The organism is Paenibacillus hemerocallicola, from assembly GCF_006265175.1.
Taxonomy (GTDB): Bacteria; Bacillota; Bacilli; order Paenibacillales; family NBRC-103111; genus Paenibacillus_AB; species Paenibacillus_AB hemerocallicola.
On record NZ_VDCQ01000019.1, the window covers coordinates 57672 to 115342 of the forward strand.

Annotated in this window: 44 protein-coding genes and 1 riboswitch (1 of these 45 only partly in view); of the genes, 31 read left to right on the forward strand and 13 right to left on the reverse strand. The window is 56.5% G+C overall.

Translation table 11 applies throughout. The features are described from left to right. Positions 1-159 precede the first annotated feature (159 nt). Together FE784_RS15355 and FE784_RS15360 are read right to left on the reverse strand one after the other, a co-directional pair. Positions 160-1725: a histidine kinase N-terminal 7TM domain-containing diguanylate cyclase gene (locus FE784_RS15355; RefSeq protein ID WP_139603088.1), complete on the reverse strand. Its 1566-nt coding sequence runs from the start codon at positions 1723-1725 to the stop codon at positions 160-162. Positions 1726-1944: 219 nt separating this feature from the next. Next, the gene (locus FE784_RS15360) at positions 1945-2229 is read right to left on the reverse strand and encodes a HesB/YadR/YfhF family protein (protein ID WP_139603089.1); all 285 of its coding nucleotides are present in this window, start codon (positions 2227-2229) and stop codon (positions 1945-1947) included. A 206-nt stretch (positions 2230-2435) separates the two neighbouring features. On the opposite strand from FE784_RS15360, the gene FE784_RS15365 reads away from it, so the two are divergent. Then, positions 2436-3224, forward strand: a complete 789-nt coding sequence (locus FE784_RS15365) for a C40 family peptidase (protein WP_176706246.1) — start codon at positions 2436-2438, stop codon at positions 3222-3224. A gap of 230 nt (positions 3225-3454) precedes the next feature. Then, on the forward strand, positions 3455-4759 hold the full coding sequence (locus FE784_RS15370; RefSeq protein ID WP_139603091.1) for a molybdopterin-dependent oxidoreductase: 1305 nt from the start codon (positions 3455-3457) through the stop codon (positions 4757-4759). Between the two features lie 121 nt (positions 4760-4880). Here the strand turns inward: FE784_RS15370 and FE784_RS15375 are convergent, their stop codons facing one another. Further along, positions 4881-5699, reverse strand: a complete 819-nt coding sequence (locus FE784_RS15375) for a helix-turn-helix domain-containing protein (RefSeq protein WP_139603092.1) — start codon at positions 5697-5699, stop codon at positions 4881-4883. Between the two features lie 173 nt (positions 5700-5872). On the opposite strand from FE784_RS15375, the gene FE784_RS15380 reads away from it, so the two are divergent. After that, positions 5873-6694 carry a lipoate--protein ligase family protein gene (locus FE784_RS15380; RefSeq protein ID WP_139603093.1) on the forward strand — a complete coding sequence of 274 codons (822 nt, stop codon included), beginning with the start codon at positions 5873-5875 and terminating at the stop codon, positions 6692-6694. A gap of 523 nt (positions 6695-7217) precedes the next feature. On the opposite strand, the gene FE784_RS42625 is transcribed toward FE784_RS15380, so the two are convergent. The 4 genes from FE784_RS42625 to FE784_RS15395 form a co-directional block, all read right to left on the reverse strand. After that, the gene (locus FE784_RS42625; protein WP_342779105.1) at positions 7218-7400 is read right to left on the reverse strand and encodes a hypothetical protein; all 183 of its coding nucleotides are present in this window, start codon (positions 7398-7400) and stop codon (positions 7218-7220) included. 123 nt (positions 7401-7523) lie between these two features. Beyond that, the gene (locus FE784_RS42630; protein ID WP_342779106.1) at positions 7524-7883 is read right to left on the reverse strand and encodes a hypothetical protein; all 360 of its coding nucleotides are present in this window, start codon (positions 7881-7883) and stop codon (positions 7524-7526) included. 167 nt (positions 7884-8050) lie between these two features. Beyond that, positions 8051-9034, reverse strand: coding sequence for a M15 family metallopeptidase (locus FE784_RS15390; protein ID WP_139603094.1), 984 nt, complete (start codon positions 9032-9034; stop codon positions 8051-8053). Between the two features lie 113 nt (positions 9035-9147). Continuing rightward, on the reverse strand, positions 9148-9876 hold the full coding sequence (locus tag FE784_RS15395) for an alpha/beta hydrolase (RefSeq protein ID WP_139603095.1): 729 nt from the start codon (positions 9874-9876) through the stop codon (positions 9148-9150). Between the two features lie 307 nt (positions 9877-10183). On the opposite strand from FE784_RS15395, the gene pdhA reads away from it, so the two are divergent. The 9 genes from pdhA to FE784_RS15440 all read left to right on the forward strand — a co-directional run bounded on the left by pdhA (position 10184) and on the right by FE784_RS15440 (position 24112). Further along, entirely contained in the window at positions 10184-11266 is a 1083-nt protein-coding gene (gene pdhA / locus FE784_RS15400; RefSeq protein ID WP_139603096.1) for a pyruvate dehydrogenase (acetyl-transferring) E1 component subunit alpha, read from the forward strand. A gap of 3 nt (positions 11267-11269) precedes the next feature. Continuing rightward, positions 11270-12250, forward strand: a complete 981-nt coding sequence (locus tag FE784_RS15405; protein WP_139603097.1) for an alpha-ketoacid dehydrogenase subunit beta — start codon at positions 11270-11272, stop codon at positions 12248-12250. Positions 12251-12644: 394 nt separating this feature from the next. Further along, on the forward strand, positions 12645-13961 hold the full coding sequence (locus tag FE784_RS15410) for a dihydrolipoamide acetyltransferase family protein (protein ID WP_139603098.1): 1317 nt from the start codon (positions 12645-12647) through the stop codon (positions 13959-13961). Between the two features lie 4 nt (positions 13962-13965). Then, the gene (lpdA, locus tag FE784_RS15415) at positions 13966-15378 is read left to right on the forward strand and encodes a dihydrolipoyl dehydrogenase (RefSeq protein ID WP_139603099.1); all 1413 of its coding nucleotides are present in this window, start codon (positions 13966-13968) and stop codon (positions 15376-15378) included. A gap of 253 nt (positions 15379-15631) precedes the next feature. After that, entirely contained in the window at positions 15632-18733 is a 3102-nt protein-coding gene (locus FE784_RS15420) for an ATP-binding protein (protein ID WP_139603100.1), read from the forward strand. 186 nt (positions 18734-18919) lie between these two features. Next, complete coding sequence (locus tag FE784_RS15425) at positions 18920-19837, forward strand: exopolyphosphatase (RefSeq protein ID WP_139603101.1); 918 nt, start codon at positions 18920-18922, stop codon at positions 19835-19837. A gap of 161 nt (positions 19838-19998) precedes the next feature. Further along, the gene (hpaB, locus tag FE784_RS15430; RefSeq protein WP_139603102.1) at positions 19999-21555 is read left to right on the forward strand and encodes a 4-hydroxyphenylacetate 3-monooxygenase, oxygenase component; all 1557 of its coding nucleotides are present in this window, start codon (positions 19999-20001) and stop codon (positions 21553-21555) included. Positions 21556-22178: 623 nt separating this feature from the next. After that, complete coding sequence (locus tag FE784_RS15435; RefSeq protein WP_139603103.1) at positions 22179-22709, forward strand: GNAT family N-acetyltransferase; 531 nt, start codon at positions 22179-22181, stop codon at positions 22707-22709. A gap of 35 nt (positions 22710-22744) precedes the next feature. Next, positions 22745-24112: a sn-glycerol-1-phosphate dehydrogenase gene (locus FE784_RS15440; protein WP_139603104.1), complete on the forward strand. Its 1368-nt coding sequence runs from the start codon at positions 22745-22747 to the stop codon at positions 24110-24112. A 677-nt stretch (positions 24113-24789) separates the two neighbouring features. Here the strand turns inward: FE784_RS15440 and FE784_RS15445 are convergent. After that, positions 24790-25947 (reverse strand): THUMP domain-containing class I SAM-dependent RNA methyltransferase, encoded by a 1158-nt coding sequence (locus tag FE784_RS15445; RefSeq protein ID WP_176706247.1) that lies wholly within the window; start codon positions 25945-25947, stop codon positions 24790-24792. A 130-nt stretch (positions 25948-26077) separates the two neighbouring features. Here FE784_RS15445 and FE784_RS15450 point away from each other — a divergent pair, with 130 nt between their 5' ends. Further along, positions 26078-26740 (forward strand): O-methyltransferase, encoded by a 663-nt coding sequence (locus FE784_RS15450; protein ID WP_139603105.1) that lies wholly within the window; start codon positions 26078-26080, stop codon positions 26738-26740. Between the two features lie 507 nt (positions 26741-27247). Here the strand turns inward: FE784_RS15450 and FE784_RS15455 are convergent. Further along, positions 27248-28453 carry an MFS transporter gene (locus FE784_RS15455; protein WP_139603106.1) on the reverse strand — a complete coding sequence of 402 codons (1206 nt, stop codon included), beginning with the start codon at positions 28451-28453 and terminating at the stop codon, positions 27248-27250. A 184-nt stretch (positions 28454-28637) separates the two neighbouring features. Here FE784_RS15455 and FE784_RS15460 point away from each other — a divergent pair, with 184 nt between their 5' ends. After that, positions 28638-30428, forward strand: coding sequence for a PAS domain S-box protein (locus FE784_RS15460; protein WP_176706248.1), 1791 nt, complete (start codon positions 28638-28640; stop codon positions 30426-30428). Between the two features lie 18 nt (positions 30429-30446). Here FE784_RS15460 and FE784_RS15465 read toward each other — a convergent pair whose 3' ends face one another. Continuing rightward, entirely contained in the window at positions 30447-32405 is a 1959-nt protein-coding gene (locus FE784_RS15465) for a stalk domain-containing protein (protein ID WP_176706249.1), read from the reverse strand. Positions 32406-32673: 268 nt separating this feature from the next. Between FE784_RS15465 and FE784_RS15470 the strand changes: the two genes are divergently transcribed. Then, positions 32674-34401: an ABC transporter ATP-binding protein gene (locus tag FE784_RS15470; RefSeq protein WP_139603109.1), complete on the forward strand. Its 1728-nt coding sequence runs from the start codon at positions 32674-32676 to the stop codon at positions 34399-34401. 188 nt (positions 34402-34589) lie between these two features. Here the strand turns inward: FE784_RS15470 and FE784_RS15475 are convergent, their stop codons facing one another. Beyond that, the gene (locus tag FE784_RS15475) at positions 34590-35486 is read right to left on the reverse strand and encodes a helix-turn-helix domain-containing protein (RefSeq protein WP_139603110.1); all 897 of its coding nucleotides are present in this window, start codon (positions 35484-35486) and stop codon (positions 34590-34592) included. Positions 35487-35654: 168 nt separating this feature from the next. On the opposite strand from FE784_RS15475, the gene FE784_RS15480 reads away from it, so the two are divergent. The 4 genes from FE784_RS15480 (at position 35655) to FE784_RS15495 (ending at position 40782) form a co-directional block, all read left to right on the forward strand. Continuing rightward, a complete protein-coding gene (locus FE784_RS15480; RefSeq protein ID WP_139603111.1) occupies positions 35655-36698 on the forward strand; it encodes a Gfo/Idh/MocA family protein in 1044 nt (347 codons plus the stop codon). A 43-nt stretch (positions 36699-36741) separates the two neighbouring features. Then, a complete protein-coding gene (locus tag FE784_RS15485; RefSeq protein ID WP_176706250.1) occupies positions 36742-38088 on the forward strand; it encodes an ABC transporter substrate-binding protein in 1347 nt (448 codons plus the stop codon). Positions 38089-38116: 28 nt separating this feature from the next. Beyond that, positions 38117-40027, forward strand: coding sequence for a hypothetical protein (locus FE784_RS15490; protein WP_139603113.1), 1911 nt, complete (start codon positions 38117-38119; stop codon positions 40025-40027). 185 nt (positions 40028-40212) lie between these two features. Further along, positions 40213-40782, forward strand: coding sequence for a spore coat protein (locus tag FE784_RS15495; protein ID WP_139603114.1), 570 nt, complete (start codon positions 40213-40215; stop codon positions 40780-40782). A 740-nt stretch (positions 40783-41522) separates the two neighbouring features. Here the strand turns inward: FE784_RS15495 and FE784_RS15500 are convergent. Further along, the gene (locus tag FE784_RS15500; RefSeq protein WP_139603115.1) at positions 41523-42386 is read right to left on the reverse strand and encodes a helix-turn-helix transcriptional regulator; all 864 of its coding nucleotides are present in this window, start codon (positions 42384-42386) and stop codon (positions 41523-41525) included. Positions 42387-42628: 242 nt separating this feature from the next. On the opposite strand from FE784_RS15500, the gene FE784_RS15505 reads away from it, so the two are divergent. The 10 genes from FE784_RS15505 to FE784_RS15550 all read left to right on the forward strand — a co-directional run bounded on the left by FE784_RS15505 (position 42629) and on the right by FE784_RS15550 (position 54387). Next, positions 42629-44386, forward strand: a complete 1758-nt coding sequence (locus tag FE784_RS15505) for a glycosyl hydrolase family 28-related protein (RefSeq protein WP_176706251.1) — start codon at positions 42629-42631, stop codon at positions 44384-44386. Beyond that, on the forward strand, positions 44383-45711 hold the full coding sequence (locus FE784_RS15510; protein ID WP_139603117.1) for an ABC transporter substrate-binding protein: 1329 nt from the start codon (positions 44383-44385) through the stop codon (positions 45709-45711). The genes FE784_RS15505 and FE784_RS15510 overlap by 4 nt, the downstream gene beginning before the upstream one ends. Positions 45712-45761: 50 nt before the next feature. Continuing rightward, a riboswitch (ZMP/ZTP riboswitch) is annotated at positions 45762-45844 on the forward strand. Positions 45845-45935: 91 nt separating this feature from the next. Further along, entirely contained in the window at positions 45936-46805 is an 870-nt protein-coding gene (locus FE784_RS15515) for a bifunctional 5,10-methylenetetrahydrofolate dehydrogenase/5,10-methenyltetrahydrofolate cyclohydrolase (protein ID WP_139603118.1), read from the forward strand. Beyond that, the gene (locus tag FE784_RS15520) at positions 46802-47455 is read left to right on the forward strand and encodes a cyclodeaminase/cyclohydrolase family protein (protein WP_139603119.1); all 654 of its coding nucleotides are present in this window, start codon (positions 46802-46804) and stop codon (positions 47453-47455) included. The genes FE784_RS15515 and FE784_RS15520 overlap by 4 nt, the downstream gene beginning before the upstream one ends. A gap of 2 nt (positions 47456-47457) precedes the next feature. Next, positions 47458-48057: a phosphoribosylglycinamide formyltransferase gene (gene purN / locus FE784_RS15525; RefSeq protein WP_246132040.1), complete on the forward strand. Its 600-nt coding sequence runs from the start codon at positions 47458-47460 to the stop codon at positions 48055-48057. Further along, on the forward strand, positions 47988-48296 hold the full coding sequence (locus tag FE784_RS42420; protein WP_139603121.1) for a phytanoyl-CoA dioxygenase family protein: 309 nt from the start codon (positions 47988-47990) through the stop codon (positions 48294-48296). Before purN ends, FE784_RS42420 begins: the two co-directional genes overlap by 70 nt. Position 48297: 1 nt before the next feature. Then, positions 48298-48561 carry a hypothetical protein gene (locus FE784_RS15535; RefSeq protein ID WP_139603122.1) on the forward strand — a complete coding sequence of 88 codons (264 nt, stop codon included), beginning with the start codon at positions 48298-48300 and terminating at the stop codon, positions 48559-48561. A 288-nt stretch (positions 48562-48849) separates the two neighbouring features. After that, positions 48850-50643 carry an L-fucose isomerase gene (locus FE784_RS15540; protein WP_139603123.1) on the forward strand — a complete coding sequence of 598 codons (1794 nt, stop codon included), beginning with the start codon at positions 48850-48852 and terminating at the stop codon, positions 50641-50643. A 20-nt stretch (positions 50644-50663) separates the two neighbouring features. Further along, the gene (locus FE784_RS15545; RefSeq protein WP_139603124.1) at positions 50664-52364 is read left to right on the forward strand and encodes a ribulokinase; all 1701 of its coding nucleotides are present in this window, start codon (positions 50664-50666) and stop codon (positions 52362-52364) included. A gap of 463 nt (positions 52365-52827) precedes the next feature. Then, positions 52828-54387 (forward strand): sensor domain-containing diguanylate cyclase, encoded by a 1560-nt coding sequence (locus FE784_RS15550; RefSeq protein ID WP_139603125.1) that lies wholly within the window; start codon positions 52828-52830, stop codon positions 54385-54387. Between the two features lie 95 nt (positions 54388-54482). Here the strand turns inward: FE784_RS15550 and FE784_RS15555 are convergent, their stop codons facing one another. Next, complete coding sequence (locus FE784_RS15555; protein WP_139603126.1) at positions 54483-56093, reverse strand: helix-turn-helix domain-containing protein; 1611 nt, start codon at positions 56091-56093, stop codon at positions 54483-54485. A gap of 160 nt (positions 56094-56253) precedes the next feature. Here FE784_RS15555 and FE784_RS15560 point away from each other — a divergent pair, with 160 nt between their 5' ends. Beyond that, on the forward strand, positions 56254-57276 hold the full coding sequence (locus FE784_RS15560) for an ABC transporter substrate-binding protein (RefSeq protein ID WP_139603127.1): 1023 nt from the start codon (positions 56254-56256) through the stop codon (positions 57274-57276). Positions 57277-57361: 85 nt separating this feature from the next. Next, positions 57362-57671 carry the 5' portion of a FecCD family ABC transporter permease gene (locus tag FE784_RS15565; protein ID WP_139603128.1) on the forward strand. It continues 698 nt past the right edge of the window, so only the first 310 of its 1008 coding nucleotides appear in the window; its start codon is at positions 57362-57364; its stop codon lies beyond the right edge, outside the window.

Consider the following 57671-nt stretch of genomic DNA (forward strand, 5'->3'; position numbering starts at 1 on the left):
TCTTGCATTAGTAAGGTTTCCCTATTACGGGAAAATATTCGTTGCGGAGGGGCTGGAGGGAGCAGGAGGGAGAATGTGCGATATAAGGGGCCAGAGGGCGATGGGGGCATGAGGGGAATGGGGGGAGGAAGGGACAGGAGGGCCTGGGACGCGGAAAGGTCAGCCCCGGCGGTGAAGGCTGACCTTGTTGCGGCCATTGCGCTTGGATTCGTACAGAGCCGCATCGGCGTCCCGGAGGACCGATTCCAGCGAGTCGCCGCCGCCTGTCGCCGACAGGGCTGCGGCTGCGCCGAAGCTGGCCGTTACGGCGAGCGGGCCGCCGGTCGTCGGCATCGGAGCGGCTTCCAGCGCCGTCCGAATGCGTTCGGCGAGCGCCCCGGCATCCTCCAGAGCCGCGTTCGGCAAGACGATCACGAATTCTTCGCCGCCATAGCGGGCGAAGAGCGCCCCGTGGGGGAGATGTTGACGGCAAACGGATACGACATGCACGATCAGCCGGTCGCCCGTGTCGTGTCCATACGTGTCGTTGACGCGCTTGAAGCGGTCGATGTCGAACAAAATGAACGAGACGGGCTCGTTTCGGCTCCGCGCCTCATCCAGCATCTTTTTGCTCCGGTGCAGCAACTGCGCGCGATTGAATATGCCGGTCAGTCCGTCGTAGTATGCCTGCTGCTCGAGCTGCCGCTGCATCCGCTTCTGCTCCGTGACGTCGATCAGCATGAGCAGACTGCCCGCCCGCTCGCCGTTGCGGAGCCGGACCGCCGAGGAGCGGACCTGATAGTAGGAGATTTCGGCTTTCGCAGCCCACGTCAGCTCATCCTGCGTGCCGTCCGCCAGGAGGTCGATCGGGAATGCTTCTCCGGTCATTTGCGTCCACGCCTCATCCAGCTTGCGACCGATCATGGAAGCGTGAAGCGCGGGAATCATTCGGCCGACGGCCGCATTGTAATCGACGAGCCTCCCCGAAGCATCCAGCACGAGCACGCCTTCTCTCATGCTTTCAAAAAGGCGTTCCTTCGCGATTGGCACGATCGTGAAGGTTCGCGTCGAGATGATCGCCCATATGTACATCGCCGATGTGAAGCACATGACGATCGGCACCGGATCGCTGCCCGCCGGCGTCGCGTTCATCAAATACAGGAAGGCGGCGATCATCGGAACGAACTGTCCGGCGATCAGGGCGGTCAGCTGCAGCCGGTACGCTTCGTTCGTCCGGTTCCACTGCCGTAGCAGCAGAACAGCGCCCGCCAGCAGGCAGCCAAAGGTGTAAGCGCCGTGCACGATGTACCATTGTCCGGCTTCGATGTCGACGAGCGACGACGGTCCGGTTTCCCGGAAGAAGACGGATTTATAGAAGAGATGATGCCAATCGTTCGTAGCCACCAGGGCAAAAGAGAGGAACGGAATGACGAGCATCGCCGCAGCGGCTTTGCCTGACACCGGCCTCCCGGTATAGCGCAGCACGAGCAGCAGGCCCAGCACGGGGGCGAACGGCATGCCTGCGTACTCAACGGTTGTCCAGAATTTGACCTCCCGCATCGTCTCGCTTGCCAGCTCGAAGGCGAAGCCGAATATGTAGACGGCCTGTGCGGCGGTATACAGCAAATAGATCCGGGAACCCGGCATTTCCGCTCTGCGGATGTAAGCATATATAAACAGGAACACGCTGAGCACGCCCGAGGTCGTGACGAGCGTAATGTACATTGTAAGTTGGGAATTCGTCATGGTTATACCTCGTTGTCGAAGCAGGATGTAGGGAACGCCTGTCCATACCCCCATCGTACCATACCGAAAGTACGCGACGATATGGGATATTAGGGCCTGTTTGACGCGAATGCGAACAGCTTCCGTTCCGGGCTCCTTTCCATGCAAAAAGACGGCCTAGCGCGGTCGTCTCTTTCTCAGCCCGCTCGGCCGTCCCTCTTAACGTTAAGTAAAGTTTTTTTATTTGTTGCCGGACAGCTGGAAAAAAATATCTTCGCCTTTCGCATCAAGCGTCAAATCCCGGTTCTCCAAAAACCACAGATCCGCTTCCTCCATGAAAAACGTCAGCTTGCCGGCTTCCGTCCGGATGCCGACATCGATCGGCTTGCCGCTCATAATGCCCAGCGCATAAGGGTCTTCCCCGCCTCCGGCATACCGCACGAAAACCCGGACATGGTCCCCTTCGCGAAATCCCCACTCTTTGGTAAAACAGTGAATCGCCGCATCGGTCACAATGAGTTTCATCGATATTCCCCATTTCGCGCTTTGCTTACATTATGGTAATACAACAGGCTCTTTGTCAAATGGCGAAGACCGACGAATGCGGCTCCGCGACACTGGCCATGTATGTTTCTTTTACCCATTTAGTACCAATCGTATCACTCCCGCAAAACGGCGCGTCCCCGACGAACTGTATAAGGATACGAGTACAGCCGTGTGGAGGACACCTTATGAGAAAAAAATGGATCACGATCACCTTGTCCGGATTGACCGGACTTTCTTTCCTGACCAATATCGCTTTCGCTTCGGGCGTCGCCAAGGTGGAGCTGGATGTCGTTCCGTTCCGCTGGATGGTGGGAGGGAAAGCATTCAGCTCCGAGACGCCGTACAACGACGGTGAAACGACGCTTCCGTCGAGTCTGAATTACAAAGGGACGACTTATGTGCCGATCCGCTTGGCCGCCCAATCGCTCGGCTATCGGGTGGAATGGAACGACAAGACGAAGACGGCGATCGTCTCCGCGGAGAACGAAGACGATCCGATGGCCGATCAGCCGGATTCCAACGGCAACTATCCGGGCTACAAGTTTGTGCCGGCGCAGGGAGACGCGCCAGCATGGGAACGCAAGGCCGATTCGATTTTGACGCTGGGCATGACTTTTATCGGAACTCCGTATGATTTCGGCGCTTCCTTGGGCCAAACCGAAACGTTCGACTGCTCTTCGTTCCTGAACTACATCTTCGGGGAGAAAGGCATCAAGCTGCCGAGAAATTCCCGCCAGCAAAGCGAGGTCGGGACGGAAATCGGCCTGGACCAAATCCGCAAAGGGGATTTGCTGTTCTTCACGACGCCGAAGCGGAAGGATAAGAACGGGGTCGAGCGGATCGGGCACGTTTCCGTCTATTTGGGCGACAACAAAGTGCTGCATACATACCGGACAGGCATCGGCGTCATCGTATCGGAGCTGGACGAACGTTGGAAGGGAAGGCTCATCAAAGTGAAGCGGATCGTCTCCTAACATCCGGCACCGGTGGCCAAGCCGATTCTCCACGAACGGAGAGTCGGCTTTTTTGCAGTTTCATAATTTATAAAGTTTCGGGGTCCCGGCAAAGAACCCGGATAAGCATCGGAGCAAGGACACCGCTTTGCGGGGTTATGTTGCGCGTTAAAATCCGCACGAATGTAACCGCATTCTATGGTAAAATGAAGGCGATAAGGAATTCCCGATACCGATTAGGAGGAGCCGCAATGGAACAAGATCGGAAACGGCGCAACGCGTCGCTCGGCAAGAAGCTGCTGAGGCTGCATGCATGGAACGGTTGGCTCGTACTCGTACTGGCGATAACCGGGATCGTTCTGTTCATTCCGGCGCTCCGCGGGGAATTCAGCCTTGTCCGGGTAACCTTGAAGCAGGCGCATATTATACTCGGTCTTATCTCGGCGCTCGTGGTGCTGCTGTACGTACCGGCCATGCGCAAGCATCTGAAGCAGCTTCGGGGAAAGCCGCGCCAGCAATGGAATTTGGCCATCGTGCTGGCGCTGCTGGCCGGATGGATCGGTTCCGGTCTCGTGCTGTGGCAGTTCCGGTCGCTGCCTCCCGCGCTGACGAACATGGCGCTGTGGGTTCACGACCTGCTTACATGGGTCGGCGTGCCTTACGCCGTTTTTCACGCGGTTACCCGCAGCCGTTGGCTGAGGGTAAAGCGTCCCGGGGCGAGGGCGAAGGAAGGCGGCCCGGCTTCGTCCGGCGAAGCGCTGCCCGCCGTACATGTGCGTATGCGAATCGGCCGGGTAAACGGGTGGCTTCGCGATACGATATACACCCGGCGCGCATTCCTGACATGGTCGTTCGCCGGCATTTTGCTGCTGCTGATCGGACCCAAATTCTCGCGTTGGCTGTTCTCCGGCACCGGTATGGGCAAGGTGTCGCTGGAATCGGCGCTAGCCGACCCGAACCGGATGCTTCCTGCTCCGACTCCGCTGGCCGATTCTCTCAAGCCGATCGGCGGCGGGGGGAAGGGCGAATTCCGCATATATACGGTTGTCGAGATGCCCGAATTCGCCTCGGAATCGTGGAAGTTTTGGATAAGCGGGCTGGTCGACAAACGATTGGAGTGGAATTGGGAGCAATTTCTGCAAATTCCCCGCAAGGCGCAGGTGAGCGACTTCCACTGCGTTACAGGCTGGTCGGTGTACAGCACGACATGGGAAGGCATTCCGCTGAAGGAGCTGCTCGCCATGGCGGGTGTCCAAAGCAACGCGAAGTATGTCAAGTTTTATTCAGGAGACGGCGTGTATACGGACAGCTTGACGATGGAGCAGGCGAACCTCGATGACGTGATGGTAGCCGTATTGATGGATGGCAAGCCGATCGTTCGGGATTTGGGCGGGCCGGTTCGTCTGCTCGTGCCGAAAATGTATGCGTACAAATCGGTAAAATGGCTGCGCAACATCGAACTGATCGAACAGGAGCATATCGGCTTCTGGGGCCGCAACGGCTACGACCAGCATGCATGGGTACCGGGGCAGAAGCCGAAAAACTTGTCGCTGTAGACGCTTAACGCAAAGGCCGATCGGCATATCCTAAGCCGCTCCGCCCGTAATTGCACCCAACCACCACCGTCTCGACTGGGTGGCGTATTAGTCGATAGGCCGCCCGTCTTTGAAATTCGTTTCACACTTGGTGTATTTTTCTGAATTTGGCCGGAGTAACGTGCAGGTGCTTCATGAACAACCGATTCAAATAATAGCCGTTCTCGTAGCCGATGCATTCGGATATTTGCTCGAGCGTCAGATCGGTTTGCAGCAGCAGCGTTTTGGCTTTTTCCAGCCGGATCGAAGTGAGGTAGTGGATTGGCGTGACGCCGAAATGCGATTTGTACTTTTGGGTAAGGCGAACGGGGCTGATGCCGAGCTCTGCCGCGATGTCCTTCAGGTCGATTTTGCGGAACGCGTGCTGTTGAATCATCGAGCAAGCCTCTTCCATAAGCGGATCGAGGCGGCTGGCTTCCGTTACGCCGGATGACCACGGCTCCGAGCCGCATTCCTCGCAATAGAGCAGCCATAAGTCCTGCACATAGTGATTTCGGAGCTTATTCTGACGCTCGAAATCGAGGATTTCCGCTTTTCTCATGTTCGCATAATTGACCGCGAGCCGGCTCGTGTTGGCGATGCTGATTTTCCCGACCGGAGGCGTGAAGTCCGGGTCCTGTCCGGGCTCGCTGCGATAGGTCCAGCGCAGACGCAGCACATAGAACGACAGCGGGGTAACGATAACGCGGCGAAAAGGCAGTCCCGGGGGGCAGAACACCAGATCCCCGAACGCGGCCGTTCCTTTATTTTCATTCAATTCGTAGTAAAACGAACCGTTTTCGACGGCAAAGACGATCCACTCTTTATACGTATCCTCGTTTAGAAGAAACTTCTCTTTCCTTTCCCAGTAAGAAGAATGAATGACTTGGGGCAAGTTGTCGCACATGTTGCGTACGTTCATGGATGTATCCCTCCGTCCGCCTGCTTCCTTTAATTTTATACTATCTTACTGTATGAAGCGGTATTTTAATAGTTTCCATATGATTTCGAGTGCCGATGAAGTTTGAACAAAATCCGTTTTCGTGCTATTCTCTAACTGGATTTCGTATAACGCTACAATAAGGAGATGAGGATATGAGCGGACGGATACCGTCTCCTTTCTACATTCAGGATTCGAGCGACAAGACGTTGGTCGGCGATATTTTATTCCCTTTCGCTTATGACGAGCTACTGTGCCAAAAGATCGGGGAAGGAGCTTCCCCGTTCGTCCACATTTGGAGGCACGAGAAGGCGATCGTGCTCGGCTTGCGGGACCGCCGTCTGCCTAACGTGGAGCATGCGATACGATGGCTGCATGTGCACGGCTACCAGGTAGGCGTGCGCAACTCGGGCGGGGCGGCGGTGTCGCTGGACCCGGGCATCGTCAACGTATCGATCGTAATGCCGAACCCGACCGGGAGACTGGAGTTCAAGGAAGATTTCGAGCTGATGTACGCGCTGATCCGGGAAAGCTTCGCCAAGCTTGGGCTGGACGCGGGCAAAGGGGAAGTGAAGGGCTCGTATTGCCCCGGCGAATATGACGTCAGCGTAAATGGCCGCAAGCTGTGCGGCATTTCGCAGCGGCGCCAGACGAAGGCGTTCATCGTTAACGCGTTCGTGGCTGTCGAAGGTCACGCCTATCGCCGCGGAGAGCTGATCCGCTCCTTCTACGAGCTGGCGACGGGCGGGGATCCGGACCAGGACGCCCCGGTAGTGGAGCCGAAAACGATGGCCACGCTCGCCGAGCTGGGCGGCTACGGCGCAACGGTCCGAACGTTCGTCAAAACGTTGACGGAGACGTTGACCTCGTGGGGCGGAACGGTCGGCCGACATCCGGACAAGCCCTCGATGCAGGAGCTCGAGCGAATGGCTGCCACGCTGCGCAGCCGATATGACCGCAAAGAGCAGGAGACTTGAGCGGAGCCATCGGCAAACGAGCGAGCGATTCGCGATTATGCGAAGCGGATGGAGTCTGGCTCCTACGGCTGAAGCGATAAGAACGCCGATGATACAAGACGGTGCGGGACGAACGCTGCTCTAATGGGGCAGAGCGGGAATAACAGGGGCGCGTGCGAATGCAGGCGTCTTTTTGCATAAATGCCATGCGACGGTACTTGTAAGGGCGTTCCCCGACCATGGAAAAGCCTTGTTAAGCTGCTCGAAAGGCTTCCTTTGGGCAGCGCGGAACTAATACTTCCTTTATTTTTTGCGGAGGGAACTATAAGTTCCCTTATTACCGGCGAAGGGCGGGGAAACAGCGCAAACGGAACGATTAGTTCCTCTATTCGTTCAAAACGGCCCTTAAATGGACTCCATACGGCCATTAAAGGAACTAATCGTTCCCTTACTCCCCATTTTGGTGTCTCCCCTAAGGGATAGCGGAACTTTATGTTCCGCTTTGCTGGGTAGGACATCCATCCATCATGCAGCATATCGGTTCCTACAAAAACAAATGCTTGCCGTCCGGGTTCAGCACATAAGACCGAACCCGTTTGTCTCCTGAACGGGGGAGCAAGATATTGGCCATCGCGAGCCTGTGCAGCATCGTCCGCGCGTGGCGGGCGGATATTCCGAGCTGAATGCTTGCGTCCGTCGGAGTAATCGCGTCTTGTCTTCGGATCATCCAAGCGATTAATTCGTGCATCTTCCCGGACACTAAGGGCCGGTGTCTTTCGCCGCCAAACCATGTTCCCATCCATTGCTGGATCGTTTGCTGACAGCGCCGGGGCTTCTCCATGACGTCGTCTTAGGAAAATCGGATGACGCGCCATCCGTCAATGACAAGATGGTTCTGTCTCATCAGCTGATCGGCAAAGTGCGTGCGGGAAACATCCCGGAGGTGCGGGCCGTAGCCGTCGATCTCGATGCCGATTCGATAAGGGAAACGGATGTAAGCGAAGTCCAAGTAACGATACCCGTCCTTGAAATCGGATACTTCGTATTCCGGATGAAGCCAATCGAAGCTGCCGACCGACGGCCACCAGACCCGTTCAAGAAACGTTCGTTCAGCGTGGCCATGTCCGTCCATCAAACGGCGAAGCCTTTCTCCATCCCGCTCGTGCGCGTGATTCCGCATAAATGATTCATAGTCAGATTCGAAGCCCATTGTACCGCCCCACTCCTTTCGATAGCGGCTGCGAACGCAAAAAGCCGCTGCGTTTCCGAACTACCGGAAACGAGCGGCGTGTGCTTCACGACCGAATAATGATGCTTCCATCATAACGGATGTCCGGAAGCTTGACAACTATCGAGCAGCGAGTCGATTGCCAATTTCTACTTCGATACGGGAATCGCGCTCGACATATATTCCTCCAGCGTGACGCCTTTCTCCATAATTTCCTTGGCGGCTTTCGTACCTACGTAGCGGAGGTGCCATGGCTCGTACTGGTAGCCCGTAATATCTTCTTTCCCTTTCGGATAACGGATAATGAAACCATGCTCGGCCGCATGCTCGGCGAGCCATTTCGCTTCCTTCGTACCCGCGAAACAGTCCGAGGCCGCGCATTTTCCGTCGCTTCCCGAGACGTCCATCGCAAGCCCGGTCTGGTGTTCGCTGTGGCCGGGAACGGCGCTGTATTTGCGGGCGGCCTCTTCGCCGTCCTTTTTCGCATAGTTTTCGAACAGCGTCTTTTGCGTGGATTGGGAACGGTAGCCGGACACGCCCGCAAGCGAAATATCGTCCTTCTTCGCCGCGGCGACCAGCTTCTCCAGCGCGCCGGCGGCTTCTTTGCGCATTAGCCGTTTATCGCTTTTCTCCTTGAAAATAAACGGGATGTTCGGCTCGACAAGATCGTCAGGCTTGAAATTATCGGGCAGCTTGTTCGTTTTATTGACCAATACGGCGATGTCGGCCGGTTTGGCGACGACCTGGACGGTTTTGCCATCATTCGCTGCCGGTTTCGAGCCCGTTCCCGTGGCGCCGTCGTTCGATTTGCCCGCATTGCCGGAGGATGCCCCCGACGAGGCTCCCGGTGACGTTCCCGGTGACGCTCCGGAAGAGGAGCCGGGAGCCGTTCCTGTTCCCGACGAGGATCCGGAAGATGCTCCGGATTCGCCCGTCTTCGGCGGCGGCGTCTGATTCGAAGCTCCGCCGCCGCCGCTTCCCGCATTCGTTCCGGTGCTGCCGGAAGGCGTTCCGGTTTCCCCTGCCGGCTTGGTGTCCGCCGGCGCGGCTTCTTCGCCCGCGCATGCGGAAAGCCCGACCAAGCAGCCGGCCAGCAGCAAAGCGGCCGCCGTACGATTGAAGTAACGTTTCATAGTTGTCGCCATCCTTCCCATTGCATTCGTGCCGTGTCATAAATATGGACGTGTCGGGGCCTCATAATGTTACACAAAAACGAACCATCCATCGTTTACGACCCGTTTACCCGTCATCCGAAAAACAGTCGCAATCCCGTCGGAAGCTCGTTTTGCCAAAAGCCCCATACGTGCCTGCCGTCCTTTTCCTCATACACCAAATCCGTCTCTCTAGTCTCCAAAAGCTCTTGGGTGCGCCTGTTCTCGTCCAGAAAATCGAAGGTGCCGCGAGACGTTTCCACAGCCGTTTCCTGCAAGCCGACCAGCATGTACAGCTGAAGCCAGGACAAATCGTTCTCCTCGGCGATCCTCTCGCGGGTATCGGCAAAGAAAGCGCCGGACAAGGAAAGCACGCGGCTGAACATGTCCGGATTATCGAGGGCGATGTGCAGCGACACCGTGCCGCCGAGGGAATCTCCGGCAATGACCCGGGCCGAACGTTCGCGCCTGGCCGGATAGCGGGATTCGACATACGGGACCAGCTCTTCCGCGAAAAATCGGCAATATGAGGCAAAACGCGATCCTTGGGGCGAATATTCCTCATTGCGCAGCTTTTTATCGACGTCGACCCCAACGATCAGAGCCGGCTCCAGCCCTTCGTCCAGAATGAGCTTCGTCATATGGGTAGCCGTACGGCCGAAATTGAAAAAATCTTCGCCGTCCTGGCAATACAATACCGGGTAAGTGAGCAGCTCGTTATAGCCGGGCGGGAGGTAAATTTTCACATTGCGGGTTCCGGATAAATGGCCGGAGGGAACCTCTTCTTTCAGAATCGTCCGTTTCGTATAGCGGGTGTCGTCCATGTCGCGGTTTTCCTTTCGGGATTGAATTTGCGTCGTTTCGTGTAAAATAATTATAGCAGTGAAACGGGGCAAAATGAAAAGCGGCCGCTTCCGCCGACAGCAAATAAAAAGTTTTGCAGGATGGTGTAGATTTTTGTTGGTCTGTACTATATAATGATAGTGCTCTGTTACATATAGTGCTGGATGGCAAACAAGGCATCCTCAAGCGGAAGAGCATTTCTTGTTATGAAACAGAGCGACTCATATACTATAACAGTTAGCTGTTCTGTATAACACGATTGGCAAATTTATTCAGAGGTGAAAAGCGATGAGCAAGCCATTGTCCGAAGTTCGGATCGACGAAATCAAGCCGTTGTCGATTCTGTCTCCGAGCGGCGAAGTCGTAAATGCGGAAGCCGTTCCGAATTTGTCAGACGATCAATTGAAGGAACTGATGCGCCGTATGGTGTTCACCCGTACTTGGGACCAACGTGCGGTTTCGTTAAGCCGCCAAGGACGGCTAGGATTTTTCGCGCCGGTTTCCGGCCAGGAAGCTTCCATGATCGGCAGCGAATTCGCGCTCGACAAAGAAGACTGGGTATGTCCGGGTTACCGCGATATCCCGCAGCTTGTATGGCACGGACTGCCGATGTATCAGGCGTTCCTGTATTCCCGCGGCCATCAGCATGGCGGACAAATTCCGGAAGGCGTCAATGTGCTGCTCCCGCAAATCATCATCGGAGCGCAGATCGTACAAGCACCCGGCGTAGCCATGGGCCTGAAGCGCCGAGGCAAGCCGAACATCTCGATCGCCTATACGGGCGACGGCGGTTCTTCCCAAGGGGACTTCTACGAAGGCATGAACTTTGCCGGAGCGTTCAAGCTGCCATGCGTATTTTTCGTGCAAAATAACGGCTACGCGATTTCCACGCCTCGTTCCAAGCAAACGATGGCAGGCACGATCGCCCAAAAAGCGGTTGCGGCCGGCATCCGCGGCGTGCAAATCGACGGAATGGACGTACTCGCCGTATACAAAGCGGTATCCGAAGCGCGCGCTCATGCGCTCGAAGGCATGCCTACGCTGATCGAAGCGATCACATACCGGTTCGGCCCGCACTCGATGTCCGGGGACGATCCGTCGAAATACAGAACGAAAGAAGAGTCCGGCGATTGGGAGCTTCGCGATCCGCTTGTCCGTTTCCGCAATTATTTGACGGGGAAAGGCTTGTGGAGCGAAGAGCAAGAGAACAAAGTAATCGAAGAGGCTAAGGAGCACGTCAACGAGCAGATCAAGAAAGCCGAAGAAACGGCCAAAATGACCGTTCCCGGCCTGATCGACACGATGTTCGAAACGACTCCGGCGCATTTGGAAGAGCAAAAAGCTTGGTTTTCGGGCAAGGGGGGCAAGTAAGTCATGGCACAGTTGACGATGGTTCAAGCGATTAACGAAGCGATGAAGCTGGAGCTTCAGCGCGACCCGAACGTCATGATTTTCGGCGAAGACGTCGGTCATGTCGGCGGCGTATTCCGCGCTACCGAAGGATTGCAGAAGGAATTCGGAGAAGATCGCGTGTTCGACACCCCGCTTGCCGAGTCCGGCATCGGCGGATTGGCCGTAGGACTTTCCGTGCAAGGGTTCCGTCCGATCATGGAAGTTCAATTTATCGGCTTCCTCTTCGAAGTAATGGACTCGATCGTTGCGCAAGCCGCGCGGCTGCGCTGGCGCTCTGGCGGACGTTACAACGCGCCTATGGTTATCCGTACGCCTTTCGGCGGCGGCGTTAAAGCGGCGGAGCTTCACACCGACAGCCTCGAGGGCATGCTCGTGCAAACTCCGGGCATCAAGGTCGTCATCCCGTCGAACCCGTACGACGCGAAAGGGCTGCTGATCTCCGCGATCCGCGACAACGATCCGGTATTTTTCATGGAGCATCTGAAGCTGTACCGCGCATTCCGCGCCGAAGTGCCGGAAGGCGACTATACGGTGCCGATCGGCAAAGCGAACGTCGTCCGCGAAGGGAAGGACGTTACGATTCTGACTTACGGCGCGATGGTCCATACTTCGCTGAAGGCCGCCGAAGAAATCGAGAAGGCGCAAGGCGTATCCGTCGAGGTTATCGACCTGCGCACGCTTATGCCGCTTGACATCGAGACGATCGTCGAATCGGTCAAGAAGACGAACCGGGCGATCGTCGTCCAAGAAGCTCAGAAGACGGCGGGTATCGCGGCGGAAGTAATCGCGCAAGTAACCGAGAAGGCGATTCTTCATCTGGAAGCCCCGGTACTTCGCGTAGCCGCTCCGGATACGGTATATGCTTTCGGCCAAATCGAGGACGAATGGCTGCCTACGCCGGCCCGCGTCATCGAAGGGATCAATCAAGTTCTGAACTTCTAATATAGAAACGGCTTGGCAGTATGCAATAACGGAACTCGGTTCCGTTATTTGCCTGCCGGGAACGGTTTTCGCGCAAATAAAGGAACCGAGTTCCGTTATTCGTGTCAAAACTTCGCCTATAGCATGACTTTGCACCAATAACGGAATAAAGTTCCGTTAGCTATTGGAACGATATAAGAGATCCACCGATAACGGAATAGAGTTCCGTTAACTTTTGGAACGATATAAGAGATCCACCGATAACGGAATAGAGTTCCGTTAACTTTTGGAACGATATAAGAAATCCATCCATAACGGAACCTTGTTCCGTTATCGTTCGAACCATTGCCCCGGCGGCAAACGGGCGATAAGCACCGATTGCTTTTCATGGGGCGATCCGACAGGAGGCAGTATTATGGCGATCTGGCAATTCAGACTTCCGGAGCTCGGCGAAGGTCTTCACGAAGGCGAAATCGTGAAATGGCACGTCAAGCCCGGGGATGAAATAAAAGAAGATCAAATCATTATGGACGTGCAGAACGACAAGGCGGTCGTGGAAGTGCCTTCCCCGGTAACCGGCAAAATCGTCGAGCTGAAGGTCAAAGAAGGAACGGTTTCGCACGTGGGCGATCCGCTTGCCGTTATCGACGTTGTCGGCGAAATTCCGCCGGAGTCGATCCATCACGGCGGCGGCGACGCTCCGGCTGCCGAGGCGGCAGCCCCAGCAGCCGCACCTGCGGCAGCGCCTGAAGCTGCGCCGGCAAGCGCGCCTGAGGCGGCCCCGGCTGCTCCCGAAGCGGCTAACGGCCAAGTGCTGGCTACGCCCAGCGTGCGCAAGTTCGCCCGCGAGAAGGGCGTCAGCATCGCGTCCGTCAAGGGCACCGGCCGCAACGGCCAAGTGACCAAGGACGACGTACTGGCCTTCGCGGCAGGCGGCGGTCAGGCGGCGGCGCCCGCTCAAGCCGAGCAAGCCGAAGCCTCGTCGCCATCGGCTGCAGCCCCGGCACCGGTCGCGACCGTATCCGGCGAACGCGTCGAAGAACGCGTACCGCTGAAGGGCATGCGCAAGGCGATCGCCAACGCGATGGTCAAGTCCGTCTACACGGCGCCGCACGTTACGATCATGGACGAAGTGGACGTCACCGCGCTCGTCGAGCTCCGTCAGAAGGCGAAGCCGCTTGCGGAGAAGAAAGGCGTCAAGCTGACTTACCTGCCGTTTATCGTCAAAGCGCTCGTAGCCGCCGTTAAGCAATATCCGGCGCTCAATGCTTCGATCGACGACGAGAAGAGCGAAATCGTCTACAAAAAATATTACAATATCGGCATCGCCACCGACACGGACAATGGACTTATCGTCCCGGTCGTGTTCGACGCGGACCGCAAAAACGTATGGCAGGTCGCGAACGAAATCCGCGAGCTGGCCGCCCGCGGACGCGACGGCAAGCTGCAATCGGGCGAGCTGAAGGGCAGCACGATCTCGATCACGAACATCGGCTCGGCGGGAGGCATGTTCTTCACGCCGGTCATCAACTATCCGGAAGTCGCCATTCTCGGCACCGGACGCATCTCGCAAAAGCCGGTCGTCCGCGACGGCCAAATCGTCATCGGCAACGTCATGGCGCTCTCTCTCAGCTTCGACCATCGTCTGATCGACGGTGCGACGGCGCAAAACGCAATGAACTATATCAAATCGCTGCTGGAAGACCCGCAGCTTATGGTGATGGAGGTATAAACGCATGGTAGTCGGAACGCTTACTGTAGATGTCGACGTCCTGGTTATAGGTTCCGGCCCGGGCGGGTACGTAGCCGCAATCCGCGCGGCGCAGCTTGGCAAATCCGTCGTCTGCGTGGACAAAGCCGAAATCGGCGGCGTATGCCTGAACCGCGGCTGTATCCCGTCGAAGGCGCTCATTTCCGCGGCGCACCGTTACGAATCGGCGCTTCAAGGCTCTGAGTACGGTATTAACGTCGGCGACGTTAAGGTCGACTGGGCCAAAGTGCAAGAGTGGAAAAACGGTATCGTCAAAAAACAAAGCGGCGGCGTCGGTTCGCTGTTCAAAGGCAACAAAGTGCAATTCGCCGCAGGCGAAGCGTTCTTCGTCAACGAATCGGTCGTCAGCGTCGCTACCGAAAGCGACTCGACGCAATACCGGTTCAACCATTGCATCATCGCTACCGGCTCCCGTCCGGTCGAGCTGAAAGCTTTTCCGTTCGGCAAACGCATCCTGTCGTCGACGGAAGCGCTCAGCCTGAACGAAATTCCGAAAAGCCTCGTCGTCATCGGCGGCGGCTACATCGGCATCGAGCTCGGCCAAACGTTCGCCAAGTTCGGTACGAAAGTAACGGTATTGGAAGGCTCCGATACGATATTGCCGGGCTTCGAGAAAGAGCTGTCCCGCTACGTCGGACGCAGCCTGAAAAAATCGAACGTGGACGTCGTAACCGAAGCGCTCGCCAAAGAATCGAAGCAAACCGACTCCGACGTGACGGTAACTTATACCGTCGGCGGGGAAGAGAAGCAAGTAACGGCCGATTACGTCCTCGTGACGGTAGGACGCAAGCCGAACACCGACGAGCTCGGGCTGCAGGCGATCGGCGTGAAAATGTCCGACCGCGGCTTGATCGAGGTAGACCATCAAGGCCGTACCAGCGTGCCGGCCATTTTCGCCATCGGCGACGTCGTACCGGGTCCTTCTCTCGCCCACAAGGCTTCCTACGAGGCGAAGGTGGCGGCGGAAGCGATCGCCGGACAGCCTAGCGCAGTGGACTACAAAGCAATCCCGGCGGTCGTCTTCTCCGAGCCGGAAATCGCCAGCGTCGGCTTGAGCGAGACCGAAGCGAAGGAGAAGGGCATCAACGTCTTCTCCGGCCGGTTCAGCTACGGAGCGAACGGACGCGCGCAATCGATCGGCGCGAACGAAGGCTTCGTCAAGCTTGTCGGCGACAAGGACACGGGCCTTCTGATCGGCGGACAAATCGTCGGCGCGGAAGCCTCGAACCTCATCGCGGAGCTCGGGCTTGCCATCGAGATGGGAGCGACCGTGGAGGACATTTCCCTCACGATCCACGCTCATCCGACGCTCGGCGAGATCGTCATGGACGCTTCGGAAGGCGCTTTGGGCCATCCGATTCATATGGTCGTGAAATAAGCGGGATACTTGTCGTTCTGTGCACCCTGACTCCTTACCGGAGCAGGGTGTTTCTTTTTGACGTGTCCCGTATTTACGTCGTCCGCAGTTGTTTGCTAGAGTAGAGACAGGACGAATGTGGTTGACCGACCGCCGTCATGCAGCGAAACACCGCGCCCGGAGCTGCGCGCGGTGCGAAAGATGCGGTTTTTTGAGAACGGAATGGTAAGCCGGGGCCGACGGACTCGATAGAAAGAAGTGGGGCGATACGCGCATGAAATCAAGCATCCGTCAACTGGTCAAACTTGCTTTGCTGCCGCTGATTTCTTTCCTCGTATTAAGCGGCGTGTATTCGTTAACGCTGCCAAAGGCGGACATGCCCGTAGCCATCGGGGGCGTATTGGATTTGTCGGACTGGGATTTCCGGAATAACGGATTCGTCAGCCTGAACGGCGAGTGGGAATTTTATGAAGGCGTTCTGCTCGAGCCCGACGATTTTCACAATCCAGCCCGGGCCAGTCCGCATTATATGAAAGTTCCCGGTATATGGAAGGGACATGCGTCTGACGACGGCGGCGGGATGGCGCGCAAAGGGGCAGGCACTTATCGGCTCCATGTCAAGCTGGGACAAGCATCGGGAGAATACGGCATCAAGTCCGCCAATATCTGGATGGCCCACCGATTGTATATCGATGGAAGGCTTGCGGGTCAAAGCGGAGCACCGGCAGCAAGCGATGTAGAGCACAAGCCCGGCAATACGCCTTACATCAAGTTTATCAGTACGGATCGAACGGAAATGGAAATTGTGCTACAGGTCGCCAACTACGTATTTCCTAATGGCGGAATCGTCCAGAGCATCCAGTTCGGCCTGCAGGAGCATATACATCGTCTCGGGCTGATAGCGTTCGGAGCCGAGCTGTCCGTTCTTGTCATGCTGCTGCTGTTCAGCGTCTATCATATCAGCATCTATGCGATGAGAGTGAAAGAGAAGGAGTATTTGTACAGCGGTCTTTATTTTCTCGTCTTAACGGGATCGTTGCTGATGAGCGGGGAGAAGCTGTTTATGCAGCTGTTTCCTGAAGTTCCGTTCGAGGTTTCTTACAAGCTGCAAGATTTTCTGGGGTTCGGAAGTATTGTAATTTTGGCCGTCTTTCTCCATCAGATCGATCGGCGCATTATCGGGAACAGGCAATTGTGGGGATTCATCATCCCGTTGCAAGCTTTTTTGCTGACTATCCTTCTGCTGCCGTATTCGGTCTATACGTATGCCGAGCCGGTATTCTGGATATATTCGCACGTCGTGATGGGGCTGATCGCCGCGCGCATCGCGTATCTCTGCTACAGGAATAAGGCGGACGGATTGGAGCGCCGGGAGCTTGTCCTACTGCTCGGGGCGATCGTCTCTTTGCTGGTCATGCTTACCGACGGTCTGCTCTATGCGTCCAACGCGACGAATAGCGAAATCATCGGCAAGCTGAGCTTGCTCGGCTTCATTTCATTCATGAACGTCATGCTTGCACTGCGGTTCGCACGCGCCTATGACCGGCTGGAGGGCTTGTCCCGGCAGCTGCTGCGGCAGGATCAGTTCAAAGACGAATTTCTCGCCAAAACGTCGCATGAGCTCAAGACGCCTTTGCACGGCATCCTGAACATTTCCGCCCATCTGCTCGATGGCAAGGAGGGGGAACTGAGCCCGCGTCAGCAGCGCAATCTGGCTTTGATCAAAAACGTTTCGGTCAAGCTCGCGTCGCTCGTTCACGATCTGCTGGATGTCGTTCAACTGAAGCACGGGGAAATTCGCCTCCGATCGTCAATCGTCGATATGCGGGTCGTATCGCAGATTGTATGTGAAGTGCTGCAATTCGAGGTGGAGGGCAAGGACGTGCGTTTATCGAATAGGGTCGGGGCGAACACTATGGCGCTTGCAGACGAGAACCGCGTCCATCAAGTGCTGTACAATCTCATCCATAATGCGATCAAGCATACGGAGAAAGGGTCCATCGAGATTGCCTCCGGATACGCCGACGGATTCGTGTATATTTCGGTCGAGGATACCGGTACGGGGATATCGGAGGAGAGACACGAGGAAATTTTCGGCTACTTCGAACGGAGCGATCCGCTTCCACCCGACGGGTATTCCGGGATGGGGCTCGGCTTATATATCAGCCGTCAGCTCGTCGAGCGAATGGGAGGCCTAATCCGGGTAGCCTGGTCCGAGCCGGGCCGGGGAACCCGAGTGGTGTTTACGCTGCCGCTCGCTCGGACCGCAAGCGCGCGGGCTCCGGAGCCGATCGCCGCATTATCCGGAGAGCAGGCAGCCAGGACGGAGCTGGATCGATTGGACCGGCACGAGCATACCGTTTTGGTCGTAGATGACGAGGCTTCGAACATCCGTCTGTTGCTCAATGCGCTGGGCGGCGAGTTTAATGTCGTCGTAGCCTTCTCCGCGAAGGAGGCGATGCGCAAGCTGATCGATTTCCCGTTCATCGAATTGATTGTGCTGGATGTGACGATGCCGAATATGTCCGGACTCGATTTATGCCGCAAATTGCGCGAAACCCGTTCGGTGATCGAGCTGCCGATTCTGCTCGCGACTGTCAGAGGCACGCAGCAAGATATCGAGCTGGGCTTCAGGGCCGGGGCGAACGATTACGTGATCAAGCCGTTCGATACCGGTACGCTGCTCGCCAGAATCAAGATGCAGCTTGCGATGAAGACGGCAGCGGAACAGGCGCTGCAAAACGAGCTTGCCTTTCTGCAGGCGCAGATCAAGCCGCATTTCCTGTACAACGCGCTTAGCAGCATCGTTTCATTTTGCTATTCGGACGGGCGGAAAGCCGCACGTCTGCTGACGATGCTGGCCAGTTATTTGCGTTACGTGTTCGAGCATGACCGCTCGGCCATGTTCGTTCCGCTGAGCCGCGAGCTTGCACTGGTCCGGGCGTATGTGGAAATCGAGAAAGCCCGCTTCGGCGACCGCTTCGACTTTCGACTGGCCGTGGAGCCGGGTATGGAAGAAACGCTCGTCCCGTCTTTGTGCATCCAGCCTTTTGTGGAAAACGCGATTCGCCATGGGCTATTCGAGAAGGAAGAGCAGGGCAGCGTATCGCTGACCGTTACGGACGGCGAAGACCTTATCCGGATAACGATCGAGGACGACGGCGTAGGGATGGCCGAAGATCTCGTATCCCGATTCGCTCAAGGCACTATGCGGGAGGGCGGAATCGGCATGATGAACATACGCAGGCGGCTGGAGGCGATTCCGGGCGCCAGCGTGAAGGTCGATTCGGCATTGGAGCGGGGAACGAAGGTGACGATGCATTTGCCCAAGCGGACCGATGAGGCCGACGATCGTTGGAGAGAGCGGTCTTCTTGAAATCGTCGGCTCGTTTACGAGTCCGAAGGGATCCCGGTCATGCTTCGATCGAAGCGGCAGCTCTTAACCCGTTGCCGGACGCATGATCATAAAGATGCGGAAATCCCGGGCAATAAGCAGGAAAAAAGTCCGGTTGTCGCGAATATACTGGTTCGTGAGAACTATGTACAGGAAGAGGGAACCGACATGCGATTAATAACCAGATCGGATTTTGACGGACTCGTTTGCGCCATGCTGTTCAAGAAGCTGGGTATGGTCGACGAGATGAAGTTCGTGCACCCCAAGGACGTGCAGGACGGATTAATCGAAGTGAACGCCAACGATATTTTGGCCAACGTGCCTTATGTAGCGGGCTGCGGCTATTGGTTCGATCATCATTCCAGCGAATTGACCCGCAACGGCCAAAATATTCAATTTCAGGGAGAGACCCGTGTCGCTCCAAGCGCCGCCCGCGTCGTATACGACTATTACGGGGGACGGGAGAAGTTCGGCGCCGAGCTTGACGATATTATGGCGGGCGTGGACAAGGCTGATGCCGCGCAGTTCAGCAAGGAAAATATTTTGAACCCGCAAGGCTGGGATCTGCTGTCGTTCATTATGGATGCCCGGACGGGTCTAGGTCGTTACCGCGATTACCGGATCAGCAATTATCAGTTGATGGAGGAACTCGTCGTTCATTGCATGACGAAGCCGGTTGACGAAATTATGCAGCTGCCCGACGTCCGGGAACGGGTGAAGCGGTACTTCGAGCTGGACGAACAATACCGCGCCATGCTTGCAGCCCATACCCGCGTCGACGGCAACGTGATCGTTTCCGATCTGCGGAACGTCGACCCGATATTCCCCGGCAACCGATTTATGGTATACGCCCTTTACCCGGAGCAAAACATTTCGATCTGGATCGTCGACGGCAAAAACAAACAAAACTGCGTCTTCGCCTGCGGTCACAGCATCGTTAACCGCGGCTCCAACACGGACGTAGGCTCGCTTATGCTGAAATACGGCGGAGGCGGCCATGCGGCGGCCGGAACGTGCCAAGTGGAGTACAATTCGGCGGACGAAGTACTGGAGCAGCTTGTATCGACAATGAAGCAGGACGGATAATACGCAGAGCACGAGCCTCCCGAGCCGACGGAAGCGGTCAAGGGGGCTCGTTTTCGTTTATCGATGCCGGTTTCTAGTACGCATATCCCGAACGGCGTTTGTCCCTTTCCCATCGCCGCGATTCGCGTATCCTATACCATTAGGGCGGAAGGTGGGTGCATATGCCGATCAAAAGCGGGAAGCAATATACGGATCGAATCGATCGTGCCAAGGCCGACATTTGGCTGCACGGGAGGCGGGTGAGCGAGCCAGTGTCCGTTCATCCGGCATTTCGCGGGCTCGTATCGACGCAGGCTTCTTTATACGATATGCAGGGCGAGGAGGAGTATAAGTCGGCCATGACGTACGCCTCGCCGGTTACCGGCGATCCCGTCGGTTTGTCGTTTCTGCGTCCCGTCACGAAGCCGGATTTGGAACGGCGCAGAAAGATGATGTCGCTGTGGGCAGGCCGTCATCACGGATTTTTGGGGCGCGCTCCGGATTATATGAATACGGCCGTCATGGCTTTTGGTGCGGCCGCCGGGCTGCTGACGGAGCATAATCCGCAATATGCGGACAACATGAGGAACTATTACGAATATTGCCGGGAAAACGATATTACACTCTCCCATGCTTTCATCGTCCCTCATTCCGGGCGGCTATCGACGTTCCTGAAAACGTTGGAGCAGCCGGAAGCAGCTCGGGTCATCGAGAAAAACAAGGACGGGATCGTCGTCAGCGGCGCTTTTTTATTGGCAACACAGGGGGCTACCGCGGAAGAAATTTTGATATTCCCGGCTCCGTTGCCGTCGCTAGCCGACGAGAATCCGCACGCCTTTGCCTTCGCGGTTCCCAACCACTTGCCGGGCATCCGTTTTATTTGCCGGGAAAGCTTCGCTGCAGGGGACTCGCCCTTCGATTATCCGCTCAGCTCCAGGTTCGAGGAGATGGATATGCTCGTCGTGTTCGACCGGGTGCTCGTACCTCACGACCGGGTGTTTCTGTACGGCGACGAGAGCCTGGCCTCGAGCTTTATCGAGCAAAGCCGCTTCCATACCCACGCGACCCATCAGGTGCTGTGCCGCAATATCGCGAAGACGGAGTTCGTGCTCGGGACGGTCGAATCGATGATCCAAATGCTCGGACTTCGCACGTATACGCAAGTAGTGGAGAAAGCGGCGGAGATTATAGCCGCACTGGAAACGCTCAAGGCGCTGCTTGCCGCTTCCGAGCTGCAGGCGAAGCCGGATCGGTGGGGAACGATGGTTCCGGCACCGGAGCCGCTGTATACGGCGAACTTTCTGTACCCGAAGCTGTACCCCCGTATGATCGAGATCATTCAGCTAATCGGGGCGAGCGGGCTGGTCATGATTCCGGGCGAGCAAGATTTTCTCTCGCCCGCCGAAGGCGATCTGTCCCGGTATTTAAAAGGCATCGATGCGGACGCGCGGCAAAGGGTCGGGCTGTTCCGGCTCGCCTGGGAGCTTGGCGCAAGCTCGTTCGCCGGTCGGCAAACGCTGTACGAACGGTTCTTTTTCGGGGATTCCGTCAAAGTGGCGAACCGGCTGTATAACAATTACGAGGATAAGGACATGTGCCGTGACAAAGTGAGCCGGTTCGTTGCGAAGGGCATTGCTCCGACATCCGGTCATACCGGAGAAGCAGGCGACGATGCTGCGAAGCAATTGCATTCGCAGCAAATAAAGAAGAGAAGGAAGCGGGCGAGCGAGCAGTCCTGAACGGCGAATGCGACTGTTGGCGTATAACGGAATGCTCTGGGCCGAAGCCATCCGGCCAATAGGCAGCGTATCGCTATGGCAGGAATGAACCCAACTTCACTATTACTGAATCTCATTGCGCTGATCGCTTGCCGGATGGGCGATTTTGCCGAATCGTGAACCGAATTGTAACTGCATAGGTAGAGAGAGAGCCGGACGGTCAGGATAACGGACACCACAGATCTTATTGGGCGAAAAAGGGGCGAATTCGCGGGCGAACGGACACCAGAGACCTTATTATTGCGTGAAACGAGGCGCTTTCCGGCCCGTTTTCGAGCCGATAATGGCTCCCTTGTCCATAAGCCGGATCGATGGGGGCATCCGCTCCCATAGCATCGCTCCTGTCCGTTAGCCCGGGCTACCCGTGGCTGCTGCGTTCTCCGTCCTGTCCGCGTTGTTACGGGCCATGTTTGGAGAAGATAAGGGCACCTAAGAGCCGTTCTGCGTGGTCAGCTATTTCCGACTTTGCATACAAAGAAATTTCCGGAGCTTGAGGAATCGAGACCTTCCCCTTTCTCAGCGTTGCGGGATGCGGCTCCGCTGTGGTACCATTAGTGAAATTTTACGCAAGGAGGTGCCGTCCCATGACGCCTGGCTCAGCGAGATTGGTTAAGCCGTCAACGGATTACCGCCGGCAGTATGTTTCATTTTACGAGGATTGGCGGAAAAGCGGGGAAGACATCGTACCTTGGGTCGTCGAACGGGATCCCGCCGATTTCGGGGCGATGATCGATTTTTTGTATGCCCAGGACAGCGAAGAGAAGCTGACCGACGCCAATTGGGTGCCCCACTCGACCTATTGGCTTGTCGATGAACGGGAAGACATCGTCGGGGCGGTAAACGTCCGCCATCGGCTGAATGCGAAGCTGTTGAACAGCGGAGGCCATATCGGCTACGGAATTCGCCCGTCCGAAAGGCGGAAAGGCTATGCGACGGTTCTTCTAGCGCTCGCTCTGGACAAGACGCGCGAGCTGGGGCTGGATAAAGTGCTGGTCGTTTGCGACAAAGGGAACATCGGCTCCGAAAGGACGATCGTGAAAAACGGCGGACAGCTGGAGTCGGAATATACGGAAGACGACGGCAATGTCGTACGAAGGTTTTGGATCGGGCTGTGAAGGAACGTATATAGAAGGCAAAGCGAGGGAAAGCGATGGACATCACGGCGGAATCGGTGCTGCAGCGCACGCCGGAGCAATTGGCGGGAATTTCGTTCAATTGCGCGTGCGGCCTTGCGCATCGGGTACATATGCGGAAAATGATACTGGAAGAAGGCGCCTTGCATAAGGTGCGGGAGCTGGTCCATGAGCTGAACCTCGGTCGTAAAGCGCTGCTCGTAGCCGACTCTGCAAGCTTTGCGGCAGCGGGGAAGGCGTTGGCCGAACAGTTGTCTCGGCAAGGCATGGACGTACGCTTAAGCGTATTTCCGGAAGAGCAGTGGTACGCCGACGAGAAAGCGATCGTACGGGTGCTGATCGATGTGGAGCCGGATACCGAGCTGATTATTGCGGTCGGCTCCGGGACGATCAACGATATCGCCCGGTTCGTCGGATTTAAAGCGAAAATTCCGTATATCGTCGTAGCGACGGCCCCTTCGATGGACGGCTATGCCTCGACGGGCTCGCCGATCCTCGTGAACGGCTTCAAGAAAACGTACAGTCTCGCTTCCCCGGTCGCGATTGTGGGGGACTTGACGGTATTGCGTCAAGCGCCCCGCGATCGGTCCGCCGCCGGCGTAGGGGATATGCTCGCGAAAATTACGGCATTGTGCGATTGGCTGCTCGCTTCCGTCGTGGAGGAGGAGCCGTACTGCGACGTGATAGCAGGGCTGATGGTCAAAGCATTGACAGGCATTATCGGCAGCGTCCGGTCTATTCGCGACGGGGAGGAACGGGCGACCAAGCTGCTGATGGAAGGACTCGTTCTATCCGGCATCGCCATGCAGATGATCGGCCATTCCAGGCCGGCTTCCGGGGCCGAGCACCACATTTCGCATTATTGGGAGATGCGGCATTTCGCCGCCGGGCACCGGACGGAGCTTCACGGGATCAAGGTCGGCGTAGCTACCCCGATCGTGTTGAAGCTGTATGAGACGCTGTTGGAGGCCGATGCGGCGGCTCTCCCGATGAAGGAAAAGTCGGCCGGACAAGTGGCGGAATGGGAGAGGCGTATTCGTCAAAGCTATGGGCCGCTATCCGAAGAGCTGATCGGGATGAACCGCAGCCTGCTGCTGAACCAATCGGAGCTGGATATTCGGCGCGCCAGGCTAATCGGGAATTGGCCCGAGCTGAAAAGGAAGCTTCGGGAAATAATGGATCTAGCCCCGGATGTGAAGAGCTTGCTTCGCCAAGTCGGTGCGCCTGCCGACCCTGGAGAAATCGGCGTCAGTCCGGAGGAGCTGGGCGATGCGCTGCGTATGGCGAAGGAGGTCCGCAACCGGTATACCGTTCTTCAATTGGCCGACCAATTGGGGCTGCTCGAGCGGTTCGCGGAAGAAATGGCTTCCTTGCACGGCGACTGACCAAGGGTTATGGAGCCGGCACAGCTTTCCCGGCATCGGACCGGATTGCCTGTCATGCTTCAGCCGATTAAATGGAAAACCTGCATCTATAATTCGCCTAAATGACCGAAAACGACTATTAGCTGGAAAACCTGCAGTTCATTCATCTGATTGAGGGATCGCGGCACATTAGCGGGGGCAATAGCTGCATTTTTTCCAGTTGTTTCACCAAAACGAGGAGCAATCCGCAAAATAACTGTAGTCAAAAGGAGAGATTTGTCATACAAAAAGAGAGGTGGGGGAAATGTGCGGAAAGCGAAGCGGTTGACTTCGCACCGCGCGCAGCTCCCAGCGCGCGGTGTTTCGCTGCATGACGGCGGTCGGTCAACCACAATTTAAAATCGTGTTGTACCCGCTAAAAACTTAAAAACTTAAAAACTTAAAAACTTAAAAACAACACGATTTTAATGGAGGTGTAGCGCATTCCCCCACCTCTTGTCTCCGGCGCTCCCTCTCTTTGCAGACTTTTTCAACAGCCTCAGTTTTTCCATTTAACAGCCATAGGGGCTGTTCCGATCAACAAAAGCAGCCCGATCCTGAAGAGCGGGCTGCCCGACAAAACGCGACGAGTGCGTTACGTTTTGTTAAGGTTTAGTCGTTTTCGCTACTCAAAAAAATGAAGCCGGCTCGCCAATCCGTTACGGCTGCCGCGGAGGGAGCGGCCCGTGGTACATGAGCAGATTGCATTCGATCCGCCCGTTGAACAGCTTTCGCTTCTTGTCCGCGTTGTTGCCGAAATAATGCTCGAACTGCTTGCTCGGACTGAGGGCGAACAGCGACCAGGTCGGGAGCTTCCCGTAGATCGAGCCCAACTGCCGGATCGTCTTCTCCACTTCGTCCTTCGTGCCGATCCGTTCGCCGTAAGGCGGGTTCGTAATGATGCAGCCGTATTCGGTTTCCGGCCACAGCTTGGCTACGGGCGCCTGGTAAAACTTCAGCTCGCCGGAAAGTCCGGCCTTTTTGGCGTTCGCCTCGGCTACTTCGATCGCCGCAGGGTCGATGTCGGAGCCGATAATGTCGAGCGGCTCGTCGTCGCGCAGCAAGTCATACGCTTCTTCCCGAGCATCGTCCCACATGGAGTTGTCGAGCGTCGGCCATGCTTCGGCGGAGAACTCCCGGCGCAAGCCCGGCGCGATGTTCCAGCCGATCATGGCGGCCTCGATCGGAATCGTCCCCGAGCCGCAGAACGGATCGATAAGCGGCCGTCCCGGGCGCCAGCGGCTGAGCAGCACCATCGCCGCGGCCATCGTTTCCTTGAGCGGGGCTTCGGTGATCAGCTTGCGGTAGCCGCGCTTGTGCAGGCTGGGACCGGTCGTATCGATCGTCAACGTCGCCACGTCGTTCAGCAGCGCCACCTCGATCACGTAGCGGGGACCGTCCTCGGGGAACCATTCGGTCCCGTAGCGCTGTTTCATTTTCTCTACGACCGCTTTTTTCACGATGCCTTGACAAGCCGGTACGCTCGATAATTGCGATTTATGGGAGCGGCCCTCTACGGGAAACTCGGCGTCGCCGGGAATCCAGTCCGGCCAAGGCAGCGCCTTCACGCCCTCGAACAGTTCGTCGAACGTCGTGGCCGGAAATTCCCCGAGCTTCAGCAGGATCCGATCCGAGGTTCTGAGCCAAAGATTGGCCCGGGCGATAGCGGACAGGTCCGCTTGAAACATTACTTTGCCGTTCTCCACCATGACGTCGTCGTAGCCGAGATCGCGTACCTCACGGGCGACGATCGCCTCAAGCCCCATCGGGGCGGTTGCGATTAATTGCACTTTATCCACTTTTTCAGTCCACTCCATCTGTATAGGTCGGCTCCGTGCCGGGAAAGCCTTTGGTTGTATCGGTGCCGGCGAAATTATACAATTAAGTATAGGCGAAACGAATCAAGGATACAAACGCGCCGTATGCGGCGAAGAGCGGAGGAGTACTATGGAGGATCGTTATTTTCAGACGGCGGACCGGTACGTGGAATCGTTGTACGAAACGGATGCGGATTTGGAACGGGTAAACGAAGCGATCAGGCAGCACGGCATGCCGGAAATATCGGTCGCGCCCGGCTACGGCCGCTTGCTGACCATGCTCGTGCGCTTGTCCGGCGCGAAAAGGCTGCTCGAGATCGGAGCGCTCGGAGGCTACAGCGGCATATGTCTGGCAAGAGGGTTGAGCCGCGGCGGAAAGCTGACGTCCCTGGAGCTGAAGGACGAATTCGCTTCGGTCGCAAAGGCGAATTTGACCGCTGCCGGATTCGGCGATGTCGTCGAATACCGTATCGGGGAAGCGCTCGACAGCTTGGAGCGTCTTGGCGAAGAAGGAGCATCCTTCGATTTCTTCTTCATCGATGCGGATAAAGGCAACTATGTGCGCTATTTGGACTGGGCGATTCGTCTGGCGGCTCCCGGAGCCTTGATCGTAGGGGATAATGCATTGCTGCACGGCAAGACGATGGACCCCGATGCGAAGGGCAGCTCGGTTGTCGTCATGCGCGAGTTCAACAGCCGGATCGCGACCGATCCTAGGCTCGAGAGCACCATATTGCCCGCTTATGACGGCTTGTGCATCGCGAGAGTAAAGGCGCAGCCTTCGCAGACTTGAACCGCACCTTCGGATGGGCGGAAAAAAAGGCGCAGCGAACCCGCTGCGCCTTTTTTTGAATATCAGAATGATAATGTTCTTCACATTGCCCGTGAATAGAGGAACTGCATTCCGTTAACGTCCCGATATTCCGTTACCCGCTTGAAGATAACGGAACAGGCTTCCTCTATATCGAGCTTTCGGGATGAAAATAATCGTGAACAGCGGAATAGCGGAACGATTTTCCCTTATTGTGCAAAAAACACGAGGACTCGGGTCAATAGCATACTCCAGTTCCGCAATTTGTTGGACTCGCGGTCCCGCAAGGCGCACCGACAGAGGCGGCGAACTTTCACCGAATATGCGCCACACCCATTATCCACACTCATTATCTACACCCATTATCCACACCTGTACGTGAATTTTTGCTGTCGTAGTTTTTTTACGTGCGGCACGGGACGGTCCGACCGCTCCCGTTCGGCCTCCGACCGCTTTGTCGAGTCGTGTCGCGAGCGTCTACCAAGAGCGCTACTCGGATGCCGCAGCCGGCTTGCGGATCAACGTGCGGTTGACCCAAACCGCGTTGGCGAACAGCATGACCGTGGCGATCAAGAATATGCCGCGTATGGACAGCGCGCCAGACAACGCGCCGCCCACGGTAGGGCCGATCATGTTGCCGAGGCTGAGGAAGCTGCTGTTGAAGCTGTACGCGCGGCTTTCCATCCCGTCCGGCGTATGCTTGCGGATCAGCGCATTGACCGACGGCAGGAGGCCGCCCATAAACATGCCGAGCATGAACCTGGCCGCGAACAGCTGCCACACGTTCTGCACGAGCGCCTGCGGGATGAACATGATCGCCGCTCCGACAAGCGATACCGCCAGTACGCGCTCCTGGCCGATCTTGTCCCCGAGCCTTCCGAGCAAAGGGGAGGCGATCATATTGGAAAATCCGGTTATCGAGCCTACGAGTCCGGCATAAAACGCCAGCATCTCGCCTTCGCCGTGCAAATGCTGGACGAAGAGCGGAATGAGCGGCATCGAGCTGAGCATCGAGAACTGGATCAGGAACGTGACCGCGAACAGAGCGGACAGCTGCGGAATTTTGCCCAGCTCCTTCAGACCCGCGACGACCGATACGTTCGGCAGCTTGGCCGCTTTACCGGTATCGAACTTTTCTTTGACGACGAACATCGCAAGCATGGAGGCGAGGAACAGCAACGCCCCCGTTATGTAGAAGATCGGACGGAACCCGACCCACTCGGCCAAGAGACCTCCGATAAACGGGCCGAGAATGCTGCCGGCCGTTCCGCCGGATTGGAGCGTGCCCATCGAGAAGCCCATCTTCTCGCGCGGCGTCGTGGCCGACATCAGGGCTACGGCCGCAGGCACGAAGCCGGAGATGGTGCCGTTCAGCACGCGCAGCAGCAGCAAATGCCACACGTCGCCGGCGAAGCCCATCAGCGTCATGACGATGGCCATCCCGAAGCCGGAGCGGAGCAGCATCATTTTCCGGCCGTACCGGTCGGCAAGCTTCCCCCATAAGGGCTGAAAGAAAAAAGAAGTGATGAAGTTGCCCGCGAAAATGATGCCGGACCAAAATGCCACCTTCCCCGGATCGGTAATCCCGAGGTCTTGAATATAAAGAGGCAAAAAAGGAATGATCATCGTCATTCCGGCCATAACCAAAAAATTTCCGAACCAGAGCACGACCAAATTAAGCTTCCAATTCCCCAAGCCGATTCACTCCCGACATTATCCGTTTGCAACCCGAACTCGCATACGGTACATTATAGCATGTCCATACCGCAAGGCACATGGAAGAGCGGAAGTCAATCGGCATGAATGTATTGCGAAATTAGTTATAAAGACCTATGATTATGGAGGAAACGCGCATGCGAAGGTAGGAGAGGAGTGGCCGATGGCGAGGAAAGGAAATGTGCATAAGGAAGAAAGCTCGCTGCTTGACAGCGTATTCAAGTATGCTCCTATCGGAATGGCGCTGGTCGATATCAGCGGCCGTTTTCTGAAAATAAACGAGGCATTGTGCCGGATCGTCGGCTACGACGAAGAGGAGCTGCTGAACAAAACCTTTATTGACATTACCCATCCGGACGATATTTACATGGATGTCGTGCACGCCGATCATCTTCTCTCGGGGAAGCTGGAGACGTACGGGATCGAGAAAAGGTATGTCCACAAGGAAGGGCATTTCGTCCACGCGATGCTGAATGCGTCGATCGTCCGGGATGCGCAGGGAGTCCCGCTTCACTTCATATCGCATATTCAGGAGCTTGCCGATCCGAGCCCGGCCGATCCGGAGCTTCGCCGACGCGAGGAGCTGTACAGTCTTATCGCCGAGAAGTCGCAGGACATTATCGCCTACTGCTCGGCCGATCTCCGTATCCGTTACGTTTCTCCCGCGATCAAATTGCTGCTCGGATATGATTCGGAGGAAGTCGTCGGATTGCGGCATACGCATTTCCAGCATCCCGACGATTTGCAGCCGACCGGCGAAATAGACGGGGATGTCGAAACGGTAACGAATCGGTACCGTCATAAAAACGGCGACTATATTTGGTTCGAATGCACAAATCGGGTCATTCGCGACGCAAGCGGGAAACCGGACAACATATTATCCTTCTGCCGGGACATTACGGAGCGGAAGCGGGCGGAGGAGAAGCTCGCTTTTCAGGAGGAGCAGTACAGACTGCTTGTCGAGCATTCACCGGATGCGGTGCTCATTGCCAATACGGAAAAAGGGCTATACATAAACGAATCGTGCGTCAGGCTGCTCGGAGGCTCCTCCGAGGAGGACAAACGGACGATTCTGGACGACCCTCTGCGATTCATCCCCGTCCCGTACAGGGAACACGTCAGTCTGCGGACGGGGTTCGCCGGAGTCGGGAAGACGGCCGACTTTTTCGAATTGGAGCTCGTCCGGCTGGACGGACAAGTCATCGAAGCGGAAGCGCGGTCCGTGCCGACCGTATTCCAAAACGAGCCGGCCGTCTATACAATTATAAGGGACATTTCCGAACGGAAAAAAACGATGGAGCTGCTGAACAATTCGGAGAAGCTGTCGGTCGCCGGCCAGCTGGCGGCCGGAATCGCCCATGAAATCCGCAATCCGCTGACGGCGATTCGGGGCTTCCATCAATTGATGCAGAAAAGCGGCCCGAAGAAAGAGTATTTCGATATTTTGTCGTCAGAGCTAAGCCGGATCGAATTGATATTGACCGAGCTGCTCGTCTTGGCCAAGCCCCAGCAGGCCAAGTTCACGAACGGCGATATCGTGGCGATCATTTATCAGGTAATGGCGCTGCTGGAAACACAGGCGATCATGAACAACGTCCGCCTGCTGATCCGCTGCCCTGAACGGTCGTTATTCATAATGTGCGACGAAAACCAGATCAAACAGGTATTCATCAATATTATCAAAAACGCGATCGAGGCGATGCCGAAGGGAGGGGACGTCCTCATCGAAATCAAAAGGGCGGGACGGCTGCTCGTACGGGTATCCGACCGGGGCGGAGGCATTCCGCAGCATCTGCTTCCCCGGATCGGCCAGCCTTTCTATACGACAAAGGAGGAAGGGACCGGTCTCGGATTGATGATCACGAACAACATTATCGAAAACCATAAAGGGTCGATGAAAATCGAAAGCCGGATCGGATCGGGGACGACCTTTACGATCGAGCTGCCCATTTGACGCGTCCCGGCGCGCCGTTCATTTCGATTTGGCGATGACGACCGTGTGCGTCTCGCCGTCCCATGCAACCGTGCCGCCGAACGCTTCGCCGACGAAGCGGGCCGGAGCCATCGTGAAGCCGTTTACGAGCTGCGCGGGCAAGTCGAGCTTCTGCGCCTTGCCGTTGACGTAGGCGATGTCGTCGCCGATCGTCAGCGAGACGGTCGTACCGCTTTTGCGTCCCGTAGCCGTTCTCGTATCGCCGTTCCATTCGACGACCGCGCCCATTTGCTCGAAGATGGCCCGCAATGGAGCCAGGGTGGAACCGTTCCGGATGACGGGAGGCTGCTCGAACGTCTGGTCCCGGCCGTCGATCTGCACGGATAGGAGCGACGAGAGGGGCACCTGCTTCGCTGCGACGCGCTGTCCGGCACGATTGTAGACGCGCAGCTCCAGAACGGAGCCGTCCGGGACGTCGCCGGCTTTCAGCGCCATGCCGAACGGCGGCTTCGTCTGCTCGGCGATCGTCCGTCCGTTCAGGACGTATTCGAGCTTGCCGATCCAGATGTCGGGAATCCGCACGAAAGGCACGATGTCGGTTTGCTTCGCGAACGGAACGGAGGCGTCCCGGAATAACGTTGCATTGTCCGGTTTGGCGCCCGTCTTTACTTGGTTGAGCATGTACGGACCGGTAATAATCGATTTGTACAAATCGAGCATGGCCGGATTATTCCGCAGCAAATAGTCGTTGCGCGATTCCTTGCCCTTCAGATCGACGTTGAAATACGTAATCGCCTTCAGGCGCGGGTATTTGACCGGCATGACCCGGTACAGCCTGTCCAGGTTCATCACACCGAAATCGGTGTGCGACTTGCCGTCCAAATTCGTGTAGTGGGATACCGCGGATTCGCTCAGCATGATCGGCTTGCGGTCGGCGTACAAGCCGTACACCTCTTCGAGCTTCTCGATCGGCGTCGTCGCCTCCATGCTTTCGTCCGGATTGCCGTGCGAATAAGGCTCGGTGTACAAGCTGACGCCGACCCAATCGACATAGTCGTCGCCCGGATAAAAGCCGGCCATGTTGTACCTGGGCACGTCGCCCGGACTCCATACCATCGCCACATTGGGCGATTCGCCCCGCATGACGTCCGCCACGATGCGGAATTTCTCGATATATTTGGCCGCATCGCCGCTCCAGGGAGTCCAATCCCCGTTCATCTCGCCGGCGAAGCGTAGGAAGATCGGGATGCCGTACGCTTTGGCCGCCCTCGCCCACTCTCGCAAGTATGTACCGTCGGCGACTCCGTCCAGCCCGCCGAGCGGCTGCCAGGCGATTTGCAGCGCGCCTCCCGCTGACTTGGCATGCTCCGCGTAGCGCCAAGGAAACTCCTCCCCATACGTAGCGTAGGCCAAATAAATGGCATGATCCCTGCCATAAATAGAGGCGGATTTATAAAATTCATTGCCCATCTCGCCGTCCTGCTCGGAGTAGATGCCGAAATACATGCCATATTCCGGCTCGAACTTGGCCAGCTTGCCCGATTTGGGCGCATAGGCGCGCACGAGCGATTCGTCCTCCTTGGCGGAGCCGTACAGCTCGACGGTCGTGCGGATTTGGTTCGCCCGCACCAAATCGTTCGTTCCCCAGTCTTTGCCGTCCTTCAGCCAATATTCGTTCTCCAGCTCGTAGTACAGGATCGCGTTCTCATAGTCGCCTATCGAGTCGTAATACGTGTTGATTCTGCCTGCATAAAGGGCTGCCGTATTCCAGTCGGCATCGGCGGCGCCAGCGCGCATCAAGCTGTCCCAGATCGGGACGGCCAATGCCGTTTGTCCGGCATTTTGATACGCTTCCGCCCGCAAATGCATATTCCACGGATGCTCCGCCCGGACGGCCGGCGCGAAAGCGATGGAAGCGCCGAGCAGTCCGGACAGGGCGACCATGGAGAGCAGGCGTTTCGTTTTGCTGCGCGCAGGCGCTGTATCGGCTATCTTCATGACGGGAACTTCCTTTCCGGGTGCGGGATGAACAAGCATACGTCTATCGTAAAGGATAATGGAGGCGTTGTCATTACGGATCGGCCATAAAAATACGGATCGCCGCGGCATTTCCGCCGCTATACCGATTCTTTCCCTTGCATTGGGCTGACGAAAGCTTATATAATGGGCACGACATTTTAAAGCCCGGCGAATAAGCGAGCGGAGCCACGTTCCAAGCCCGCAGTGGAGCGAATCGCCGGTCTTTTACCGATGGGAGCAAAGGAAGATGGGAGTAATCCGTCGTTTTTTTACTTATTACAAGCCGCATAAGCGATTGTTTATGCTCGATTTCGGCAGCGCCTGCGTGGTGGCCGTTCTGGAGCTCGCCTTTCCGCTCGCGGTGCAATGGTTCGTCGATACGCTGCTGCCGGAGGGCGAATGGCGGACGATCGTGCTGGCCGGAACCGGATTGTTCGCGCTGTATCTCGTCAGCACGGGACTGCAGTTCGTCGTCAACTACTGGGGCCACAAGCTGGGCATCAATATCGAGACCGACATGCGGCAGCAGCTGTTCCAGCACGTGCAGAAGCTGTCCTTCCGTTTTTTCGACAATACGAAGACCGGTTACCTCATGTCGAGAATGACGAACGATTTGTTCGATATCGGGGAGATGGCGCATCACGGCCCGGAGGATTTGTTCATAGCGTGCATGACGTTCGTCGCCGCCTTCGCCATCATGCTGTCGATCAATCCGCAGCTGGCGCTGATCACGTTCGTCGCCGTCCCGCTGCTCGTATGGCTGATCGGCGTCTGCAACAAGCTGCTGCACGGCGCGGCGAGGAAAATGTACGCGGAGATCGCCGAAGTGAACGCCCGCGTCGAGGACAGCATGTCCGGCATCCGGGTAGTCAAATCGTTTACGAACGAAACGTTCGAAATGGAGAAGTTCAACCGGGACAACGCGAATTTCCGCAAGGCGAAGCTGCGGTCCTATTGGATCATCTCGTTCAGCTCGTCCGGCATTTACTTCCTGACCCGGATATTCGCGCTGCTCGTGCTCATGTTCGGCGCTTACTTCAGCTTCAACGGCAAGCTTACGTATGGCGAACTGATCGGCTTCCTGCTCTACGTCAACCTGTTCTTCAAGCCGATCGAGAAAATCAACGCGCTGCTGGAAATGTATCCGAAAGGGATGGCCGGCTTCAAACGGTTTACCGAGCTGCTCGATACGGCCGCCGATGTGGCCGACGAGCCGAACGCCGCGGAGATCGGCCCCCTTCGGGGAGATATCGTCTTCCGCGACGTGACGTTCGGCTACGAAGGGCACGCCAAAGTGCTGCAGCATATAAACCTGCGTATACCGGCGGGGGAAACGGTCGCATTCGTCGGCCCGTCCGGTGCGGGCAAGACGACGCTGTGCAGCCTGATTCCGCGGTTTTACGAGGTGGACGAGGGCGCGATCGAGATCGACGGAGTCGATATTCGGGCGATGACACAGCGCTCGCTGCGGCGGAATATCGGGATCGTCCAGCAGGATGTGTTCCTGTTCACGGGAACGATCCGCGAGAACATCGCCTATGGGAAACTGAACGCCACCGAGGCCGAAATCCGCGAAGCCGCGCGGCGGGCTCACCTGGAGTCGTTCATCGAGGCGCAGCCGGCCGGCTTCGACACGCAGATTGGCGAACGGGGCATCAAGCTGTCGGGCGGGCAGAAGCAGCGGCTCGCGATCGCCCGCATGTTTTTGAAAAATCCGCCGATCCTTATCCTCGACGAAGCGACGTCCGCGCTCGACACCGAGACGGAGGCGGTCATCCAGCAGGCGCTGGAGGAGCTGTCGGCGAACCGGACGACGCTCGTGATCGCCCACCGGCTGGCAACGATCCGCCATGCCGACCGCATCGTCGTCGTGACCGAGGACGGCATTGCCGAGCAGGGGCGGTACGACGAGCTGGTCGAGCGGGGAGGCGCATTCGCCGGACTGCACCGCGCCCAGTTCGAGACGGTAGGCTGATTGCAGCCGCTACGGCATCGGGTCCGCCGAGCGGCGTCAGTCAATCTACAGCAATCCGCCCGCAAGTGCAGCGTCTACAGATGTTCCCGCTCCACCATGGCGGAGCATTCCGGAGAAGGCGATCCTCGACGAGGAGCGTCTTTTTGCTTTTAGGAAATGATGCGAGGCCGATAGTCGGAACATGACCGCTAGCGTTGTTGTTCGGATCTCGCTTTAACCGACCGTGTATACTCCGTAGGTGTCATCCCGGTCGTATTTTTAAATTGCCGCGAAAAATGATGCACACTGCAGTACCCGAGCATTTCGGCAATTTCAGAGAAACTCTTTCTATCCTCCCTGATCGACAACTTGGCTTGTTCGATTTTCAATTGGTTGAAAAATTCCCTCACCCCCATGTTTGTCTTCGCCTTTACAATCGTCTTTAATTTCGTGCGACTGATTGCAAACCGGGCGCATAATTGGTCGATCGAGATCGTATCCGAAAGATGCCGGGTCATGTATTGGATCACTTGCTCTGCCAACTCCTGAGCGTTTTGCTCATTGGCGGTAGTGGACACAGTGGTCGTACGATGTGCCGTTTCTCCATAACGAATCAACTCGATCAATAATATTTCAAGATAATTGCGGATTAACTGATCGCTGCCAAAAGGCGCGTCCAAACGACGAAAAGGGTATTGCATCGCAGGAGAATGAATCGGCGGGTCGAACGACGACTTCCCTTCTTTCACCAATTTCGTTAATATAAACCGTTCTTCATCGCGCAGCCGAAAGGAATTCCCCGAGAAAAATTCCATGCACGGAGCGAAGCATTCGAAGGTGATGATGATCAGATTGGGTGCCGTGCCGCGCAAAGCTTTACCGCCATGAAATTCATTCGGCTTGTAGAACACGATTTCGCCCTGCCCCAGCTGGAATGTGCCCGAACCGGTCACGATCTCGATTTCGCCCGTATCCACATAGACCAGTTCCCAAAAATCATGCTTTTCGCCCGGACTGTCATAATGACGAGGCAGTTCCTTATAGTAAAACGTAATCAATTTGCGAATTTCCAATTCTTCCTTCAGCAGATACCGTTGATACTTCATGTTCCGGCCGGCCCCCGTCCAATCATGCAAATTAATTGCCTAAGCAGGTAAAGCCTTTTCATGTAGTTTCTCCTATTATAACAAATAAGAATGAACACTTTGAATTCGGGATGCGCAGAAGTGTATCATTCCCTATTACAACTATTTCGGTAGGGAGAGAAGCCAGACATGGGCAAAATCAGGTTGGGAGTTATTGGCTGTGGAAACATAGCCGGATCACACTTTGGGGGGGTGACCGAATTAAGCGATTTGATGGAAGTGACTGCGGTATGCGATATCATCTTGGAGCGAGCCGAGCAGGCGGCTGCCAGATTCGGGATCGGGACAGCTGTGGCGGATTACAAGCAATTGGTCGATGAAGTCGATGCAGTGCTCATTTCCTTGCCGCACGATCTTCACTTTACGGTCGGGATGTATTTCCTGCAAGCGGGTAAGCACGTACTGATGGAGAAGCCGCTTTGCAATACGGAAGAAGAATGTACGCAACTGATCGAGACGGCCGAAAGGAACAATCGGGTGCTTATGACCGCTTATCCCGTACGTTATTGGCCGGCGATTGTCAAGATCAAGGAATGGATCGATAACAAAACGTACGGAGAACCTTTCCAGCTGTCGATCTGGACTGAGCAGTATACGAAATATCCCGAAGGCCATTGGGGCTTGTCGGCAAAACGTCTGGGCGGCGGACAATTTTTCAGTCACGGCTGCCACTATGTCGATCTGATGATGTGGCTGCTTGGCGATCCGATTCGCGGATTTCACATGGGAACAAATCTCGGGACGCCTTGGATGGAACGGGAAGGGACGAGCAATGTCGTGATCGAGTTCGCAAGCGGGGCGATGGGTTACCATATGGGAACTTGGGGCGCCCGGGGAACGCGTCTTGGATGGAGCTTGCACATCCATTGCACTCACGGCATGATCGAATACAAACGAGCCGACGGCAAGGTCTACTTGCACCACAGCATTAAAGAAGAAAAATCAAATCTGGACACCGATTCCAAAATCACGGTCCTATACGAAGATTCCGACAGCGGCAAGCTGACCCAGCATGAAACGCGCCATTTCCTGGAATGTATCGCGAACAATAAGCGTCCGATAACCGACGGACTTTCCAGCTTGCAAGGATTGCGCGTGATTTGGCGTCTTTATGAAGCGGAAAAGAATCATACGGAAGCTGACCTGAGAGGTCTTGGTTTTAAGGCGCACTGAATCATCACGGGGTAAACACCTTGAAAAAGAGAGGGGTATGCACATGAACAACCGAGTTGCTCTGCAGAAAATGGTTGTTATGATCAGCTGTACGGCGATTTTATCGGGTTTGTTGGCAGGATGCAGCAATCGGAACGACAGTTCGCAATCGGATGCGCAATCCAAGCCTGCGCAAGCGGACCCTGTAGAGCTCGTTTTTTACGCGTTGTCTCCGTTGTCGGGAACGCAGGAGGAGAAGGCGGCGCAATGGACCGATTATGTGCGGAAGAAGTATCCGCATATCTCCTTCAAATTCATTAATGCTACGGATGACAACACGGTCGACAAATTCATTCTCTCGAAACAGCCGGTCGATATCCTGTTCGGTTCGTTCGCCAGCTTTGTTCTTTACAAGGATAGAGACATGGTGGGGGATATGACTGACTTGGTCAAGCAGCATAAATTCGATCTGACAACGATCGAGAAGCCGTACATTGACCTGGTGCAAAGTTCTTTTGACGGCAAATTGCCGTTGCTGCCCGTATACGATCTCAGGTTGGGGCTTTATTACAATAAAGACTTATTCGACAAATTCGGCATTCCTTATCCGAAAGACGGAGCCACTTGGGAGGAGCTGCTCGTCACGGCCAGACAGTTAACCAGGTCGGACAGCGGCATCGCCTACCGCGGATTAGTAACGGCCGCCGCAGGAGGGGGACTCGCGATCAACCAATATTCGCTCGGGTATGCCAATCCGAAAACAACGGACAAGGCGGCTATTTATACCGATCAATGGAAGCGCTATTTTGAGTCGATCGTCCCCTTGTTTACGGTTCCGGGCTATGACCCGACTAAAGAAACAATGGCCGGCGGCGCCCAGCTCAAAATGTTCGAGCAAGGCACTGCCGCCATGCTGCTCGCCTTCAACTCTTACGGCATATTCAATCTTCCCTCGCTTCAACTCAATTGGGACGTGGTCAGCCTGCCGGAAATGAGCGGCCTCCGAGGAATCGGAGCACAACCGTATCCGGTGTATCTGGGCCTCTCTTCCACTAGCAAACATAAGGACGCGGCTTTTCAAGCGATCAGCGCGCTGCTCTCCGGTGAAGTCCAGATCGATCGGTCCTCGAAGTTTGGGGTGTTCAGCCCGTTGAAGGATCCGAAAGCGAAAGCCTCCTTCGGAGACGCCGGGATGTGGAAGGGGAAAAATATTCGCGCTTTTACGGCTCAAACGCCTGCGGCTCCGGCGCCGGCTGCCAGAGCGGAGTTCAAGACTATCGCCGAAGGCGAGCTTAACAAGGCATTCCTATCAGTCGTTACGGGTGAGAAGGATATGAACACCGCGCTGCGGGAGGCGGAAGAAACGGCTGACAAAGCGATCCAGCAATTGTTGTCCCAACAAGCCAAGTAACTACGCTAAAGAGAAGGAGGCGTTGTGAATGTCCGATAATCAGGGAATAACGAAGCGTGGAGGGCAAATTCCGGTTTCCAAAGATCGGAATGCCCCTTGGAAGGTCAGCAGAAGAAACGTGTTGACCGCTCTTGGGGCGACGGGTATCGTGATGGCGGCTCAATCGTTCGGCGGAGCTTCGCTGTTGAGCCGGTCGGAGGCGTCAGGTTCGGAACCATTCGTGAAGCGGGTTATAGACATCGCGGAACTGAGGTCGCTGACGGGAGTGCAGAATGGGCAAGCTGCAGCGGTAATGATGACTGGACGAGCCGGCTTGTTTTATTTTTCCTCGATGAATTTGTCCGCGCAGGTGGCTAATGACCCGCAATCCGGGGTTTATGTTGCTCCGAGCAGCGATACGACAGGCTCCAGCGGGGCGTGGATACGTCAATACGGGCAAGCTGCCGCCTTTAACGCGAAGGTAAACATAGCTTGGTTTGGCGCCGTAGGCGATGGGGTTACCGACGATTACCCGGCCATTCAGGGTGCGGTCGATTTCTCTTTGAATGTATTTTTCCCGGAGGCTCCGGTTCAGTGGCGCGTTTCACAGTCTGTAATCGTACGGCCTCTCCAACAGCTGGAAGGAGAGTGCAAATGGCAGGAGTGGAATTTGTCCGCCGACGCAGCCAAGGGTATTAAAGGCGATCCCGGAGTAGCGCCATTCACAACCCTGCCGACAGGCACGTCTTATCCGTCCATGCCTCCTGCTTCCGCTCAGCAGCGGCGGGGTTTGACCTTTTATCGAATGCACGTGATCGGAGATCACGCGCCCGCGATCATTCACCATTACGCCAACAATTTCACTTATCGGGAATGCTGCTTGCGCTCCAATTATGCCCCGACCATTCCGATGCGCTACTCTTATCGGGGAACTTTCGACAACAACTTTATCGGCACAAGCAATTACGCAGGGTGGGCGGTACAGCTTTATGACAATTGCAACGCGATCGACTTTAAAGGGAGCAATTACATTGCAGGCTCTTCCATAGGCGGCGCAATAGACATTTCCAAAAGTCAATCCATTACGATTCAAAGCGGCGTGCACGAGGTTGTCGGTCTTGCGTGTTACCGCATCGGCGGCCTGACAACTCAAAATGCCGAGTACATCAATGAGGTCGGCAATTGTCACGGGATTCGAATCGTCGGCAATTACTTCGAGCGATGCGCCTTGCCGATCTCAGCGGGCATGGCCGCCTATGTTTTCGGACTTGAGATCGAAGGCAATTTTCTAAGCTGCGGCGGAAATGAAACCGCTTACAGAACGGGGTTCGAGCTTGGCTCCGTCAGCGGCTGGAAAATCCAGAACAATTCGCTGATCAAGGGCGCCAATAACTTCCCGACAATCCGGTTCGGCTACAACTCGTCGGCATCCTACAGATACGCGGTTGCTGGAACGTTAAAGGATAACCACGTTCAGCGGAACGATCTGTCCAGCGGAATCGACTATGAAGCGGATGCGTCAATGCCCGCCGGGCTTCTCGGCTATCTGTTCGGCAGTAATTACATGGATTTTACAAACACGAGGGACCTGACGGACGGGAGCCCGATCACGTTCAAAACATTCGGCAGACTGCATGAGTGGACCTCGCGTGCAATAGACGGCATCGAATCTACTAAAATTATTGATTTCGATCAAGTTGGCCCTGAGGGCGGCTTGATCGAGGAAGTTACGGTATATCTTGTCGATGGGACACCGGACGCTTCGATCGCTGTGGGATATTTTGCCGATAGCCAATACAACGCAAACATAGCCATCGCCTCACTCACGTTCAAGGGAGAGAGAGCATCTGTCCCGATCGGCAATCAGTTGATTTTAGGAGGGGCGGGGCGCCTTGTAATCAGGCACACTGCCGGCTCGGTGCCGGGAAAATATACGGTGCAAATCAGGTACAGGAAATAAACAAGCTGCTTAGCACCGCGCCTAATTCGAGACGGTAGGCTGATTGTAGCCAGCCGGCTGCGTTACAGCGTCCAAGCGCAGCCCTGGCCCGAGCATGGAATTGCACATAATTTCCTTTGGAGTGGGAACAGTAATACGGGCTTAAGAGCACCCGAACCCCGACTCGAAAAGGAGATGAAAGCAACATGCCATACGGCGCTCACGAAACGATGGAAGTACACGAGCTGTTGAACGAGAAAATGAATATGATCAATCATTTTTCGTTTTACGTCCAGCAGGCGCAGCTGCCGGAGCTTCGCGACATGATCGCGCGCCATCTGCAGGCGGCGGTGCAATCTTACGATCAATTGGTTGCTTACACGCACGATTACAGCGCCGGCGCGAACCGCCAGACGCCTTACGGCATGCCGCAGGTTCAGCCGCAGCAGGTGCAATACGGGCTTCATCAGCCGGGACCGTACGCGCCGATGCAAGGACAGTTCGACGACCGGCAGATCGCCTGCTCGTTGCTGTCGTGCCATAAAAATTCGGCGAAAAATCATATGGCCGGCTCGCTCGAATGCGCCGATCCGAACGTGCGGCAAATGCTTGTAGGCAGCGCCGTGGACTGCTCGAACCAAGCTTACGAAGTATTTCTGTTCCTGAACCGGATGGGCGTCTATCAGGTGCCGACGATGCAGGATCATACGGCCAAGACGTTTCTGCACAGCTACCAGCCGATGCAGCAGGGCGTCCCGATGAATAACGGGCACTGATTCGCATGGATGGCGTCCCGTTCGGACGCAGGGATAAGGAAGACGAAGGATGCCGATTCGTACCGGCATCCTTCGTTTTTTTGCACAGGATACAATTTACAAGTTTCGGGGGCCCCGCAAAGCAGCGGGATAAGCGCTTACATGTTTTTGAGAGGACCGAGGGGGGCCCCCCTGCCGCTTGAAAGGCTTCCTTTCAAGAGCGCGCGGAACAAGTACATCCGTTATTTTTTGTGAAGGGAACGAAAAGTTCCTTTATTACCTGTGAAAGACGGGGAAACAGCACAAACGGAACGATGAGTTCCTTTATTGGAGCAAAACGGCCCACAAACGACCTTCGATCTGCCGATAAAGGAACTGATCGTTCCTCTACGCCCCACTTTAGCAGCTCTTCGAAGGAATAGCGGAGCTTTTTGTTCCGCTTTGCTTGACCTATTGGAACCTTTAAGTTTATCATCCGCTAAAGTGAAATCGTATTCTCTTGCTGGAACGAAAGCCGGCAACTTGAAAGCATGGGCGATCTCACGGTTATCCCAGAACTTAAACCCGAGAAAAGGGGAAAAAATCTCCAACGTACTATAGGTTGATTTTGCACAGAAAAGGACCGTCAGGGTGTAGTACCCGGACGGTCCTCTTCTTATTTTCTTTTTGCCAAACAATCGCAAGTTGGTGGGAATAAGCAAATTTGGTTCGCAATAAGTGATAATCGGTTCGTTAATCGGCCGTCCCGCACACCTTCTCCATCAATTATAGGCCGTATAGGACAGCTCCCGCACCAGCTTGCGGTATTGGTCCGGCGTCATCCCGACCTGTTTCTTGAACACCCGGCTGAAGTGGGACAAATGCTTGAAGCCGACCATATAGCCGACATCGGTCACCGAATTGCGGTCGCTTTGGTAGAACAAAATTTTGGCCTGATTGACCCGTCTTCTGTACAAATAATCGAACACGGTCAGCCCGGTTACTTCCCGGAATACTTTCATTAAATGAAACCGGTTCATGTGAAGATCGGCCGCCATGCGCTCCAGCTCGATATCCTCCATGTACCCTTCCTCGATGTAAGCGATCATGTTCTGCACGTAGCGCTCCCGGTCCGTCGCCGTGCTCCGGTTCGACTCCATATCTTCCCGGCATTGCTCGCATATAAGCAGCAGCAGATCGTAAAACGCCGAGAGCAGCCGGTAATGATGCACGACGTCGTTCGAATAGTAGAAACGGTTGATCCTCTGTAAAATATCTTCGCATTCCGCCTTCGCTGCCGGACTTAAACGGATATGATGGTTTCTTAATTGCTCGAACGGCTTCAGCGGACTGCACGCCAGCAATTCCGGACCGAACAATTGGACGAGATGCGGATCGAACGAAAACGTGGTTCGGACGTATTCCGTCGAGCGGTCGATCTTCGGACAATGCCTGGTCATTCCGTTCATAATGATCAGGTCGCCCGACTGGAGCGGAATGATCCGGTCTCCGAGCAAATAGTCGCAGCGGCCTCCGTGGAAATAATACACCTCGTACTGCGGATGCGAATGAAATGACAACGTAGGGGGCAGCTTGTTCCACTTGTAATAATAAGCCGCAAAAATGCGAAAAGGGTGCGATTTCAACGCATGACCTCCCTTCAATCCCCGTAACGCAAAGTTGTACTTCCTATTATACCACAGGCAAACTGAAACCGTTTACTCGACCCGCGAAGGAAACGAAAAGCAAAAAACCACTTACAGTTAAAAGAAGGGCATACCCTCCCATTTGCGGTCAATCCCATTTTCCGGGCACTGTGATATATTTGTTTTGAAATCGCTTCCGCAGTAAGAATCGGCAAGTTCAAAGCGATAACGAGGTGATGGGAATGGATAAAGAGGATCGTCCCGGTACAGCCCCGGTCAGCCGAAGAAAGCTGCTCGCGTCCATCGGAGCGCTAGGGGTCATGACGGCCGTCGGAGCGGGCGGATGGAAGGCATCGGCAGGAACGGTGTCGGAGAGCGTATACTCGGGGCCGGGCTGCGTACCCGATACGGCTACGGCTTGCTGCCCCTTTATCGATATAACGGCCGCTCCCTACAATGCGCAGCCCGGAGGAGCGGTCGATAATTCGGCCGCGTTTCAACAAGCGCTGATCGATGCGGGAGAAGGAGGATGCATTTACGTTCCGGCGGGGGACTATTTGATCCAAACCGGGTTTACGGTTTCTTCGAGTCATGTAACTTTGACGGGAACCGGACGATTGATTGCAGGTGGCGCCATTTATGTGAACGCAGATGCTTTTACGTGCAGCGGACTGCGATTCAAGGCGTTGAATACGACAAGCCAATTAAGGGCGATCCGGGCCGAGACGGGGAACGTCAATCGCCCAATCAGCCGGATTACGATCGAGAAATGCGAATTCGAAGATTTTTTCTACGCCACGGACTTTCGCGGCACCGGAACGTATCCGGTATCCGACATTGCCGTCTATAACTGCAAATCGACCGCGCCTGCCGGCAAAAACGCCGGACATTTCCAGAACGTCAATACGATGAACACGTATTACGCCGGAAACAGCTGCTATAACGGGCAAAATGCGACGAGCTACAACTTTTTCGGCGGCAACGGAAAAATTAAATTGATCGGCAATTACGATTTCAACAATTCTTACGGCTCTTGCGAAATCGAGAATTGCCCCGGCGCGGAAGTCATGATCTCGTCCAACAACTTCGACAAGCAGCTGTGGATCGACGATAGCTCGACGGTCGTAATCGACGGCAATATCGTCAAGGAACGCATATTCGTGACGGTTCAGGACAACGACTGCGATCGTCTGGTCATCTCCAACAACATTACCGGCCGCATCTACGTTTCGGACTTCGGCACCTACCGGGCGGGGAAGGTGAAAAATGCGGATATTTGCCACAATCAGATTATAGGGCCGGGGAGCTGGGGGATTTTCGTCAGCGGCAAATATACGGAAAGATGCCGGATCAAGGACAACTATATCGCCTCATCCGTCTTCGCCCAAGGCTCGATAGGAGTAGGACGGGCCGCCGGATTGGACATGGAGATCGTAGACAACCGGATCAACGGGCCGGTCGTTTTCAGCAGCACGGGGGGCAGCATCCGGTTGTACGGAAATCTCGACTATACGCTGTCCGGCAATCATGAAACCTCCGCCATGGAAAAGCTGTTTCGGTCTTCGGGCGCGACGCTTGACGTGGCCGACGTCGGGTTTGTCCGCTCGAAGCAAATCGCCGTTCCCGCCTCGGGAACGAACTCCGCTCTATTCGTGTTGGCACCGACTTCGGCCGAGACGGGTCGGCTCGTGAAGGTTACGTTTTCCTCGCGCCAGCAAGGGGTGTCGGGCGCGTTCGACGCTTGCGAGCAAAAGGTGCTCATAGCGGGCTCCGCGGGCGGGGCGACGGTAGCGTCCGGTCCGCTTCAGAAAGTGTTGGCCAACGCCGCGACCGATTTTACGACCGGCTTTTCCTTGGACGGCGGTGGTACGGGGCTGACGATTCAAATAGCGAACCCGAACCCGGAGGCGATTTCGGTCCGCATCCATTTGGAGCAGTATGAAGCGGTACATGATGATCATTTTGACAAAACTTATTCAAAAAGGGGAGTTCAACCATGATGAGAAAGAAAACCGTATCGATGCTTCTCGCCACCGTTTTATGTGCAGTCCCGCTCGCCGCTTGCGGGGGCGGGTCGGACAATCCGGGTAAGCAAGGGGAAAGCGCGGCGAAGGAGGAGGCTCCCAAGCTGGAGCCTGCCGAGCTCGTCTTTTACGACGGGAGCGGGGATTGGCCGGCCGAACGTTTCGACAGGGAAATCGGCGGGCCGCTCAAGCAGAAGTTTCCGCACATTACGCCGAAATTCGTACCGTATACGAACGGGAGCAAAGTGCAGGATATGATCACTGCCGGTGAGCCGCCGGATATCGTCTTCGCCTCGACCGGACTCGTATACAGTCGGCTTATGCAATACGAGCTGCAGTACGATATTACGCCGCTGATCCAGAAGTACAAATACGATATGGGCAAGCAGGAGCCCGTCGTGACGGAGCAGATGAAGCAGCTGGCGAACGGCGGCATATACGGCCTTCCCGCCTTCATGTCGCCGGCTACGCTGTATTACAATAAGGACATTTTCGACAAGTTCGGCGTCGCGTATCCGAAGGACGGAAACACGTGGGACGAATTATACGAAATGTCCAAGAAGCTGACCCGGAAAGACGGCGGAATCACTTACCGCGGACTGTTCGTATCGGCGCAGCATTTGATCCGCCTCAACCAGTTCTCATTGAAGACGCTCGATACGGCAACGAACAAAGCGACATTTGCGGATGACTCGTGGAAAAAGTTTTATGACAACGCGGCCCGCTTCTTCACCGTTCCGGACTTCGAGCTGACGACGGCGTTGACCAGCGTCGCCAATCAGAGAAGCGCCTTTATCAAAGACCGTACGGTAGCGATGTGGCTTCCGGTGAGCACCCAGCATACGGCGGAGGAGCTGGCGGGCATGAACTGGGACGTCGCTTCGTTCCCGGTGTTCGCGGATAAGCCGGGAGTAGGACCGCAGCCGTATCCGAACGTATTCTGGCTGACCCGTACTAGCAAGTACAAGGATCAGGCGTTCCAGGCGATGGCGTACTTGGCGTCGGAGGAGTTCCAGCTGGCCGGCGTGAAGAGGGGCGAATTCCTGTCCGCGTTGAAGAGCGATACGCTGCGGAAAGCGTTCGGACAAGACGCGGCCATGTACAAAGGCAAAAACATCAAGGCGATGCTGCCGGAGAAGTTTGCTTCGGCTACGCCGATAGGCAAATATAACAGCATTGCCGAAACAAACCTGCTGACGAGCTTCAACAACGTCATTCTGGGCAAAAAGGATACGAATACGGCGCTCCGGGAAGCGGAGGAAGCGGCGAACAAGAAAATCCAGGAAGAGCTTAGCAAATAAGGCCGGGGCTTCTCTTTTGCAACCGAATTTGGTAAGATGGAAGAAGATTGAAGTCCGCGCGTAACTGGCGAATCGGTGGTGTACCACGAGGGAGCGCGCGGAACGGACATAACCGCTCGCCTGGGTAAAGTGTCCGGAGCTGCCGCGCCTCGCGCGGACGCTTCGGATGCTTTTTCTTTTGTCCGGCCGGTTTGGGAAATATAAGAGACAGGTGGGTGGATGGCATGGGAAAATGGCTGACTGCGAAGCATGCCGCCGAGCAAGTGCGGGCGGAGGTCGCGAAGGAAGCGGCGCATTGGAGGGCGGAAGGCATCGTGCCGAAGGTGGCCGTCCTTCTGGTCGAGGGAGACCCGGCTTCGGCGTATTACGCGGAGACGAAGCGGAAAATCGCGGGCAAGCTCGGTATCGAATTCGAGTGCAGGACGATGCCGCCGGACGCCCGGGAAGAACAGCTGCTGGACATCGTAAAAGCCTGGAGCCGGGATGCGTCGGTGCATGGGATTATGCTGGAATTGCCGCTCCCCGGCCATATATCCGCATCGGACGTCGCCGCTGCCATCGATCCGCTCAAAGACGTAGACGGCGTGACGCCGGCGAACAAGCTTGCCGTCATGACGGGCGAGCCCGGCCTGTATCCGGCTACGCCGCAATCGTGTATTCGGCTGCTGCAAGCATACGGCTATACGCTGGAAGGGAAAAACGTCACGCTTGTCGGCCGGGGCCAAACGGTCGGTCTGCCTTTGTTCCATATGCTGCAGCGCGAGCAGGCGACGGTCACGGTGTGCCACTCCCGAACGATTGATTTGAAGCGTCATGTCGAGCGTGCCGATATCGTCATTGCGGCGGTCGGACACGCCGGACTGATTACGGCGGACATGCTGCGTCCCGCATCGGTCGTCGTGGATGCCGGCATCAACGAGAGAGAGGACGGCAGCATAACCGGCGACGTCAGTCCCGAAGCGTTCGAAGCGGCGGAGGCCGTCTCTCCGGTTCCGGGAGGAGTCGGCACGCTGACGACCGCCCTATTGTTCGAAAACGCGATGAAAGCGATTCGTCTGCAAACGCAGGCCGCGAAGAAGGAGACGATCCTATGACGACAGCAAGAGGCGACATGTTCGACCGGACGATCCGCTCGTTTCTGGACGAAGCGGGAGCGGCGACGCCGACTCCCGGCGGGGGAAGCGTGGCCGCGCTCGCCGGAGCGCTGGGCGCGGCGATGGTCTCGATGACCGCGGGCTTCACGCAGGGAGCGAAATTCGCCGCTGCGGAACCGGCGATGAAGGATGCGGTAGCCCGTTTGCAAGGCTGGACCCGGGATTGCGAAGATTTGCTGGAGGCGGACATTGTATCCTTCGACCGCTATATGGCCGCCTTGAAGCTGCCGAAGGCGACGGAGGAAGAGAAAAGCGTCCGGGGGGAGGCGCTTCACGCCGCTTCCCTGCAGGCGATCGAGGTGCCGCTCGGACTGATGCGCGTATGCCGCGACGCTTTGAAGCTGACGGCGGACATCGCGTCGTCCGCCAATCCGAACGTCGTCTCCGACCTCGGCATCGGGGCGATCTTGTTCGAGGCTTCCGCGAATTCCGCCTACTTGACCGTGGAGATCAATTTGGCCGGTTTGAAGGACGAGGAGGCGGCAAAACGCTACGACGCCCTCGCCACCGGGCTGCTGCAGGAATGCGCGGAGCGGAAGCATGCGGCCGTCGGTGCCGTGCGCGGCATCATATGGAAAGGAAGTCGGTAAGCTTGTCCAAGCTGAACATCGCCTTATTCGCTTCGCACGGCGGCTCCAACGCGCAAGCCATTATCGACGCCTGCGCGGCCGGCAAGCTGGATGGCTCGGTTGCCGTCGTCATCAGCAACAATTCGCAATCGGGGGCTATGGAGAGGGCGGCAGCGGCGGATATCCCGTCCTATCATCTCAGCTCGAAGGCATACCCGGATGAAGCGCGGCTCGATCAAGCGATATTGGAAACGCTGCTCCGCCATGAAGTCGGCTTGATCGCATTGGCCGGATATATGAAGAAGCTGGGCCCGCGTACGCTTCGTACCTTCGCAGGCCGAATCGTCAACTTGCACCCGTCGCTCCTGCCCAAGTTCGGCGGGCACGGGATGTACGGCCGGCGCGTGCACGAAGCCGTACTCGCCGCAGGCGAACGGGAAACGGGAGTAACCGTGCATCTGGTGGACTCGGAGTATGACGAGGGGCCGATTGTGGCGCAAAGCCGCGTGCCGGTCATGGCCGATGACACGGTAGAAACGTTGGCGGAGCGCGTATTGCGGCGCGAGCACGAGTTCTATGTGGAGACGCTGCAGCGGATCGCGGGCGGGGACATCGTGCTGTAGCGGCGAGCCGTTCGCAATGGCGATTTCGCGCCGGGGACGCGATCTTCTTCGGAATGTACCTGCTGCATTCCTCGACGGAGAACACTACGAACCGGTTCAGGATCGGCTGCGATACCCGCTGCCGGCTCGCCTCCGAGCCAGTGGACGACCGTTGGATCGGACAGGCGCCGAAAGGACATACGCCGAAAGATCCGGCCGAGCGCGTCAGCATAGAGGAAGTCCGCAAAGCTGGGGATTGAATTGTGGAGGCTGATGAATCAGGGCAAGCAGGAATACGAGGATTGTTATATCTCCTTCGACGGCACGATGCTCGTTGCGGGAAACGGTAAAATCGAGAGACGCTGGAAAACGGAGAACGGGTTTCCCGTCTCCCTTTCTTTGCTGGACAAGAAAACCGGTACGGAATGGCTTGCCGCGGAGGGCGGCGTCCCATACATGGCCGGAGCGGACCCGGCCGATCGGAGCTCCCTGCTACTCCTTTTGGGGGAAAAAGGATCAACATAGCGCAATCAGGTTCACTACCAAGCAAATCAGCTTCACTGTGCGTCGGCTACTGCATTAGGGCAAATCCATGCATGAAAGGCGATGGGCCCACTCTCGGAAACCGCAGTTTGCGCCATGAAGCGTTACCTGCAAAAAGAGCTTGCGCGTTTTCGTTTTTCGGAATAAACTGATATCGAAAAGATAATGTTATCGATAACCTTAATCGGGTTTCGTATGCTCCGGGAAGTCGAAACGTTTCGCATTTCGTCGAATGTTATCGATAACCCTAACTCAAAGGAGGCGCTGAACATGAGTCAACCGTTCGTAAACCGCTACAAAGGAAGCTTGCCGAAAATCGGAATCCGCCCGGTATTGGACGGACGTCAAGGAGGAATCCGCGAATCGTTGGAGAATGTAACGATGGAGATGGCACGATCGGTCGCGCGGCTGCTGTCGGACAACCTGAAGCATTCGGGCGGGCAGCCGGTCGAATGCGTCATTGCCGATACGACGATCGGCGGGGTGGCCGAAGCGGCGCAGGCGGCGGAGAAGTTCCGGAGAGAAGGGGTAGGCGTATCGATTACGGTAACTCCGTCATGGTGTTATCCTACGGAGACGATCGACACCGATTCGACGATCCCGAAGGCGATCTGGGGCTTTAACGGAACGGAACGGCCGGGAGCGGTTTACTTGGCAGCCGCGATGTCGGCGCACAATCAGAAGGGACTGCCGGCATTCGCCATTTACGGTAAGGACGTTCAGGATATGGGCGATAAAGAAATTACGCCGGACGTGGCCGGCAAGCTGCTGCAATTCGCGAAATCGGCGTTGGCCGTCGCTACTTTGCGCGGAAAATCGTATTTGTCGATGGGCAACGTCTCCATGGGAATTGCCGGCTGTATCGCCGACGAGTCGTTCTTTCAGCGTTACCTCGGCATGCGCAACGAGTATGTCGATATGACGGAATTCGTGCGCCGGATCGAGATGGGCATCTACGACAAGGACGAGTATGAGAAAGCGCTTCAGTGGGTCAAGGAAAATTGCCGCGAAGGCGAGGACGTCAATCCGCCGCATCTGAAAAGAACGCGGGAGCAAAAGGACGGCGACTGGCAAACGGTCGTGAAAATGGCGCTGATCGCCCGCGATTTGATGGTCGGCAACCCGAAGCTGGCCGAGATGGGCTATGGCGAGGAAGCGCACGGACGCAATGCGATCGCCGCGGGCTTCCAAGGGCAGCGCGCGTGGACGGACTATTTCCCGACCGGCGATTTCATGGAAGCGATCTTGACGACTTCGTTCGATTGGAACGGAATCCGCGAGCCTTATACAGTGTCCACCGAGAACGATACGTTGAATGCGGTCACGATGATGTTCGGACACCTGCTGACGAATGCGGCCCAGCTGTTCGCCGACGTACGCACCTACTGGAGCCCCGACGCGGTCGAACGCGTGACGGGCAAGAAGCTGACCGGACGAGCGGAGAACGGCGTTATCCATCTGATCAACTCGGGTCCTGCCTCGCTCGATTGGACCGGCGCCCAGAAATCCGCTGACGGCACGCCCGCGATCAAGCCTTTCTGGGACATATCGGAAGAGGAAGCGCAAGCCTGTCTCGAGGCGACGCAATGGCGCCCGGCGATCGACTTTTTCCGGGGAGGCGGTTTTTCTACCGACTTTACGACGAAGGGCGGCATTCCGGCGACCATGGCGCGCGTCAACCTGATCGCGGGCGTAGGACCCGTGCTGCAAATCGCCGAAGGCTACACGGTGGAGCTTCCCGACGACGTCCACGACATTTTGGACCGCAGGACGGACCAAACTTGGCCGACCACTTGGTTCGTGCCGAACTTGACCGGTGAAGGCGCGTTCCAGGACGTGTATTCCGTCATGAACAATTGGGGCTCGAACCACTGCGCGGTCAGCTTCGGCCACATCGGCGGAGACTTGATTACGCTGGCCTCGATGCTGCGCATACCGGTCAGCATGCACAACGTGCCGGGAGATCGTGTATTCCGTCCGGCGGCATGGAGCGCATTCGGCACGAGCGACCCGGAAGGGGCGGACTACCGCGCATGCGGCGTATACGGGCCGTTGTATAAATGATTCGAGAGGAACGGTGAAGCATGAAAGGAACTTATGCGATCGGCATCGACTACGGTACCGAGTCCGGTCGGGCTTTGATCGTCGATACGAGAGACGGCCGCGTGCTGGCGTCGCACGTCACCCCTTATCCGCACGGGGTTATGGACAAGGAGCTGCCCGAGGGCGGAGTGAAACTCGGAACCGATTGGGCGTTGCAGCATCCCGACGACTATGTCGAGGTGCTGCGCCGGTCGGTGCCGGAAGCGCTGCGGTTGTCCGGCGTATCCGCCGACGAGGTGATCGGTGTCGGGATCGACTTTACGGCCTGCACGATTTTGCCGATCGACGAGCGAAACGTCCCGCTTTGCTTCCAGGACGCTTGGAAGCATCGGCCGCACGCTTGGGTGAAGCTGTGGAAGCATCATGCCGCGCAGGAAGATGCGGATCGGCTGAACGAGCTGGCGGAAGCGCGCGGGGAAACGTTCCTGAGCCGTTATGGCGGCAGCTTGTCGTCCGAATGGATGCTGCCGAAGGTGGCCCAGACGCTGCGCGAGGATCCGGACGTCTACGCGGCGGCCGACCGTTTCGTGGAAGCGGCTGACTGGCTCGTCTGGGAGATGACCGGGACGCTCAAGCGGAACAGCTGCGCCGCCGGGTACAAAGGAACGTGGCACAAGACGGAGGGCTTTCCTGCCCCCGACTATTTGAAGGCGGCCGATCCGCGCCTGGAGCGGCTCGCCGAGACGAAGCTGCGCGGCGAAGTCGTCGCCTCCGGAACGAAGGCGGGCGAGCTTACGGCGGAGATGGCGCGCCTGACCGGCCTGAAGCCGGGTACCCCGGTCGCCGCCGCGATCATTGACGCGCACGCGGCCGTACCGGGCGTCGGCGTCGTTGCGCCGGGGACGATGGTACTGGCGATGGGAACGTCGCTGTGCCATATGCTCATTGCCGATACGGAGCAGCCTGTAGAAGGCATCCGCGGCGTTGTCGAGGACGGCATCGTCCCCGGCTACTTCGGCTATGAAGCCGGGCAGCCGGCTGTCGGCGACTTGTTCGCCTGGTTCGTCGAGCAGGGAGTACCCGCTTACGTCCGCGATGCCGCAGCCCGGGAGGGCATATCCGTATTCGATTGGCTCGGCCGTGCCGCGGAAGCGCTGGCGCCGGGAGAGAGCGGCTTGCTCGCGCTCGATTGGTGGAACGGCAACCGGTCGGTGCTTGCCGACGAGAGCTTGAGCGGGCTGATCGTGGGTCTCAAGCTGCACACGAAGCCGGAGGAGATTTACCGGGCGCTGCTGGAGGCGACCGCCTTCGGTACGAAGCGGGTCATCGAAGCGTTCGAGAAGAGCGGCATCCCGGTCGACGTAGTAGCGGCTAACGGCGGCATTCCTCAGCGCAACCCGCTGCTGATGCAGATCTATGCCGACGTGACCGGCAAGCCGATCGACATCCCGGCCGCAGAGCAGTCGACCGCTCTAGGCTCGGCGATGATGGGGGCGGTAGCGGCGGGATCGGCCGGCGGCGGCTTCGACTCGCTCGCGGAAGCGGCCGCCCGGATGGCCCCGCCCGTGAAGCGGACGTACAAGCCGAATCCGGACCATGTGCGGATTTATGAAGAGCTGTATGCGGAATACTTGGTGCTGCACGACTTCTTCGGCAGAAGCGCGAACGGCGTCATGCACAATTTGCGCAAGCTGAAGGAACGCGCCAAAAGCGCGGTCGTCGCGGAGCGGACGCAAGCTTGAGCGGAAATGCGAGCTCAGGGGAGTGCGCTTGTGCGGTATTGGTGCACGGGCGAGAGCGCTTGTATATCGGAGTTGGAGCATGAGCGAAAAGCGCAAGTGGAGCTAGTGCATGAGCGTGAGTACGAGCATAGGCCCAGCGTTTGGAGGAGCATGCTCGAGTATTACTGCGACGTCCGTTTCCGACGGAGTCGCCGGATCGAACCGCCGGAGCCTTTACCAGGGCTTCGGCGGTTTTTTGCGAATCGGCAAGCTATCGCCAGGGGAATCATGAAGGAAGTGTTTCAACGGTATCTCGAAACCGGGCATAAAACCGAATCGGTTAACGGTATTTTCCGGCTGCCAGGCCGGACTTCATGGATTGACGGGCAATGCTGTTCGTGCAAAATTAGATGAGATCGAGAAGGAGATAGTCGAATCGTGTCGAATATGCTACATCAACTTTCATTGCGAAGAGGGATTCGTCATGGATCGAAGAAAAGGACTAACACTCCAACTCATGGTCAGCATTCTAGTCATTTTGTCCGGACTGACGACACTTGTAGCGAGTATGATTATCGCATACCGGAACGAGAAGAAATCGCTTACCCGAATTACGCTGGAAATGAATAAAATCAATTCCGACCGGATCGCCGATTCGGTCGACGGATTGTTCGTTACATTGAAAACAAGCTTGTCCGAGACCGGGCGCTATTTGATGCGCAAGCAGGATAGGACGGACGCCGCCGAAATATTGGAATTGTTTCTGCTCAACCATCCCGACTTCAATTCCGTCGTGCTGGTCGATGAGAACGGCATCCTTTTGCACGGCTTTCCGGGCAACTTCGAAATGTTGGGACAGAAGATGGAAAGCGCGGGCGTCACTCAGTCGCTCAGGGAAAAGCGTCCGCTGGTGTCGGAGCCTTATATAAGCACGGGCAACAGACTGATCGTCTTGGTCAGCGAGCCGTTGTTCGACGAGAAGGGGGCGTACCGGGGATTTCTCGGCGGATCGATCCGCCTTCAGGAGCAAAACCTGCTCAGCCGGATTTTGACGGGTGTGCCGAGCGCCGCCAGCGGTTCGTACGTTTTCGTCGTAAGCTCCTCGGGAAATATACTGTACCATCCGGATCGAAGACGCATCGGGGAGAGGGTGGCAGAAAATGAAGCCGTGCAGGATCTGATGAGAGGGAAATCCGGCGAACGGCGCCTCGTCAATACGCACGGCGTCGACATGCTCGCCAGCTACACGGCGCTGAAGGGCGTCGGCTGGGGAGTCGTTTCGCAGACCCCTACAGACGCGGTGCTGTCCGATTCCAAGAAGCAGATTATGGGAATAGCGGTGTACACGATTCCGATCATGCTCGCCGTTCTGCTGCTTATTTATTTGCTGATCGGCAAAGTGTCGGAGCCGCTTGTCAAGCTGGCTCGCTACGCTGCCCGCCTGTCATACCGGACCGCCGCGCATGAGCCGTTCCCGCGCATTCACGATTGGAACTATGAGGCGAACAAGCTTTATGGGGCGATGACGATCGCGGTCAATCAGGTTCGCCACGAGTTCGACAGCTTGCTGCTGGAGGCGCATACGGATCCGCTAACCGGCCTGTTCAACCGCAGAGTGATGGATCACTATACGAAAGTGTGGTTGGCCGAACAAGTTCCGTTCTGTTTGATGGTTCTCGATTTGGATCATTTCAAGCAAGTGAACGATACGTATGGACACGATGCGGGAGACGAGGTGCTCAAATATTTCTCGCAAACGGTCAGAGCGAATACGAAACGGGAGCACGTCTGCTGCCGGTTCGGCGGGGAGGAATTCGTCGTCCTCATGCCTGGAACGACGCGTAAAGAAGCGGCCGTGCATGCGGAAACGATACGGGCCAGCCTGGAGCAGAATGCGAGTCCTACCGGGAAGCCGGTTACGGTGTCCATCGGGTTGTCCGCCTACCCGGACTCGGCCGCCGAAGCCGAGATGTTGTTCCGGTTGGCCGACGAGGCGCTGTACCGGGCCAAGCGTCTGGGACGAAACCGGGTGGAGACGGGCTAGCGGAAGTCGGCTGTCGCAACGCCGAATCGTCCTTTCGCGATCGAGGCAATAGGTCAGGAGGGGAGCGGAGCCCCTCCTTTTTTGCATGCGTTCGTTCACCGCGCTCCCGCAAACGACTCGATGACTTCGTCGATAATGGCGTTTCGCCCTTGAGGCGTCCAGCTCATGGACAACCAATTCGGTATGAGCCGCGTCTGTACGGCCCCTCTCCATTTGCCGGTGCCTTTCCCGATTTCTTTCCGGCCACCGGGCGTGTAGACGAACAAATAGTCGGATTCCGGATCGGGAAGCTCGTCCGGCGATACGTCGGCAACCCATTCCTCCCTCATTTTATTGCGCGGAACCGCGGCGCCGGGCTCCAATCCGAGCTCGGCATACAGCAGTTCGTTCAGCGGATGATTGACCGAGCCTTGAAGGCGAATGACTGTCGGCAGCAGCTGCATGACGGCTACACTTCCGAGGCGGTCCGAGCTTCGCAAGCGGCGGCTAGCTTCCGTCGTACGCTCCTCCAGCTCCCGGAACGTGCTGTCGGCTTCCTTTTCGCGGCCGACCAGCCCGGCTATATTCGTATGCGTGACGCGCCAATCCAGGTGGTGCTTCAGAACAACGCAGGGAGCGATTTGCTTCAACGAATCGTACAGCCCGTGGTGGAAATAATCGGCGATAATCAAGTCGGGCTTGACGAGCCGAAGCTGACCTAGCTGCGATTGGAGTCGCCTATTGTATTCGGCGTCGTCCATTCCCGGATATTTGTAGCAGTCGACGGCGGCCGCGGGCGCTACTCCCATCGAAGCAAGGTTGTCATGGAAGCCGCAGCGGGATGCGACGGCTACTCTCAGCCGCTCTCTTTTGATGAAGAGCGTGGGGGAAAGACCGACCGTCTTCTTGAAAATGCGGCTGAAATAATATTCGCTGCCGTATCCGACGGAAGCCGCCACCTCCTTGACGGAGCTGTCCGGCGATAAGCGCTCCTTGGCCCGATCGATCCGGACTTTGTTCAAATAATCGGTGGGAGACAGGCCGATCGTCCTCTTGAAGCTGCGGCAAAACGCGTTCGGGGTAAGCCCCGCGATATCGGCCAGCGTTTCCCGGCTCATTTTCTCGGTATAATGCCGATGCATGTAAACGACGCAAGGATCTATGCCGCCGTCCGACGCTCGGCCGGCTTCCTGCCCCGCTTGTTGTTCGGCTTCACGCTCGGCAGCTTGCTCGGACAAATCGCGCATGACATATTCGATCAAGGACTGCAGCAGCAAATCCGGATCGGGACGGGTTGACGCCGTACCGCTTTTCGCCGTTTCGTAAAGCTCTTCTATTCTGGAAAGGACCCGCTCCGTGTCACGGACACCGACCAGCCCGGAATGAAGCGGCAGGCATGTTGCCTCCGAAGCCTCCGAAACGCCCCAACTACCTTTGCATCTGGAGAGAGCTATCGTTCTCGCTATAAGGACATAATACTCTCCGGCTTCGTTATCCGAAGATGCTTTCGCAGTCGTACCGGGGGGAATGTAATATAACCGGCGAGGCTCAAGGGGGCAGGCCGCGTCGTTCACGTATAGCGTTCCTTTGCCTTCGACGACGAAGCAGAGCATCGGAGCGGGGACGGGATGTCGTCGCAAAACGTAGGTGTTCCACTGACGGAATTTGCGGATCGAAGATAGCAGCAAAAGCGTGCGTTTTTTTCCGTGAGACGGTAATGCGGTCATACAGTTGCAACTCCTCCCAATGGGTGCGGTAGCGGATGAAGGCAGAGGTAGAATCGGATAACAAAAAGGATACTACAGGTCATGGACGTTACAATCGGACATGCTATACACTATCAATGATAACAAGAATCATTATCATATAAAAGGGAGAGAAACAACAATGACTCGGCATTTCAAATCTTTTCCGGCAGCGCTGCCGCTGCTGTTGCTGGCTATGGTGCTTGCTTTATCGGCATGCGGAGGCGCCGCCTCGTCGACGACATCCCCCGGCAGTACGGGCGGCAGTCAGCCCGCGGCGCAACCCCCGACGGGAGGGCAGGGCAAACAGCCGGAGGCGGGCGTTCCCTATACGGTCAAGCATGTCATGGGCGAGACTGCGATCAAAGAAACTCCGAAGAGAGTCGTAGTGCTTGTCAACGACGCCGTAGAAGCGGCGCTAACGCTCGGATTCAAGCCGGTAGGCATGGTCAAAGCATGGGGCACGGAGCCGATGTACGCGCATCTGAAAGACCAACTGACCGGCGTACAAATCGTGGGCGACGAAAATCAGCCCAACCTCGAGGCGATCGCGGCGCTGAAGCCGGACCTCATTATCGGCAACAAGCTGCGTCAGGAGAAAATATACGGTCAGTTGTCCAGCATCGCTCCTACCGTATTCTCCGAACGGACGAATTCCGATACGTTCATCAACTTCAAGGTGTATGCGGAAGCGCTGAACAAAAAAGCCGACGGAGAGAAAAAACTTGCCGAGTTCGACAAGCGGGCCGAAGATTTGAAGAAACAGCTCGGCGATAAAATCAATACGAAAGTATCGCTTGTCCGGTTTTATTTGGGAGACAAAGTCCGCATCTATTATAATGACACATTTCCCGGCGGAATTCTTAAGAAAGTGGGGCTGAAGCGTCCGGCCGTTCAGGATAAAGATACATTCGCCGACATTATCGGCAAAGAGCGCATCCCGGATGCCGACGGCGATATCGTCTTCTACTTCACCTTGCTGGACGATAAAGGCGAAACGACGAAAACGGAAAATATGTGGCTGCAGGACACGCTGTGGAAAAACTTGGACGCAGTCAAGAAAGGAAGGGCGTTCAAGGTCGACGACGGCATATGGAATTCGTCCGGCGGGATAATTTCGGCGAACCTGATGCTGGACGATCTGGCGAAATATTTGCTCAAGTAAATTCGCGAGACGAAAGCCGCGAAAGCCCGCAGCCCGGATCGCGGTGGTCCGGGAGCGGCTTGAACGATGGAGAGGGTCACGGCATATGATCATTCAAAAGCACATATGGAAATCGGCGCTTTTTCCGCTCTGCCTGCTTCTGCTCGCGGGGCTTTTTCTGGCAAGCAACGTGTACGGTTACGCCGATACGACCTGGCGGACATTCATCGGTGCCTATATCCAGTTCGACGGCTCGAACGAGCACGTGATCATACGCGAAGTAAGAATGCCGAGGGCAGTGGTCGCAACTATGGTCGGCGCCGCTCTGGCCGTGTCTGGGGCGATTATGCAGGCATTGACCCGAAACCCTATGGCTTCTCCCGGCGTTCTCGGCGTCAATGCGGGCGCGGGCTTTT

Excerpts from the sequence above, each read along its gene's own strand:
- FE784_RS15355 (WP_139603088.1), bottom strand. The coding sequence starts at position 1,725 with ATGACGAATTCCCAACTTACAATGTACATTACGCTCGTCACGACCTCG.
- FE784_RS15360 (WP_139603089.1), bottom strand. The coding sequence starts at position 2,229 with ATGAAACTCATTGTGACCGATGCGGCGATTCACTGTTTTACCAAAGAG.
- FE784_RS15365 (WP_176706246.1), top strand. The coding sequence starts at position 2,436 with ATGAGAAAAAAATGGATCACGATCACCTTGTCCGGATTGACCGGACTT.
- FE784_RS15370 (WP_139603091.1), top strand. The coding sequence starts at position 3,455 with ATGGAACAAGATCGGAAACGGCGCAACGCGTCGCTCGGCAAGAAGCTG.
- FE784_RS15375 (WP_139603092.1), bottom strand. The coding sequence starts at position 5,699 with ATGAACGTACGCAACATGTGCGACAACTTGCCCCAAGTCATTCATTCT.
- FE784_RS15380 (WP_139603093.1), top strand. The coding sequence starts at position 5,873 with ATGAGCGGACGGATACCGTCTCCTTTCTACATTCAGGATTCGAGCGAC.
- FE784_RS42625 (WP_342779105.1), bottom strand. The coding sequence starts at position 7,400 with ATGATCCGAAGACAAGACGCGATTACTCCGACGGACGCAAGCATTCAG.
- FE784_RS42630 (WP_342779106.1), bottom strand. The coding sequence starts at position 7,883 with ATGGGCTTCGAATCTGACTATGAATCATTTATGCGGAATCACGCGCAC.
- FE784_RS15390 (WP_139603094.1), bottom strand. The coding sequence starts at position 9,034 with ATGAAACGTTACTTCAATCGTACGGCGGCCGCTTTGCTGCTGGCCGGC.
- FE784_RS15395 (WP_139603095.1), bottom strand. The coding sequence starts at position 9,876 with ATGGACGACACCCGCTATACGAAACGGACGATTCTGAAAGAAGAGGTT.
- pdhA (WP_139603096.1), top strand. The coding sequence starts at position 10,184 with ATGAGCAAGCCATTGTCCGAAGTTCGGATCGACGAAATCAAGCCGTTG.
- FE784_RS15405 (WP_139603097.1), top strand. The coding sequence starts at position 11,270 with ATGGCACAGTTGACGATGGTTCAAGCGATTAACGAAGCGATGAAGCTG.
- FE784_RS15410 (WP_139603098.1), top strand. The coding sequence starts at position 12,645 with ATGGCGATCTGGCAATTCAGACTTCCGGAGCTCGGCGAAGGTCTTCAC.
- lpdA (WP_139603099.1), top strand. The coding sequence starts at position 13,966 with ATGGTAGTCGGAACGCTTACTGTAGATGTCGACGTCCTGGTTATAGGT.
- FE784_RS15420 (WP_139603100.1), top strand. The coding sequence starts at position 15,632 with ATGAAATCAAGCATCCGTCAACTGGTCAAACTTGCTTTGCTGCCGCTG.
- FE784_RS15425 (WP_139603101.1), top strand. The coding sequence starts at position 18,920 with ATGCGATTAATAACCAGATCGGATTTTGACGGACTCGTTTGCGCCATG.
- hpaB (WP_139603102.1), top strand. The coding sequence starts at position 19,999 with ATGCCGATCAAAAGCGGGAAGCAATATACGGATCGAATCGATCGTGCC.
- FE784_RS15435 (WP_139603103.1), top strand. The coding sequence starts at position 22,179 with ATGACGCCTGGCTCAGCGAGATTGGTTAAGCCGTCAACGGATTACCGC.
- FE784_RS15440 (WP_139603104.1), top strand. The coding sequence starts at position 22,745 with ATGGACATCACGGCGGAATCGGTGCTGCAGCGCACGCCGGAGCAATTG.
- FE784_RS15445 (WP_176706247.1), bottom strand. The coding sequence starts at position 25,947 with ATGGAGTGGACTGAAAAAGTGGATAAAGTGCAATTAATCGCAACCGCC.
- FE784_RS15450 (WP_139603105.1), top strand. The coding sequence starts at position 26,078 with ATGGAGGATCGTTATTTTCAGACGGCGGACCGGTACGTGGAATCGTTG.
- FE784_RS15460 (WP_176706248.1), top strand. The coding sequence starts at position 28,638 with ATGGCGAGGAAAGGAAATGTGCATAAGGAAGAAAGCTCGCTGCTTGAC.
- FE784_RS15465 (WP_176706249.1), bottom strand. The coding sequence starts at position 32,405 with ATGAAGATAGCCGATACAGCGCCTGCGCGCAGCAAAACGAAACGCCTG.
- FE784_RS15470 (WP_139603109.1), top strand. The coding sequence starts at position 32,674 with ATGGGAGTAATCCGTCGTTTTTTTACTTATTACAAGCCGCATAAGCGA.
- FE784_RS15475 (WP_139603110.1), bottom strand. The coding sequence starts at position 35,486 with ATGAAGTATCAACGGTATCTGCTGAAGGAAGAATTGGAAATTCGCAAA.
- FE784_RS15480 (WP_139603111.1), top strand. The coding sequence starts at position 35,655 with ATGGGCAAAATCAGGTTGGGAGTTATTGGCTGTGGAAACATAGCCGGA.
- FE784_RS15485 (WP_176706250.1), top strand. The coding sequence starts at position 36,742 with ATGAACAACCGAGTTGCTCTGCAGAAAATGGTTGTTATGATCAGCTGT.
- FE784_RS15490 (WP_139603113.1), top strand. The coding sequence starts at position 38,117 with ATGTCCGATAATCAGGGAATAACGAAGCGTGGAGGGCAAATTCCGGTT.
- FE784_RS15495 (WP_139603114.1), top strand. The coding sequence starts at position 40,213 with ATGCCATACGGCGCTCACGAAACGATGGAAGTACACGAGCTGTTGAAC.
- FE784_RS15505 (WP_176706251.1), top strand. The coding sequence starts at position 42,629 with ATGGATAAAGAGGATCGTCCCGGTACAGCCCCGGTCAGCCGAAGAAAG.
- FE784_RS15510 (WP_139603117.1), top strand. The coding sequence starts at position 44,383 with ATGATGAGAAAGAAAACCGTATCGATGCTTCTCGCCACCGTTTTATGT.
- FE784_RS15515 (WP_139603118.1), top strand. The coding sequence starts at position 45,936 with ATGGGAAAATGGCTGACTGCGAAGCATGCCGCCGAGCAAGTGCGGGCG.
- FE784_RS15520 (WP_139603119.1), top strand. The coding sequence starts at position 46,802 with ATGACGACAGCAAGAGGCGACATGTTCGACCGGACGATCCGCTCGTTT.
- FE784_RS15540 (WP_139603123.1), top strand. The coding sequence starts at position 48,850 with ATGAGTCAACCGTTCGTAAACCGCTACAAAGGAAGCTTGCCGAAAATC.
- FE784_RS15545 (WP_139603124.1), top strand. The coding sequence starts at position 50,664 with ATGAAAGGAACTTATGCGATCGGCATCGACTACGGTACCGAGTCCGGT.
- FE784_RS15550 (WP_139603125.1), top strand. The coding sequence starts at position 52,828 with ATGGATCGAAGAAAAGGACTAACACTCCAACTCATGGTCAGCATTCTA.
- FE784_RS15555 (WP_139603126.1), bottom strand. The coding sequence starts at position 56,093 with ATGACCGCATTACCGTCTCACGGAAAAAAACGCACGCTTTTGCTGCTA.
- FE784_RS15560 (WP_139603127.1), top strand. The coding sequence starts at position 56,254 with ATGACTCGGCATTTCAAATCTTTTCCGGCAGCGCTGCCGCTGCTGTTG.